At 59.2% G+C, this 57,671-nt stretch carries 51 protein-coding genes and 3 pseudogenes (2 of these 54 cut by a window edge); 35 read left to right on the top strand and 19 right to left on the bottom strand.

Annotated elements, in window-relative coordinates; translation table 11 throughout:
- The 3 genes in view from IB277_RS21505 to IB277_RS21515 are tightly spaced (at most 13 nt apart) and all read left to right on the top strand, a layout consistent with a single transcriptional unit that may run on beyond the window.
- Window positions 1–65, top strand: the final stretch of a protein-coding gene (locus tag IB277_RS21505) for an HpcH/HpaI aldolase/citrate lyase family protein (protein ID WP_246812781.1). 724 nt of this gene lie to the left of the window's left edge; only the last 65 of its 789 coding nucleotides appear in the window; its start codon lies beyond the left edge, outside the window; it ends in the stop codon at window positions 63–65.
- Entirely contained in the window at window positions 62–937 is an 876-nt protein-coding gene (locus IB277_RS21510; protein WP_192371650.1) for an SDR family NAD(P)-dependent oxidoreductase, read from the top strand. The genes IB277_RS21505 and IB277_RS21510 overlap by 4 nt, the downstream gene beginning before the upstream one ends.
- Window positions 938–950: 13 nt before the next feature.
- A complete protein-coding gene (locus tag IB277_RS21515; protein ID WP_192371651.1) occupies window positions 951–2,402 on the top strand; it encodes an aldehyde dehydrogenase family protein in 1,452 nt (483 codons plus the stop codon).
- Here the strand turns inward: IB277_RS21515 and IB277_RS21520 are convergent.
- Window positions 2,362–3,450: a LysR family transcriptional regulator gene (locus IB277_RS21520; RefSeq protein WP_371813640.1), complete on the bottom strand. Its 1,089-nt coding sequence runs from the start codon at window positions 3,448–3,450 to the stop codon at window positions 2,362–2,364. The two genes, IB277_RS21515 and IB277_RS21520, sit on opposite strands and share 41 nt — an antisense overlap.
- Before the next feature lie 162 nt (window positions 3,451–3,612).
- Between IB277_RS21520 and IB277_RS21525 the strand changes: the two genes are divergently transcribed.
- From IB277_RS21525 to IB277_RS21545, 5 genes are all read left to right on the top strand, one after another.
- Window positions 3,613–4,596: a tripartite tricarboxylate transporter substrate binding protein gene (locus IB277_RS21525; protein ID WP_192371652.1), complete on the top strand. Its 984-nt coding sequence runs from the start codon at window positions 3,613–3,615 to the stop codon at window positions 4,594–4,596.
- Between the two features lie 87 nt (window positions 4,597–4,683).
- Entirely contained in the window at window positions 4,684–6,165 is a 1,482-nt protein-coding gene (locus tag IB277_RS21530; RefSeq protein WP_192371653.1) for an aldehyde dehydrogenase, read from the top strand.
- Window positions 6,166–6,219: 54 nt separating this feature from the next.
- Window positions 6,220–6,963 (top strand): SDR family NAD(P)-dependent oxidoreductase, encoded by a 744-nt coding sequence (locus IB277_RS21535; RefSeq protein ID WP_192371654.1) that lies wholly within the window; start codon window positions 6,220–6,222, stop codon window positions 6,961–6,963.
- Window positions 6,964–6,993: 30 nt separating this feature from the next.
- A complete protein-coding gene (locus IB277_RS21540; protein ID WP_192371655.1) occupies window positions 6,994–7,455 on the top strand; it encodes a tripartite tricarboxylate transporter TctB family protein in 462 nt (153 codons plus the stop codon).
- Between the two features lie 11 nt (window positions 7,456–7,466).
- A complete protein-coding gene (locus tag IB277_RS21545) occupies window positions 7,467–8,960 on the top strand; it encodes a tripartite tricarboxylate transporter permease (RefSeq protein WP_192371656.1) in 1,494 nt (497 codons plus the stop codon).
- Between the two features lie 426 nt (window positions 8,961–9,386).
- Here IB277_RS21545 and IB277_RS21550 read toward each other — a convergent pair whose 3' ends face one another.
- Window positions 9,387–9,686 (bottom strand): YciI family protein, encoded by a 300-nt coding sequence (locus IB277_RS21550; protein ID WP_192371657.1) that lies wholly within the window; start codon window positions 9,684–9,686, stop codon window positions 9,387–9,389.
- Window positions 9,687–10,274: 588 nt separating this feature from the next.
- Here IB277_RS21550 and IB277_RS21555 point away from each other — a divergent pair.
- Together IB277_RS21555 and IB277_RS21560 are read left to right on the top strand one after the other, a co-directional pair.
- A complete protein-coding gene (locus IB277_RS21555) occupies window positions 10,275–10,478 on the top strand; it encodes a cold-shock protein (protein ID WP_192371658.1) in 204 nt (67 codons plus the stop codon).
- A gap of 100 nt (window positions 10,479–10,578) precedes the next feature.
- Window positions 10,579–11,454, top strand: a complete 876-nt coding sequence (locus tag IB277_RS21560) for a 3-hydroxybutyryl-CoA dehydrogenase (RefSeq protein ID WP_192371659.1) — start codon at window positions 10,579–10,581, stop codon at window positions 11,452–11,454.
- 612 nt (window positions 11,455–12,066) lie between these two features.
- Here IB277_RS21560 and IB277_RS21565 read toward each other — a convergent pair.
- Complete coding sequence (locus IB277_RS21565; protein ID WP_192371660.1) at window positions 12,067–12,393, bottom strand: helix-turn-helix transcriptional regulator; 327 nt, start codon at window positions 12,391–12,393, stop codon at window positions 12,067–12,069.
- Between the two features lie 124 nt (window positions 12,394–12,517).
- Window positions 12,518–12,972, bottom strand: a pseudogene (gene panD, locus IB277_RS21570) (aspartate 1-decarboxylase).
- 253 nt (window positions 12,973–13,225) lie between these two features.
- Between panD and IB277_RS38175 the strand changes: the two are divergent.
- From IB277_RS38175 to serA, 3 genes are all read left to right on the top strand, one after another.
- A complete protein-coding gene (locus IB277_RS38175) occupies window positions 13,226–13,540 on the top strand; it encodes a transposase (RefSeq protein WP_371813641.1) in 315 nt (104 codons plus the stop codon).
- Between the two features lie 183 nt (window positions 13,541–13,723).
- Complete coding sequence (locus IB277_RS21580; protein ID WP_192371661.1) at window positions 13,724–14,227, top strand: hypothetical protein; 504 nt, start codon at window positions 13,724–13,726, stop codon at window positions 14,225–14,227.
- A 512-nt stretch (window positions 14,228–14,739) separates the two neighbouring features.
- On the top strand, window positions 14,740–15,978 hold the full coding sequence (serA, locus tag IB277_RS21585; protein WP_192371662.1) for a phosphoglycerate dehydrogenase: 1,239 nt from the start codon (window positions 14,740–14,742) through the stop codon (window positions 15,976–15,978).
- 77 nt (window positions 15,979–16,055) lie between these two features.
- Here serA and IB277_RS21590 read toward each other — a convergent pair whose 3' ends face one another.
- From IB277_RS21590 to IB277_RS21600, 3 genes are all read right to left on the bottom strand, one after another.
- On the bottom strand, window positions 16,056–17,225 hold the full coding sequence (locus tag IB277_RS21590; RefSeq protein ID WP_246812782.1) for a hypothetical protein: 1,170 nt from the start codon (window positions 17,223–17,225) through the stop codon (window positions 16,056–16,058).
- 700 nt (window positions 17,226–17,925) lie between these two features.
- Entirely contained in the window at window positions 17,926–19,035 is a 1,110-nt protein-coding gene (locus tag IB277_RS21595; protein ID WP_192371663.1) for an NAD(P)/FAD-dependent oxidoreductase, read from the bottom strand.
- Between the two features lie 452 nt (window positions 19,036–19,487).
- The gene (locus IB277_RS21600; RefSeq protein WP_371813642.1) at window positions 19,488–20,429 is read right to left on the bottom strand and encodes a LysR substrate-binding domain-containing protein; all 942 of its coding nucleotides are present in this window, start codon (window positions 20,427–20,429) and stop codon (window positions 19,488–19,490) included.
- Between the two features lie 100 nt (window positions 20,430–20,529).
- On the opposite strand from IB277_RS21600, the gene IB277_RS21605 reads away from it, so the two are divergent.
- The 5 genes from IB277_RS21605 to IB277_RS21625 all read left to right on the top strand — a co-directional run bounded on the left by IB277_RS21605 (window position 20,530) and on the right by IB277_RS21625 (window position 25,264).
- Window positions 20,530–21,009 carry a RidA family protein gene (locus IB277_RS21605; RefSeq protein ID WP_192371665.1) on the top strand — a complete coding sequence of 160 codons (480 nt, stop codon included), beginning with the start codon at window positions 20,530–20,532 and terminating at the stop codon, window positions 21,007–21,009.
- A complete protein-coding gene (locus IB277_RS21610) occupies window positions 21,003–22,199 on the top strand; it encodes an aminotransferase class V-fold PLP-dependent enzyme (protein ID WP_371813643.1) in 1,197 nt (398 codons plus the stop codon). The genes IB277_RS21605 and IB277_RS21610 overlap by 7 nt, the downstream gene beginning before the upstream one ends.
- A gap of 15 nt (window positions 22,200–22,214) precedes the next feature.
- On the top strand, window positions 22,215–22,997 hold the full coding sequence (locus IB277_RS21615) for an SDR family oxidoreductase (RefSeq protein WP_192371666.1): 783 nt from the start codon (window positions 22,215–22,217) through the stop codon (window positions 22,995–22,997).
- 287 nt (window positions 22,998–23,284) lie between these two features.
- Window positions 23,285–23,992: a DUF938 domain-containing protein gene (locus IB277_RS21620; protein WP_192371667.1), complete on the top strand. Its 708-nt coding sequence runs from the start codon at window positions 23,285–23,287 to the stop codon at window positions 23,990–23,992.
- A gap of 120 nt (window positions 23,993–24,112) precedes the next feature.
- Window positions 24,113–25,264, top strand: coding sequence for a sulfite oxidase (locus IB277_RS21625; RefSeq protein WP_371813644.1), 1,152 nt, complete (start codon window positions 24,113–24,115; stop codon window positions 25,262–25,264).
- Between the two features lie 163 nt (window positions 25,265–25,427).
- On the opposite strand, the gene IB277_RS21630 is transcribed toward IB277_RS21625, so the two are convergent.
- Window positions 25,428–25,610: a hypothetical protein gene (locus tag IB277_RS21630; protein WP_192371668.1), complete on the bottom strand. Its 183-nt coding sequence runs from the start codon at window positions 25,608–25,610 to the stop codon at window positions 25,428–25,430.
- Between the two features lie 233 nt (window positions 25,611–25,843).
- On the opposite strand from IB277_RS21630, the gene IB277_RS21635 reads away from it, so the two are divergent.
- From IB277_RS21635 to IB277_RS21660, 6 genes and pseudogenes are all read left to right on the top strand, one after another.
- Window positions 25,844–26,842 carry a LacI family DNA-binding transcriptional regulator gene (locus tag IB277_RS21635; protein ID WP_192371669.1) on the top strand — a complete coding sequence of 333 codons (999 nt, stop codon included), beginning with the start codon at window positions 25,844–25,846 and terminating at the stop codon, window positions 26,840–26,842.
- A 97-nt stretch (window positions 26,843–26,939) separates the two neighbouring features.
- Window positions 26,940–27,899 (top strand): annotated as a pseudogene (locus IB277_RS21640) (extracellular solute-binding protein); the annotation flags it as partial.
- Between the two features lie 73 nt (window positions 27,900–27,972).
- On the top strand, window positions 27,973–28,905 hold the full coding sequence (locus IB277_RS21645; protein ID WP_192371670.1) for a carbohydrate ABC transporter permease: 933 nt from the start codon (window positions 27,973–27,975) through the stop codon (window positions 28,903–28,905).
- Window positions 28,898–29,791, top strand: coding sequence for a carbohydrate ABC transporter permease (locus IB277_RS21650; RefSeq protein WP_060584775.1), 894 nt, complete (start codon window positions 28,898–28,900; stop codon window positions 29,789–29,791). The genes IB277_RS21645 and IB277_RS21650 overlap by 8 nt, the downstream gene beginning before the upstream one ends.
- Before the next feature lie 2 nt (window positions 29,792–29,793).
- Complete coding sequence (locus IB277_RS21655; RefSeq protein WP_192371671.1) at window positions 29,794–31,500, top strand: GH32 C-terminal domain-containing protein; 1,707 nt, start codon at window positions 29,794–29,796, stop codon at window positions 31,498–31,500.
- 13 nt (window positions 31,501–31,513) lie between these two features.
- Window positions 31,514–32,560 (top strand): ABC transporter ATP-binding protein, encoded by a 1,047-nt coding sequence (locus tag IB277_RS21660; protein ID WP_192371672.1) that lies wholly within the window; start codon window positions 31,514–31,516, stop codon window positions 32,558–32,560.
- A gap of 50 nt (window positions 32,561–32,610) precedes the next feature.
- On the opposite strand, the pseudogene IB277_RS21665 reads toward IB277_RS21660, so the two are convergent.
- Together IB277_RS21665 and IB277_RS21670 are read right to left on the bottom strand one after the other, a co-directional pair.
- Window positions 32,611–32,748: pseudogene (locus IB277_RS21665) on the bottom strand (ornithine cyclodeaminase); the annotation flags it as partial.
- Window positions 32,749–32,999: 251 nt separating this feature from the next.
- Window positions 33,000–33,293: a hypothetical protein gene (locus IB277_RS21670; protein ID WP_192371673.1), complete on the bottom strand. Its 294-nt coding sequence runs from the start codon at window positions 33,291–33,293 to the stop codon at window positions 33,000–33,002.
- 388 nt (window positions 33,294–33,681) lie between these two features.
- Between IB277_RS21670 and IB277_RS21675 the strand changes: the two genes are divergently transcribed.
- A complete protein-coding gene (locus IB277_RS21675; RefSeq protein WP_192371674.1) occupies window positions 33,682–35,532 on the top strand; it encodes an ABC transporter ATP-binding protein in 1,851 nt (616 codons plus the stop codon).
- 413 nt (window positions 35,533–35,945) lie between these two features.
- Here the strand turns inward: IB277_RS21675 and IB277_RS21680 are convergent, their stop codons facing one another.
- The 5 genes from IB277_RS21680 to IB277_RS21700 all read right to left on the bottom strand — a co-directional run bounded on the left by IB277_RS21680 (window position 35,946) and on the right by IB277_RS21700 (window position 41,149).
- Window positions 35,946–36,695, bottom strand: coding sequence for an ABC transporter ATP-binding protein (locus IB277_RS21680; RefSeq protein WP_210339651.1), 750 nt, complete (start codon window positions 36,693–36,695; stop codon window positions 35,946–35,948).
- A 5-nt stretch (window positions 36,696–36,700) separates the two neighbouring features.
- Window positions 36,701–37,552 (bottom strand): ABC transporter ATP-binding protein, encoded by an 852-nt coding sequence (locus tag IB277_RS21685; RefSeq protein ID WP_192371676.1) that lies wholly within the window; start codon window positions 37,550–37,552, stop codon window positions 36,701–36,703.
- Window positions 37,545–38,459, bottom strand: coding sequence for an ABC transporter permease (locus IB277_RS21690; RefSeq protein ID WP_192371677.1), 915 nt, complete (start codon window positions 38,457–38,459; stop codon window positions 37,545–37,547). Before IB277_RS21690 ends, IB277_RS21685 begins: the two co-directional genes overlap by 8 nt.
- 5 nt (window positions 38,460–38,464) lie before the next feature.
- Window positions 38,465–39,484 carry an ABC transporter permease gene (locus IB277_RS21695; RefSeq protein WP_192371678.1) on the bottom strand — a complete coding sequence of 340 codons (1,020 nt, stop codon included), beginning with the start codon at window positions 39,482–39,484 and terminating at the stop codon, window positions 38,465–38,467.
- A 69-nt stretch (window positions 39,485–39,553) separates the two neighbouring features.
- Window positions 39,554–41,149 carry an ABC transporter substrate-binding protein gene (locus tag IB277_RS21700; protein ID WP_192371679.1) on the bottom strand — a complete coding sequence of 532 codons (1,596 nt, stop codon included), beginning with the start codon at window positions 41,147–41,149 and terminating at the stop codon, window positions 39,554–39,556.
- Window positions 41,150–41,274: 125 nt separating this feature from the next.
- On the opposite strand from IB277_RS21700, the gene IB277_RS21705 reads away from it, so the two are divergent.
- The 4 genes from IB277_RS21705 (at window position 41,275) to IB277_RS21720 (ending at window position 46,201) form a co-directional block, all read left to right on the top strand.
- The gene (locus IB277_RS21705) at window positions 41,275–41,985 is read left to right on the top strand and encodes a GntR family transcriptional regulator (RefSeq protein ID WP_192371680.1); all 711 of its coding nucleotides are present in this window, start codon (window positions 41,275–41,277) and stop codon (window positions 41,983–41,985) included.
- Complete coding sequence (locus IB277_RS21710; protein WP_192371681.1) at window positions 41,978–42,907, top strand: dihydrodipicolinate synthase family protein; 930 nt, start codon at window positions 41,978–41,980, stop codon at window positions 42,905–42,907. The genes IB277_RS21705 and IB277_RS21710 overlap by 8 nt, the downstream gene beginning before the upstream one ends.
- A gap of 11 nt (window positions 42,908–42,918) precedes the next feature.
- The gene (locus IB277_RS21715) at window positions 42,919–44,058 is read left to right on the top strand and encodes a mandelate racemase/muconate lactonizing enzyme family protein (protein WP_192371682.1); all 1,140 of its coding nucleotides are present in this window, start codon (window positions 42,919–42,921) and stop codon (window positions 44,056–44,058) included.
- An 844-nt stretch (window positions 44,059–44,902) separates the two neighbouring features.
- A complete protein-coding gene (locus IB277_RS21720) occupies window positions 44,903–46,201 on the top strand; it encodes a tetratricopeptide repeat protein (protein ID WP_192371683.1) in 1,299 nt (432 codons plus the stop codon).
- Window positions 46,202–47,687: 1,486 nt separating this feature from the next.
- Here the strand turns inward: IB277_RS21720 and IB277_RS21725 are convergent.
- Window positions 47,688–48,965 carry a caspase family protein gene (locus tag IB277_RS21725; protein ID WP_192371684.1) on the bottom strand — a complete coding sequence of 426 codons (1,278 nt, stop codon included), beginning with the start codon at window positions 48,963–48,965 and terminating at the stop codon, window positions 47,688–47,690.
- Entirely contained in the window at window positions 48,962–49,858 is an 897-nt protein-coding gene (locus tag IB277_RS21730; protein WP_371813645.1) for a LysR family transcriptional regulator, read from the bottom strand. The genes IB277_RS21725 and IB277_RS21730 overlap by 4 nt, the downstream gene beginning before the upstream one ends.
- Window positions 49,859–49,982: 124 nt before the next feature.
- On the opposite strand from IB277_RS21730, the gene IB277_RS21735 reads away from it, so the two are divergent.
- The 3 genes from IB277_RS21735 to IB277_RS21745 all read left to right on the top strand — a co-directional run bounded on the left by IB277_RS21735 (window position 49,983) and on the right by IB277_RS21745 (window position 52,274).
- Entirely contained in the window at window positions 49,983–50,576 is a 594-nt protein-coding gene (locus tag IB277_RS21735) for an isochorismatase family protein (RefSeq protein WP_113575413.1), read from the top strand.
- A 34-nt stretch (window positions 50,577–50,610) separates the two neighbouring features.
- Complete coding sequence (locus IB277_RS21740) at window positions 50,611–51,372, top strand: pirin family protein (RefSeq protein WP_192371686.1); 762 nt, start codon at window positions 50,611–50,613, stop codon at window positions 51,370–51,372.
- A 170-nt stretch (window positions 51,373–51,542) separates the two neighbouring features.
- Entirely contained in the window at window positions 51,543–52,274 is a 732-nt protein-coding gene (locus IB277_RS21745; RefSeq protein ID WP_192371687.1) for an SDR family NAD(P)-dependent oxidoreductase, read from the top strand.
- A gap of 54 nt (window positions 52,275–52,328) precedes the next feature.
- On the opposite strand, the gene IB277_RS21750 is transcribed toward IB277_RS21745, so the two are convergent.
- Entirely contained in the window at window positions 52,329–53,198 is an 870-nt protein-coding gene (locus IB277_RS21750) for a LysR family transcriptional regulator (RefSeq protein ID WP_113575415.1), read from the bottom strand.
- 107 nt (window positions 53,199–53,305) lie between these two features.
- On the opposite strand from IB277_RS21750, the gene IB277_RS21755 reads away from it, so the two are divergent.
- A complete protein-coding gene (locus tag IB277_RS21755; RefSeq protein ID WP_113575416.1) occupies window positions 53,306–54,379 on the top strand; it encodes an alkene reductase in 1,074 nt (357 codons plus the stop codon).
- Window positions 54,380–54,436: 57 nt separating this feature from the next.
- Here IB277_RS21755 and IB277_RS21760 read toward each other — a convergent pair whose 3' ends face one another.
- On the bottom strand, window positions 54,437–55,354 hold the full coding sequence (locus tag IB277_RS21760) for a LysR family transcriptional regulator (protein ID WP_192371688.1): 918 nt from the start codon (window positions 55,352–55,354) through the stop codon (window positions 54,437–54,439).
- Between the two features lie 93 nt (window positions 55,355–55,447).
- On the opposite strand from IB277_RS21760, the gene IB277_RS21765 reads away from it, so the two are divergent.
- Together IB277_RS21765 and IB277_RS21770 are read left to right on the top strand one after the other, a co-directional pair.
- On the top strand, window positions 55,448–56,566 hold the full coding sequence (locus IB277_RS21765) for an HlyD family secretion protein (protein ID WP_192371689.1): 1,119 nt from the start codon (window positions 55,448–55,450) through the stop codon (window positions 56,564–56,566).
- A 4-nt stretch (window positions 56,567–56,570) separates the two neighbouring features.
- Window positions 56,571–57,671, top strand: partial view of an MFS transporter gene (locus IB277_RS21770; RefSeq protein WP_192371690.1) — the 5' portion only. It continues 474 nt past the right edge of the window; the window shows 1,101 of its 1,575 coding nt (coding positions 1–1,101); its start codon is at window positions 56,571–56,573; its stop codon lies off the right edge, out of view.

Below are 57,671 nucleotides of genomic sequence, written 5' to 3' on the forward strand. Positions count from 1 at the left end.
CTGCGGGAGCCGACGTAACCTTCTTCACCAATGCGGCCATGGCGCACGCAAGGAAATTCCAATGACCAAAACTACCGACGAGCTTGAACAACCGGTTGTTCGAGCGTCTACCCAAACCGAAGACACTTTCGTCCACACCCCCCAGGACTCCGGGGTTCCGGGTTGGGCTCGCGATTTCAGCGTCGCTGATCGGGTTGTTCTCATAACAGGTGCCGGGCAGGGGATCGGACGAGAACTTGCTCGGCAGTTCGCGGCCGCCGGCGCTAAGCCCGTCGTCGCAGATCTCAATCTCGCAAATGCCCAGCAAGTCCGCGACGAGATCATTGCAAGCGGAGGAAATGCCAGCGCGCTTCGGGTTGATATCGCTGATGCCGGGTCTGTCGATACCTTGGTTAAGTCTGTCATGGCCGAACATGGTCGGATCGACGTGTTGATAAACAATGCAGCAATGTTTGCGACGCTTGAGAAGCGTCATTTCGAAAAGATCCCGCTGGACGAATGGGATCGCGTCATCCGTGTCAACGTAACGGGACCTTTTCTGTGCGCTCGCGCCGTGGCGCCATTGATGCGGGCGGCCGGCTGGGGACGGATCATCAATGTTTCATCCGATGCCGTTCCAAAAGGTGTCCGAAACTACCTCCACTACGTCACCTCGAAATCCGCAATCATCGGCATGACGAACGCGATGGCGCGTGAGTTGGGTCCCGATGGCATAAACGTAAACTGCATTAGGCCAGGCCCGGTCGCAACGGAAGTAGAACGCGCCGTCAATCCGACACTCGACCTCAGGCGTCTGCAACTGTCGCAGCAATGTATCCAGAGAGGGATGGTTCACACCGATCTCGTCGGCTTGATGATCTTTCTTGCGAGCCCCGCTGCAGGTTTCATCACCGGCCAAACGATAGCCTGCGACGGCGGCTACACTCACAGCAGCTAAGGACACCCAGACCATGCGCGAATACACCAGGCTGTTCATCGACGGCGAGTGGGTTCAACCCTTCGTATCGAGGGTCGTGGAACTTTCAGATCCGTCGACCGACACTCCTTTCGCACGGGTCGCGATGGGCGGAGCGGTGGACGTAGACCGAGCCGTTGCGGCCGCGCGACGCGCCTTCACGACCTTTTCTCAGACAACGGTTGCCGAGCGCCTCGCCCTGTTTGACCGGATCATCGCCGCATACGAAGCGAGAATGGACCAACTTTCGGCCGTCATCGCGGAGGAAATGGGATGCCCGGTAAGTGCGCGCGTGCAGGTCGCGGGGCCGCTCACGCATTTTCGTCAGGCCCGGAAGGTTCTTGAGAGCTACCATTTTGAAACCCGTATCGGCGACACGATTATTCGGCGCGAGCCGATTGGCGTGTGCGGGCTCGTGTCGCCGTGGAACTGGCCGATCCAGACGTTGACTGTGAAGATCGCCTACGCGCTCGCCGCTGGCTGCACAGTGGTCTGCAAGCCGAGCCAGGTCACGCCGATAAGCGCCATTTTGCTGACCGAGATTCTTGAGGCGGCCGAGGTCCCGAAGGGCGTTGTCAACCTTGTCGTAGGCGAGGGGGCCACTGTCGGCGAGGCTATTGCCGCCCATCCGGAGGTGGATCTAATTTCATTTACCGGTTCAACGGGTGCGGGCGCACGCGTTGGCGCCGTCGCAGCACAATCGATCAAACGGGTATCCTTGGAACTTGGCGGAAAGTCCGCGAACATCGTCTTGCCAGACGCGGACATCGCAGCTGCCGCACGGTGGAATGTGCAGCGCTGCTTCTTTAACACCGGCCAATCCTGCCATGCCCCGAGCCGGTTCTTGATCCCCCGCGAAAAGCTGGGCGAAGCGTTGACCGCGATGCAAGAGGAGGTCGAAGAGATCCGCATCGGTGATCCTCGTAACCCGACGACGACCATGGGGCCGATGGTAAACCGGGCTCAGTTTGACCGCGTTCAGCGCTATATCGAGATCGGACTTGAGGAGGGCGCGACGCTTGTTTGCGGCGGACCGGGGCTACCTGACGGTCTTAATAGAGGTGCGTTCGTGCGGCCCACGATCTTCTCGGATGTGGCACCCGAAATGACGATCGCCCGAGAGGAAATATTCGGCCCGGTCCTCGCTGTGATCGCCTATGACGACGAAGAGGAGGCAATTGCGATCGCTAACGAAGGTCCCTTCGGATTGGCTGGCTACGTCTTCTCTGGTGACCCCGAAAAGGGATACGAGGTCGGAAACCGACTGCGCGCCGGACGCGTTTTCTATAACGGCGCGGCAGGCGATCCCGCTTCTCCGATGGGAGGATACAAGCAGTCCGGCAACGGTCGTGAGATGGGGATCTTCGGCCTGGAAGAATATCTCGAGGTAAAGGCAGTATTCGGTCTCAAGGAGCGGGCACAGGAGTTGCTGCCTCTGTCCCCGTGACATTGTCTTCAGGCGGCGCGCTGGTCTCGAGCGCCGCCCTCTCTCTTTCCCTGGCGGACAGCTCTTGTCCAACGGAGCCGACGAGCGAAACAAGCTCCCGGCTTGGTTCATCGAGCTGATAGCCCTCACGGAAGAAGACCGCAATGTTGCGGTCAAGGGCCGGATCGGTGACATCCAGTCGGCAGAGGCGTCCCTCATCCAAGTCGACGCGCACGGCGTGAGCGGGAAGTACAGCCAGATGATCGCCATTGACCACAAGGGACTTTAGCAGTGTGACCGAGCCGCAAACGGTCATCTGTTCCGGCGGTGCGACGTTGGCTCTTTTCAATGCCGCATCAAGGATGACATGCGACCGTCGGGCCGTTGGACACACCCACGGATAGGTTACGAGCACTTCCCATTGCAAATTGCGTTCAAACGCCAATGGGTGCCCAGTGCGAGCAATGACGCAGAGCTTGTCCCGGAAAAGCACGCGCTGGCGAAGCCCGTTTTCGAGGTCGTAGCACTCCGTAAAGCCGAAAACGAAATCGAATTCCCTGCGCAGTAGACCTGTGAGCAAGTCGATTTGTGGAACCTCGACGATCTCGAGCTCTCGCTCCCGGTATCTGTCCCGCCATCGACTGAGAGCGATGGGCATTATCGAACTGGCCAGGCTCGGAAGACTGCCCACTCGGATGATGCCCGGGTTCCCGCCTTGCGCGCTTACCAAGGCACGGGCGGCAAGACTGATCTCGTCACGGATCAGCCGCGCATGGCAGTACAGGATCTCACCTGTGGCGGTTGGTACGACGCCGGTCGGGCTCCGCTCAAGAACTCGCATCCCAAGTTCTTCTTCAAGCCGGTTCATCGACGTGGTGAGGGCCGGCTGCGACATATCCAGCGCTTTGGCAGCACTCTTAAGGCTGCCATGCTCAATGATCGTTGCGAGGTAGAGAATTTTCTTGGGATCGATCCTCATGCCGGCCAAACAAACCTCCTCAAATTCAGTCAGAACACGATCGGTACCGCAAGGCTTTGCGGCATAACCGACCCGCCCGCCGTTGCGCATCTCACACTACTCTCAACACCATCGTCCAGGAAGAGAGGGATAAGACTATGTTATACCCTTTGGTCGCTTGCGGTGGTCTTGTGTGGCGCCGGGCAGGAGTGTCGAATAAAGTTTTGCTCAAGAGATGCCGTGTGGAGGCGGCGTTCAACTTGGGAGGAAACCATGAATATCAGCCGTAGAAATTTTCTCATCGCGACCTCTGCGGGAGCGGCACTGAGCTTGCCGCTTGCGCGCTCAGTGTTCGCGCAGGACAACTATCCGAGCCATCCCGTCAGTTTCATTATCGGCAACTCGCCGGGTGGAGATGATGACACGCTCAGCCGCTTCATCGCGGAGCAGATTCGCGCCGATCTCGGGCAAACGATCGTTGTCGACAATCGTGGCGGTGGTGCGACCACCGTTGCGGGCAATCTCGTAGCCTCTTCTGATCCCGATGGATACCGCCTTCTCTGCCTGACCACGTCGGGTATCGTGCAGACAGTATTGCGCGACAACCTCCCCTACAACCTCGACAATTTTGCGCCAGTCGTCGGCATTGGCGGATATCCCATGGCTTTGGTCGTTTCCGGGCAGTCCGACATCAAAACGATGGACGACTTGATCAAGGTCGCAAAATCCGCCGACGGGATAGCATTCGGTAGCGCGGGCGCAGGAACCCTCGCACACCTCACCGCCGTACGCTTTCTCAAGGAGATCGGCGGCAACGGCGTTCACGTCGCCTACAAAAACAATCCCGAAGGATTGCAGGCACTCGGCGGGGGCTTCATACAAATGATGTTTCCCTCAGCACGCGAAGCGGCAACACTTTCCGCGAATGGGCTTCTGCGCGTCCTGGCGGTCACATCGCCGGAACGAACATCAAATCTGCCAGACGTTGCCACCATGCGAGAACTCGGTCATCCGGATATCGACAGCATGCTGTGGTACGGATACATGGCCCCGAAAGGGACGCCGGAGCCGATCGTAAAACGTCTGTCGGATGCGATTTCCAAGGGCGTTCAGAGTGACGCGTTTCGCCAGAAATTTGGGCCGCTCGCGTTCCAGGAGCAATTGCTAACCGGCGGAGAGCTGCGAGAATTCATGACGACGCAGGCCCGGCGTTGGCAGGCGGTGATCGAGGAAAACAACGTCAAGTTCACCGATTGAATAAGATCGCCCGGTTCCCCAGGCAAAGTGTTGCTGGGGGACCCGCACCCAGTGGCTTGAGGCGAAGAAGCCTCAGAAGGATATTCAATGAAGCGCTACCAGATGTTTGTCGCCGGCGACTTTGTCGATCCGGTGGACGGCGAGTTCTTGGCAACGGCAGATCCCTATCGCGGGGACGCGTGGGCAGAAATCCCGCGCGCAAAATCACATGACGTCGATCGCGCCGTACGCAGCGCGCGTGACGCTATGACAACGGGCCACTGGTCGGGATTCACGGCGACACAGCGCGGGAAGTTCCTGAACGCGATTGCAGATCTGATTGAGAAGAATCGAGATCATCTGGCGGAGATCGAGACCCGTGACAACGGGAAGCTCCTGCGCGAAACGCGCGGCCAACTCGGCGCAATCGCAGAATGCTGGCGCTACTATGGCGGCTTGGCCGACAAGATCGAAGGGCACTCAATTCCGATCGAGAAGCCTGACGCGCTAGCCTTTACGACCCGTGAGCCAATTGGCGTGGTCGCGGCCCTGACGGCCTGGAACTCTCCGTTGTGGTTTGCGGCCATCAAATGCGCGCCGGCGATGGCTGCGGGTTGTGCCGTGGTGGTCAAGCCCTCGGAGTTCGCTTCGGCAAGCACGCTGGAATTTGCTGCCCTGGTCAAAGAGGCCGGTTTACCTTCCGGTGTCTTCAACGTTGTCACAGGCCTGGGCCACGAAGCGGGCTCGGCCCTGGTAGAACATCCCGACGTGGCAAAGATCACATTCACCGGCTCCGATGTAACTGGTGCGAAGGTTTATGAAACGGCGGCGCGAACGATGAAACGCGTATCGCTTGAACTTGGCGGAAAGTCGCCGAACATCGTGTTTGCGGACGCGAACCTGGAGCTTGCCGCGGCAGGCGCGGTTTCAGGAATCTTTGGCGCATCCGGCCAAATGTGCACGGCAGGCTCACGCTTGTTGGTGCAAAGATCCATTCTTGAAGAGTTCACCGATCGGTTGCTGAGGCTCGCTCGCAACATTCGGCTGGGCGATCCTATGGATCCTGAAACGGATGTTGGGCCAATTGCCACTCCTCCTCAGTTTCAAAAGGTCATCGATTACCTAGGTGTTGCGCGAGCCGACGGGGCGCGATGCATCTTGGGGGGAAAACCGGCGCAGGGTCCTGGCCTCACCGGTGGTCAGTTCGTCGAGCCCACGGTTTTTGCTGACGTTACGAACCAGATGCGTATCGCGCAGGAAGAGGTGTTCGGCCCAATTCTGTCCATTATTGCTTTCGACACAGAAGATGAGGCAATCCGGATAGCGAATGAAATCGACTACGGCCTCGTTGCCGGCGTTTGGACTACCAACATGGGTCGAGCGGTTCGGATGTCGAAAGCACTGCATGTCGGCACCGTCTGGGTCAATACGTACCGCGCCTACAGCTACATGGTTCCCTTCGGCGGCATGAAGAGATCTGGCCTAGGCCGGGAAAGCGGCATCGAGGCTGTAAACGAATATCTTGAAACCAAGAGCGTGATTATCTCGGTCGCGGAGGAGGCGCCCGTCAATCCGTTCATCATGCGATAGTGAGTAGATCCGACTAACGCTTCTTCCGCTTGCCTACGGCAGGGAGGCCGTACCATGAACGTACCAAACATCACCGGCGGCATGCGGCGGCTCGCAGGCCGCCGGATTATCGTAACAGGCGCCGCCTCAGGGATCGGCAAGGCGACCGCGGAACTCTTCGCAGCAGAGGGGGCCGCTGTCGCGTGCCTGGATCGCAACGCTGCTGCGGCTGCTGACGTTGCAAACGCGATCGGCGGCTACGCGATCGGGGCGGACATCACCGACGAAGGCGACGTCGCAAGGGTCGCCAATCTCATCCATGACAAACTCAACGGCATAGACGGCCTCGTAAATGCGGCCGGAATCATGGCGACTGGCTCCGTCCAGGAGATGCCCAGCGCGCTTTGGCGCCAGATCATTGATGTCAACCTGATTGGGACATACCTCGTTACGAAGAGCTGTGTACCTTTCTTGACGCGCAACCAGGCGAGCACGATCGTCAACATCGCTTCAGCCCAGGGCCTGCTGCCGAACGTTGCCAATCATACTGCCTATGCTGCGTCGAAAGGCGGAGTGGTCAACCTCAGTCGCGCGCTCGCCGCCGAGCTTTCCCCACAGATCAGGGTCAATGCTGTCTGTCCGGGCATGGTCGATACACCCATGGCTGTCGGCAACGGAGGAAATGCAGCAAACTATGCGATGAAGCGCGTCGCTCGGCCAGATGAAATCGCGAGCGCGATTCTGTTCCTTACGAGCCAGGAATCCTCGTATGTCACCGGAGCTGCGCTCGCGGTCGACGGTGGACGATCTTTCCACTGACTTGCAGTCTACAGGTGAGGCAAAAGACAAATGAGCAAACAAGTGAACGCCAAAGATATCGCGAGCGGAGTCATCCTGCTGCTGGTAACGGCGATCGGCATCTACATCAATCTTGACTATCCATTAGGCACCGCGAGCCGAATGGGTCCCGGTTACATGCCGCTTGTCGTGATTGTGGCACTCGGCGTGTTGGGCACGGGTGTACTCCTTGCGGGGTTCTATGGCTCTCCGGAGCGACTGGAAAAATGGGCTTGGCGCGAAGTAGGCTTGATCCTGGCGGCGCTATCGATCTTTGGAGCGATGCTTGAGGACATCGGTCTGGCTGCCGCAACCGTAACGCTCGTCGTGATTAGCGGATTGGCAGACCGAACGCAGACGCCGAAGGGCATCGCGGCGCTGGCGGTCGTTCTCGTGGCAATCTGCTGGCTTGTCTTTACCTGGGGGTTGCAGATCAGCGTTCCATTCCTCCCCCCGTTCCTGACCAATTCCTGAGGTCCAAACAGATGCTTGATAATCTCGCACTCGGGCTCTCAGTAGCCTTCACCTTCCAAAACCTAGCGTTCTCGTTTGTCGGTTGCATCATTGGCACGGCGATTGGCGTTCTGCCGGGCGTCGGCCCGGTGGCAACGATCTCCTTGTTGCTTCCGCTGACATTTGGCCTCGATCCGATCACATCCATGATCATGCTCGCCGGCATTTATTATGGGGCGCAGTACGGCGGTTCAACGTCGGCGATCCTGTTGAATTTGCCCGGTGAAGTAACCGCGGTCGTTACAACGCTCGAGGGGCATAAGATGGCGCGGGCGGGCCGGGCCGGGGCAGCCCTCACCGTGGCTGCAATCGGATCCTTCTTTGCCGGAACCGTGGCCACGTTGGTCGTTGCAGGCGCGGGCCCGCTCCTGACGTCGGTCGCCATGGCGTTCGGCCCTGCCGAGTACTTCTCGCTCATCTTGCTCGGCCTGATTGCTGCGACCGTCCTTGCACACGGAAACATTCTGAAGTCCCTAGCGATGATCATTCTGGGCGTCCTGTTCGGACTGGTGGGAACCGACCTGCAAAGCGGTCAAATCCGCTTCACGCTCGGCTTTCCGCAGTTGTTTGAAGGGGTTGGCTTCGTGCCGTTGGCGATGGGTCTTTTCGGCATCGCCGAAATCATCCGCAATCTCGAATGTCCGGAAAACCGATCGGGAACGGTGTCGCGCGTTGGCAAACTGTGGCTAACGAAAGACGAGTTTACGCGATCTGTGCCCTCGGTTCTGCGCGGGACCGCGTTGGGGTCGTTGCTGGGCGTTCTGCCAGGTGGCGGACTCGCACTGTCAACCTTCGCGTCGTACATGCTGGAGCGCAAAGTCTCGAAACATCGCGATGAGTTCGGCAGCGGTGCGATCGAGGGGGTGGCTGGTCCCGAAAGCGCGAACAACGCAGCTTCTCAAACGTCGTTCATTCCCATGCTCACGCTCGGCATACCGGCGAATGCGGTCATGGCATTGATGATCGGAGCGCTCATGATCCAAGGCATTCAGCCCGGTCCGCGAATGATCGACGAGCAGCCGACGCTCTTCTGGGGGCTGATCGCGAGCATGTGGATTGGCAATCTGATGTTGCTTATCATCAATCTGCCGCTCGTTGGCGTCTGGGTTTCGTTGCTGAAGGTGCCTTACAAGTACCTCTACCCTGCGATCCTCGTCTTCTGTGGTATCGGCGCCTATTCGGTCAACAACTCGGCGTTCGACGTCTATCAAACGGTGATTTTCGGTCTGATCGGCTATGCCCTCATCAAGCTCCAGTTCGAGCCGGCGCCGTTGCTAATCGGGTTCGTTCTGGGGCCGATGCTGGAAGAGTATCTCAAGCGCGCGATGGTCCTTTCGCGCGGCGACGTGAGCGTATTCATCGAGCGGCCGGTGAGCGCGGTGTTCCTTGCGCTCGGAGCAGTCGCACTTGCGGCGATGATCTTACCGAGCATCCGGCGGCGGAAGGAGGAGGCCATAGCAGAATAGTCTGCGGGCTGAAAAACCTGGTCAATGCAGAACCCTGCAAGCGCAACCGCACTTGCAGGGTTCCGCTTTTCGATAAGTGCTTTGTTACAGAACATTCCGCACCTACTCGGTGCTGCCCGTAGCGCAACGATCGCGACGCAGTCCGAGTGCAGCTTGCAAACCGAAGAGACGCGGTCGGCGAAAGTTCCTTGCGAGTCGAACGCGTATTCGCCCGGCTCGGGAGATGCTGGCGGGAGGGGAAATGGACAATGCCACCATGCAGGCGCGGGTCTTTGTACGCTACCGCCCGACGCATGAGATGAGCCGAAAACTAGCGACTTTGGGCGCTCGCTGAGTGGTTGTCAGCGGGGCACAAGGAGTGGTGTCGTCAAGCGTAGAGAGTGGAACCCACGCAGTTGATAAACTCTGCGTGGGCCCTGGGCGATATCAGGGGGTGACCCGCTTGTGGTTGAAGACGAACTTGCGCCATCGATTGACGGTATACTGCGTGAAGATCCCATTGAGAAAGAACGGGTCATTCTCAATGTAGTCGATCGCGTCCTGTCGTACCTCCGTGTCGAGGATGATCAACCCACCGGTCGGAAAATCGTCGTCATCAGGAAAAAGGCCCCCGCTCGCGATAATTCGCGACGCATTTTTGTTGACGTATTCGAGATGCACTGCGCGCAGTTCTCGCTTCCGTTCTAGAACGTCCGGATCATCGTGAAACATAATTACGTAGGGCATGTTTTCCTCTCGCGGTTGTTACAAAGGCCGCCAATGGAACTCGCGGCATGTCCGAGGATCTATCCCCTTCAAGATACTAGGACAAATATTGCGGGAGACGCCCTATAACGTCAGATTATCACTCAACAGGTGTAGTGGGAACGACTTCGAGCGTGGCGCTGAGTCGTGTAAGTTCCAAAGAGTGCAGTTTCGGCAGTGAAGCTGGGTGAGTGAGTAAAAGATTGGCTTTGGAAAACAGGGACTTGGTTGATGGTATGGCCAAAGAGCCCGTTGCGCCTCCGAAAGCAGGCCGTTTGTTGCTTTTTGAACGGTCGCAACCCATCACAACGGTCTGAGCCATCAGGAAAATCGGGAGTGCTTGATCGACGAAAAAGCAACACTGCCCAAATGACCTCAAAGTTCCATAATAAAGCTTATCTGATTTTTAGTAATGTTATTACGTTACAATCGCACCCCCATCAACCATGCGCCAACCCATCTAGCAGAGGCCTCCCCCGAGGCGAAACCCGCCAAAGATTCTGTTTGCGTCAGCTTGATTGGGCGGTGCGTGAACATTAGGGTGCCCGCATCCAACTGGGAGAGGTCTTGATGCCGACGGGCAAAGTAAAGTTTTTCAATGCAGACAAAGGCTTCGGCTTCATCACACCGGATACTGCTGGCATCGATGTGTTCGTTCACGTCTCGGCACTCCAATATGGCGACGTGCTGAGAGAAGGTCAGACGGTCTCATACGATCTCGGACAAGATCGCAAGACGGGAAAAACAAAGGCCGAAAACGTCAGGCCTTTCTGACGCTGAAATCCAGGCGCCTTAGCGACTCTACCGGGACATGTGTGTCTCGGAATTGAAAAGGCTCACCAGATCCTAAATCGGGACGTCGCGTGAGGTGAACATGGCGATAGAGACTGTCGGAGTTGTCGGCGCAGGGCACATGGGCAGCGGCATAGCGTGTGCGCTTGCCCTGGCGGGGTTCCATGTCACATTGATGGATGTCGATGCGCAAGCCCTCGTTTGCGCTGCGGAAAGCGTCGCAGCGCAGATCGATGAAATGATCGCGCGCGGTGATGTTGAACCTGCTGAGAAGACGGCCGCCATGGCTCGGCTGGCGTCAACCACGAACCTGAGAGACGTTGGTAGCCGTGATCTCATCATAGAGGCGGCGTCGGAGATTGAAGCCGTCAAGCATCGCATCTTCGTCGATCTGACGCCCTACCTGAGCCCAGACGCAATTCTCACCTCGAACACGTCTTCGTTCTCGGTCACGCGTATGGCTGGTGTAACCGATCGGCCGGAGCAGTTCATGGGGTTGCACTTCATGAATCCGGCCCCGTCGATGCCACTTGTGGAATTGATCCGCGGCATCGCGACTAGCAAGGAAACATTCGACGCCGTCGATGCTGTCATCAAGCGCCTGGGCAAGACCGCTGTCGTCGTCGAAGACTATCCGGGCTTTACCGTTCACCGAATTCTCATCCCGATGATCAATGAAGCGGTCTATGCTCTCTACGAGGGGGTAGGCTCGGTTCTGGATATCGACAATAGCATGCGGTTCGGGGCCAATCACCCAATGGGGCCGCTCGAGCTTGCCGATTTTATCGGCCTGGACACCTGCCTCTCCATCATGACGTCGCTTCGCAACGGGCTTGCAGATAGCAAGTATCGACCCTGTCCTTTGCTGGTGAAATACGTCGAAGCCGGCTGGCTTGGACGGAAAACAGGAAGAGGCTTTTACGACTATCGCGGCGAAACGCCAGTCCCAAGCCGCTGAAATAAGCTGCATGAGAAAGTTGTGGGGTCGCCAGTTACCCCAGAAGCGCTTCGTGACGTTATAACGCGATAAAGAATGGCGGGTCTCTCCAGGATGCTGCTGCCCGGGGCTCACTACGCTCGGAGGCCACCTGAACTGTGGCCATCTGCACAGATCCACGCGCCCCTCGGTCAACATCTTGGCCGCCTCAATCCAACCAAGTTCGAACCCAAACCCATCAGCTGCCGGACACTTCATTGATTACGGTCGATAAGAACCCCCTAAAATTAGAGGGAACAAATGCAGCCAGGGAGCGGAACGAAGTCGCAACCATGCCGACAGTGGTCGTGGGGGAGGCTGCAACAAAAAGTCGAGTAAATCAAGAAGGAATAGTGGCCCTGGTATCCCCTCGTGGGGCGCTCCGATCGCCCTATTTTTGCGGAACCGTACCGGAATCGGGAAAATAGACCTTTCTCCCCTGCACCGTCACCGTTAGATATATGAGCATTCTCTGTTGGAATTACCTCCCTGCCTCCAGTGAGCCATCTGGACGCACGCTCGCCCCGCCGCTTTGGCGGGGCATTTTTTAGGCGGTAAGAATGAGATGCCCGGATGAGCAGCGCTCGCCACCCGTCAAGCGAGGTTGGCGGTGATCTGCGCGGCTAGCGCCGCCTGAATCTTCACGAGGTTAACGACGGTTTCAGGAGAGGCGATCGAAAACCGCATGCCCGCCGCTTTGACGCTCACGGATAGAACGCCGATTTCGACGAGCTTGTGGAGATGCTTGTAAACCATTCCTGACGGAAGTCCGACGGCTGCTGCAAGCCTCCCGGCAGACAATTGCCGATTGGATAGAATAGTAAGGAGCAGCAGGCGTTTCGGGTGCGCGATGGCCTGCAGGAATTTGGCTGCTTCCAGCGCTTGCTCTTCATTCAAATCGGCGGGCACGATCGAAGCCATACGTTCTCTCATTGCGCGTCGGGCGGAGGTGACCACCCCTTACCCTTAAACCACGAACATAAATATGCAAATGACTGCTCTGCAAAGCCGGCCGGCCTCTATCGCCGGTAGACCGGCCAATTGACTATTGAGCACCAGAAACCAACAGCGGGACGGGCAGAACGGTCTCGGCTTCATCAAAAATGTCGAAGGTGCGGCGTCCGTCTTCGTCGATGTCGACCGAGTAGCTGAGGCGATCATGAACATGGTTTTGTTCGTCGAACATCAGCACCTTCGGCTTCAATGAGGTGAGCTGGCTTTCTTCCAGATAGACCGAGTTGCAGATGATGATTTGGTCACCAGGCTGGCAGGTGCGCGCCGCGGCTCCATTGGGATACATCACCTGGAGCCGCGTTCACCCAATATGACATCGGTGGAAATCCGGGCCCCGGAGTTCTTGTTCCAGATTTCGAAAAACTCCATGGGCAAGATACCGGATCGCTCGCAATGATCGGGGTCCAAATTGATCGACCCATGATAGTTGAGATTGGCCTCTGTCACGTAAATGACGTGCAATTTGCCTGCGACCAGCTTTCTCATCGTTTCCTCAATGTCGTTTGGAGGCTGCTTCACTTGAGCACGGGCGTAGACCGGGAAAGGGCCAATCGGATGCGTTGTGTTGACAATCGGCATTCAATCGGTTGAAAAGGGGCGAAACTAACGAGGAAGTTCCGATGGCCGAAGAATATACGGCGCCAGCGTCTCTGACGAGGAGGGTCCCGCGACGGAGCCAGAGCGCAAGAAGCGAACCGCGGCCAAACGCCCAAAAGCTGGAACGGCCACGCCATCATCGGTGAAGACGCCCACGAAGGCGCGTTTCAGCGCGGAAGAAAAGCGCGCGAAGCTCGCGTTCATCGGAGCCCAAGTTGCCGGCGCAAGCACGCTGAAAGATGCGGTCAAAAGTGCAGGAATATCAGAGCAAACCTACTATAACTGGAAGAATAGCGTGAAGCCGGATCGCGAACCAAGCGGCGACACTCTATCGGTCTCCGACGGGTTTGCGGAACTCGTGGAAGTTGAGGCGGAAAACCGGAGACTGCGTAAGATTCTGTCCGAAAAGCTGCGCGCTGAAAACGCTGACCTGCGCAAGAAACTTGGGCTCGATTGAGATCGAGCTATGTGCTGCCGAGGCCTTATTGTCTGAGCAAGCGGACAGATCCGCGTGCCGCAAGCGGTTGCGGCAGAAAAGCCTTGAGGTGCAAACCATGAAGCCATCACAACCCAAATTCACCGTTGAGTACAAATCCGGCCGCCGTCAGCCAAAGACGCAAGCGACCTCGATTTGGGGAATGTGGATCTCCAGGCGCTTGCCCGCGAGGTTGAACAAAAATCGTCTCATCTGTTCGGCGCCAATCGGCCTGCCGTTCAAGAAGTCACAACCCCCGCGGCTGCCTCAAGCGAGCCAATCGCGGCACACGAACCGGTCGTTGAAGAAATCGCTCTTGAGGCGCATTCAGTTGATCCAGTCGTGGATAGCGCCGAGAGCGCCGCACCAGGTTTGAGTGTCGTCGAGGAGATTGCGGAGCCCGCGCCGACCGCAATCGAGCTTCCGACAGAGGTCATTGCCAAGGTCGCCAAAAAGACGCCACGGAAGCGAATTGTTCGGACCAGAGTGCCCGTTACCAAAGCTGCCGGCGAGCGTCGAAGACCGCCCGCGAGCGCTGAAGCCGCGTCAGAATCCGTTGACGATTTGGCCGCACTTGATGCTGAAAACAAGCGTCTTCGGCAGTTGCTGGCCAACCAGCTTCGCGCCGAGAATACCGAGCTTGAAAGGATGCTCAAGCGGATTGAGTGAACTGGGCGCGGCACGCGAGGACAATTAGTGGGCTCGGTTGTTGTTTGCGTTGTTTGCGGCGGCCGCACTTTCCAGAACTACCATACCGGAATACAGCACGGCTATATCGTTGCGATCGCGAAAGCATCGGGCGAAGACGATCACCGAAACATATAGGCCGTTCCGCCCCTTGACGTGTTAGATAGACTGCTGCGCTCGAGAGGACGGCCGTTGGCCATCTGGCGCTCCATCATCCTTGCATTTATGGAGTACAGTTCCAGAAATGCGAGGTAAGACATCCGCCGAATCGGCCCGTGCAGGAAATTCGTCGGTCAGGTTTTCCGGTCAGTTGGGAGGGGCGGAAAAGCCTGTGTCATCCTTTCTTGCCAACCTTCGGGTAGGAAGCATTGAAAATCCGCGGTACCTAGAGATTTGTTCGCGGTAACAGTGTGTTGATATTAGCCTCTCCGGCCGCTTAAATCTTCATAGGCGCCGCAGCCACATCCGGCCTTCCGGACATCGGAGCAATATTTATGACCCGCCAGCTTTCTCTCCCACGCGAGCGAATTTCCGTGCTTCTCCTGGAAGGCATTAGCCAGACCGCCGTGGACTACTTTTCTTCGTCCGGCTACACCAACCTCATTCATTTACCGAAGGCGCTCGACGACAAGGATCTTAAGCGACACATCGCCGACGCTCATATCATCGGCATTCGTTCCCGCACGCAGTTGACGGACGAGATTTTCGAATCCGCCAAGAAATTGATCGCCGTTGGCTGTTTTTCCGTCGGTACGAACCAAGTCGATCTCGATGCGGCGCGGCGGCGCGGCATTCCGGTGTTCAATGCACCTTATTCAAACACGCGATCGGTGGCCGAGCTTGTGATCGGCGAAATTATTATGCTGACACGGCAGATCTTTCCGCGCTCGGCTTCCGCGCATCAAGGTGGGTGGGAGAAGTCCGCTGTCGGCAGCCGGGAGGTCCGCGGCAAAACGCTCGGAATTGTCGGCTACGGCAATATCGGATCGCAGCTCAGCGCGCTTGCGGAAAGCATGGGCATGGTCGTGCGCTACTTCGATCTTTCCGATCGGCTGCGCCGGGGCAATTCGGAGTCGATGGCCTCGCTCGGCGATCTTCTCGAGATCTCTGACTATGTGACTATGCACGTTCCCGAAACACCCTCGACGCATAACATGATCACCGAAACCGAACTGCGCCGCATGAAGAAGGGCGCCATCTTCATCAACAATTCTCGCGGTACGGTGGTCGATCTCGATGCACTTGCGAAAGTCCTGAACGACGGGCATCTCGCGGGTGCCGCGGTGGACGTGTTTCCCAAGGAGCCGGCATCGAACAACGACCGTTTTGAGACGCCGTTGCAAGGTTTGAGCAATGTCATTCTGACGCCGCATATCGGCGGCTCCACTGAGGAAGCCCAAGAGCGCATCGGCGGGGAGGTTTCAAGGAAGCTGGTCGAGTATTCCGACATCGGCTCAACGATGGGCGCCGTCAACTTTCCGCAAGTACAACTGCCCGAGCGCCCGAACGGCACGCGTTTCATTCACGTGCATGAAAACCGCCCCGGCATGCTCATCCAGCTCAACGAGATCTTCTCGTCGCGCGGGCTGAACATCGTCGCTGAGTTCCTTCAGACGCTTGGCGACACGGGCTATGTGGTGGTCGAGGCCGATGGAATTTCCGAAAATGCCGACGAAATTCTTCAGGCTCTACGCGAAATTCCTGGGACGATACGAACGCGCTTGGTCTACTGACAGCTGTTAGGACGGTTCTGTTGTTGGGCTTTATCGCAATAGGGGTGTTTTCGCTCGACAACTTCGGATTCATGTGACTAGTCGCCAGGCTCGGCGGCCCTCACCTTCATCTCATCCCAAAGCGATGATGCTGTCCGAGCGAACGCGTTGTAACCGGCTTCAAAGGGATGGCCGTCTCTTTCAGGATAAAGGCGCTGCCCGGTGAGGATCGCATCCTGCAGGGCATCGGCGGTTGCGGCAAGCGCGCTGTGATACGGTAGACCCAGCTCCTCTGCGGTCTCGCGGATCTTCTTCTCAAGCGCAATCTGACGTTCAACGCTGAGGACAAATCCCGGCGCGGCTGACGCCAACCGGTCATGGCGACGCAGGCATTCGAAGATCACGCGCTCTTTCGACGGAATGAGCAGAATGCCCACTCGCCCCGGCCGTTGTTGTGCCCAATCGGCCGCAAACCTCTGGAAGTCGCCGAACATTGCTGCGGTTTCGGGCGACGCCAGATCCGCCATACGGCCGTGGTCGTCGACATAGCTCTTCAGGACGGAAGGGCATCCGTCCGGAAACGTATAGTATTCGGATGTTTCGCCATCGCCCGTTTTGAACAGTCGTGCGTAAAGGCTCTTCAGTCGTTCCCCGATCTCATGGTGATAGGCACTCAGGATCGCGACATTCTCGACAAGCTGCGTCTTGAAGCTAACGGATTGCGCCTTGGCACACTGCGAATAACCTCCCGCGTCACCGAACAGGGCCTGCAGATGAAGTCGCTTCTGCTCTGAGAGCCAGAAGTCGGAACGTGCGTTCATGATATCACAGGCGGAAAAGACGACCGCGAAGTCGTTGGCAGGGAAAACGGCGACAATGTTGCCTTTCGCGCCCGCGGCCAAAGCATCGTGCACGATGGCGTGATAAGTGTAGATACCGTAGCTTCCAACACCGAAGTTGTACGTGCGTTCGCCCGTCATTGCCCCGAAAGCCGCCGGCCAGGAATGCGCACTATCAACGTTGTTGCCATAGGTCATCGAATCGCCGATCGCCGCGACCTGAAAGTCAGAACTTACTCCAGGCGGATCCCGGAAGCCGTCCTCGTCTACGTCGCCCAGTGCCGGATCGAGGCGATAGCCATATTTCTCGTCGATGCTCTTGTGCGTCCGTGTGCCGATCGGAAACGGCGTGAACATGCGCAGCATTGCTTCCCCGGCACCGAGCGCCACGGTGAGCGAGATCAACAGCAGCAGCATATTTTTCAGCATGTCCCCTCCGTCTCATACCCGATGCGAAACCGACCCGGGCTAGGTGTCGGTCGCAGCCGCGCAGTCCCCCACATGCCTGCCGCGCGGCGGTCCGAGCGATCCCGTTACTTTGCGCCGGCTTCCCGCGAATGTCGGAAAGGTCGACGAGAGGAAAGTCAGCCGGATAAATTCCCCACCGACAGCTTAAGCAAGCCATGAACGTTCACTGAAGGAATGCGAATTATGTCGCCACCAACAAGTACGAGCATATATATGCGTAATAACTAATATGAATCTATCATGCGTTTGGCCGTGCCGCCATTAGCCCGGATGGAGGATGAACCGCGCGAGCAGTCTTGGGTCAGACAAGAGCAAGGCTCGGGCAAACGCCGGCGACCCAGGTGCGAAGGGCCTTGGTTGACCTCTGCGCACACTTGTTGCTGTGCTGTTTACGTTCTGGGCCAAAATGATTGCGTAATGTATCGACCGGAACTGGTCACCGGTCCTGCGGAGCGCCCAGCCTTGGACTTTCCCATTACGAGGACGGCCTATTGTAGGTCGGCGGCGATGACACGCTGATCGGCGTACCGGGTAGTAATTCTCTACTCTTTCAGAATCAGGGGACGGTCAGGACAACAATTCCGACCTGGCGCAGACGAAAACACACCCATATTTTGGGGCGCGCGCGGACGCAGCAGGCATCACTGAAACTTTGACGCATTCACTTTGTGCTGCTCCGCCGTTCGATATCCGCGCTCACCGCGGCCGCCTCCTTACCGATCTCCCTGAGCAGGCCGGTCACCGGATTGTGGAAACCGACGAGATAAAGGTCGAGCTCGGCTGCTTGGCGAGTGACGCCGCTCTTGCCGGGCCACAATGCCGCCGGCAGGAACTTCTCGAAACTCGGCGGGTAGCCGGTGGCGAGGATGATGCTGTCGAACTCCGCATGCCTGCCGGAAACGAAAGTGGCACCGCGCTCGGTGAAACGCTTGATGTCTGGTGCCACCTTGATGTCGCCGGATTTGATCGCTCTCAGCGTGCCGACATCGATGACCGGGATGCGTCCCGCGTCGACTTGCTCAAGGATGCCCTGCTTCGGCCTGGCGATGCCGTATCTTTCGAGCTTACCTAGCGCGAGGTCGAGGATGATGGGGAACAACCTGTCATTCACCGCTCGCGGCAGCGGTTGGGTTGCCATGGCGATGATCTGGATCGGCACGCCGAACAGCTGGCGCGGCACGATGTGGATGCCGTTTCGTACCGACAGCGTCGGGCGGGCGCCGCACTCGGCAAGGTCGAGCGCAATCTCGGCGCCGGTGTTACCCATACCGACAACCAGAACCGACTGGCCAGCGAAGGGCGCGGCTTCAGTGTAGTCAGCGCTGTGCAGCCGCCCGCCCTTGAAAGCCTCGATCTCGGGCAGACTGGGAACGAAGGGCTCAGCATTGCTGCCGCTGGCGATCACGACGTGGCCTGCGCAGAAGGTCTCCGTTGCGGTCTCGACCAGGTAGCCGCCGTCCTTGCGGCGGATGGACTTGACTGTCTCGCCGAAGCGCGGTCGTAGCTCGAAACGCTCGGCATAAGCGTCGAGATAGGCCACCATCTTCTCGCGCGGCACATAGCGCGGATAGTCCTTCGGGAATGGCATGTGCGGCAGAGCGGAGAACACCTTTACCGTATGCAGGTGCAGCCGCCGGTAGTGGCGTCGCCAGGCCGGGGCGATCTCATGGGCCATTTCAAGGATGACGAAATCGAGCCCCGCCGGTCTTAGGCAGGCGCCGACCGCGAGGCCAGCCGGCCCGGCTCCGACAATGACGACATGGGTATCCACTCGATGGTCGCTCCCAGAATGCGAGCCTAGTTCGACAGGGGTCGGCGGACAAGTGGGCGGGCGCTGTCTCCCCTTATACCCCGCCTGCATCGCCCGGGTTGCGTTTCCATGCCTTCGGCGAGAATGTTCTTTCGGGGCGGGAGCGGCCGCGTCGTCGTTGCCGCCCCGTTTAGGCGGGTTTCATTTTCCACGCGCAAAGAAAAAGTGAGGAGAGACCGGAAGCCTTTCGATCTGATCGCATATCGACCGGAAGGTGTCTCACTGGGGTAGGGCCGGCTATGCCGCTCTACCGGGGAACAACTCCAGTTCGCCACGAAGCGCCACTTCCTCGGTGTTGAGGTACAGCCAGCCTGCATGTTCATCCAACATTCGGGTGTTGTGCAGAAATACTTGGTGGCGCGCGCCGAGAGGTATCCGCCGGCAGCTTACCGTTCGGACGGCGATTGCATGGATCAAAAAATGGGGCCGGACGTTGGCACCGATAGGGTCATCTCGTTTTTCAACCAGGCGACAAACGCCTCTATCGCTTCGAGTTTCTTCGAGAGCGGGTCGAAGGCTGCCCAGTATGCTGCTTTCTGTGAGCTCAACGAAGCCGACAAGGGCCTAACCAGGCGCCCCGCCCGAATATGCTCCCGAACAAGAAGGCCTCGCCCCATGGCGACACCCTGACCGTCAAGAGCAGCTTGCAATACAATGTTGTAGTCAGTCAGCCGGGTCTGCTTGGCCTTCTCAAGCGGAAATCCGGCCGCCTGCGACCACAGCTGCCACTCGAGGCCGCTCTTGGCCTGTAATATCTCTTGGTTGAGTAGGTCTAATGCGGATTGAAACTGGGATCCGTCTCCGTATAGCACCGGGCTCAACACCGGGGACAAATCTTCGTTTGCGAGGTGCACGCAGGACTGCTTGCTCGCGCTAAAATCGCCAAATCGGATCGCGATATCCGCTTCTCCGCGCCCGACATCGACAACGCGCAGGGTCGGATCCAATTCGAGTTCGATCGCCGGGTGGCTCTTGAGGAAACTGCCAAGTCTGTTGACCAGCCAGTTCGCGGCGAAAGAGGGAAGCAAGCTCACACGCAAGCTGGTCTGCCCGGATCGCGAGCGCACCCGCGCGGTGCCCTCCGACAGCACAGTGAAGGCCTCGTCGACGGTGGCAAGAAACATCGTGCCTGCCTCGGTCAGCTCTATGCTCTTACTCTTGCGACGAAAGAGTGGAGTGCCCAGAGCACTCTCGAGCTGCTTGATGTGGTGGCTCACCGCGCTTTGCGTAATGAGCAGTTCCTCGCCGGCCAATCGAAAGCTCCCTCGGTTTGCTACCACCTGGAAGACCCTGGCCGCGGAAAGGGGTGGGAGGAATGGGGAACTGCGCAACGTGCCGATGCCTCGCGGGATCAATGACGGCAGACATTAACGAATTCGATCGCAGGGCGCAAAGCTTTGAATTGGCGGGCTCCTCGGATTTCTTTCATGAAGCAAGAAAGAAAAGGAGAAAGCGATGACGATTTCCATCCGTGACCAACTGGTTACTCTTGACCTGGAACTGCCCGCGCCGACGTCTCCGGCTGCGAACTACATCTCGGTGGTCCGCACCGGCAACCTGTTGTTCATTTCCGGTCAGATCAGCAAGGCGCCGGCTGGTGAGATCATTGCAGGCACCCTGGGTGCGGACATATCTCACGAGCAGGGGGTGCAAGCGGCGCGTATCGCAGCCCTCAACCTTCTCGGACAGATCGCTGCCAATACAGACGGCTCGCTTTCGTCTGTCCGTCGCATCGTGAAGCTTGGCATATTCGTCGCGGCAACGAGCGAGTTCAAGGATCAGTCGAAGGTTGCAAACGGTGCCTCCGACCTGATGGTTGCGGTGTTCGGCGAAGCCGGCCAGCACACGAGGGCCGCCATTGGTGTCAGTTCGCTTCCCTCGGGGGCAGCCGTCGAGATCGATGCGGTTGTGGAACTGGAGGAGACCAGGTGCTGACCGACGCAAAAATCGACAGCCTGCGCAACGACACACCCGGCTGCGCCGAGCGAAGTCACTTCAATCACGCCGGAGCTTCGCTTCCACCGAGGCGGGTCACCGAAGCAATTATCGGGCACTTGATGCTGGAATCGACGCGAGGCCCGATGGAAGCTGCCGCACTGGTTGCGCACGAGCTCGCGATACTTCGTGACAATGCTGCCAAGTTCATCGGCGCCGACGAAGGCGAGGTTGCGTTCGGTGGATCGGGGTCTGCCCTTTGGGGGAGCGTGTTTGCCGCGTTGCCACAGCTAAGGTCGGGCGAGCGCATTTTAATTGGCCGACAGGAATGGGGCGGTAATGTCGCATCGATGCAGCGTGCGGCAAGCCATGCCGGGGCAAGTATCGAGACCATTCCTTGCACGGAAGACGGCAGTGTCGATCCGAACGCTCTTGCCACAATGATCGACGACAAGGTGCGCATGATCTCGCTTACATGGCTTCCTGCCAACGGGGGACTGATAAACGACGCCGAAGCCATCGGGCGGGTCGCCAACGCGGCTCGCATCCCATACTTCGTGGATGCCGGGCAGGCACTTGGTCAACTGCCGATCGACGTGTCGAGGATAGGTTGCGATGTTCTCAAGGCGGCCGGCAGGAAATACGTTAGAGGGCCGCGCGGAACGGCTCTCGTTTACGTTCGCTCCAATTTCCTTGAGAAGCTCGATCCCGGTTTCGTTGATGTGAGCTCCGGCCCTCTCGTGAATGGAAAAGTCGAGCTGAGGAAAGACGCTCGTCTATTCGAAACGTCCGAAGCGCCTATATCACTGCTCCTGGGGCTCGGCGAAGCGATCGCGCTGGCTTCGGAGTTGGGTGTCGAGGCAATCCAAGCCCGCATCGCCCTACTGGCAACCCGGCTTCGGGAAGGGTTGAAACGTATTCCGGCGGTTGAGGTGCGCGATCTCGGGGAGAAACAGTCGGGCCTTGTTTCTTTCACCGTGGAGGGAATTTCGGCATCGGTTGTGAGAAGCAAGCTAGCCGAGAAGAGTATCTCAATCGGGGCAAACGGCGTACCCTACACGCCCTTCGACATGACCGCGCGCGGACTGCAGGAGATAGCTCGAGCCTCGGTCAGTTATTTCAATACTGCGGGAGAGGTCGATGGCCTCGTCCACGCGGTTGAGCAAATCGCAAAAGATGTGATCCAATAGAAGGACGGAACCACGATGGATTTGGGAATAAGCGGTAAGCGCGCGATCGTCTGCGCGAGCTCGAAAGGGCTGGGCAGAGGCGTGGCGCAGAAGCTCGCAGAGGCGGGCGTGATCGTTACCCTGAACGGTCGTAACCGGGACACGCTGGAGGCCACCGCGAGAGAGCTTCGCGAGCTGACAAGTGCCGAAGTCTATGCCGTGGCAGCGGACGTGACGACCGTAGAAGGACGGCAAGAGCTTCTCGAAGCGGAACCGAAAGCCGACATCCTCGTCACCAACGCAGGGGGACCGCCGCCTGGGCTCTGGTCTGATTGGGAGACGAATGAATGGTTGAACGCACTGAACGCCAACATGCTGACCCCGATCTTGCTGATGAAAGCGGTTCTGCCCGGTATGATCGATAGGAGCTGGGGGCGCGTCGTCAACATCACCTCCGCGTCAGTAAAGTCACCGATCCCGGAGTTGGGCCTGTCCAACGCATCGCGCAGCGGACTGACCGGTTTCGTGGCAGGGACGGCGAGGCAAGTCGCGAAACATGGCGTAACGATCAACAACCTCCTACCAGGGTCGCATGAGACCGATCGTGTCGCCGTGCTTCTCCAGCGAAGGGCGGAAGTGAAGGGCATCTCGATAGAACAGGCGCGGCAGGAGGCGCATGCGGAGAATCCGACCGGGCGCTTCGGCACGATCGAGGAGTTCGGCGCTGCCGCGGCATTTCTTTGCAGCCAGTACGCAGGCTACATGGTCGGCCAGAATATCCTGCTCGACGGCGGCGCTTTCAGGTCGACGCTTGCTTGAGTTCCAACGGCTCACGGCATGCGGCTCATTTCGCGACGAACTGCAATTCGCACTCGCAGACAGACGACATAATGGATGGAACCCGAACGGGAACGACACTCACTCAGAGGTCGTTCCCGTGCGGCGTCCAGACCTTGAACTTGGCGGGAACGTGATCTGACGCGAAGTAGACGTTCGGTCGTCCTCGGCCGAACGCAGCACCGACGGCCCTTTGCAAGTCTGAAATCCTTGATTTCAGTCATTTCAGCTATAAGGTGGAGACGTCGCCCAAAGGGGAATACAGGCCAATGCTCCCAGAAAAGAAGGACCGTTCGCCTGTTGCGCTGGAACAGCGCGACGTCAGCGCCGGCCAGCGCATGTTCTCACCTTCCGCTGCGCGAAATTCGGCGCCGATCCTCGCGGTCCTACAACGTGTCCTTCAAACGCGTGGCACCGTGCTGGAGATTGGATGCGGGACCGGCGAGCACGCCGTGTGTTTTGCTGGGGCAATGCCAGACATCATCTGGCAGCCGAGCGATCCGGATGCCGACGCCCGCGCCAGCACGTCCAGCTGGATCAAATTCTCAAGGCTGAAGAATGTGCTGGCACCGCGGGATATTGATGTGTGCTCAGGAGAATGGATCGTCGAACAAACGGGACATTTTGACGCCATCGTATCGATCAATATGATCCACATAGCGCCATGGTCGGCAAGCTCAGGATTGTTCGCAGGAGCTGGCCGTTTGCTTCACGATGGTGGGCTTCTCCTTCTCTACGGTCCCTTTATGCGCGACGGGGTACACAACGCCCCCTCGAATGCTGCTTTCGACGCCGCTTTAAAGGAGCGCAACCCATCCTGGGGTGTGCGTGATATCGCTGACCTTGAACAATTGGGTGAGGCCGCTGGACTTGTTCTCCGCGAGACGATCGAGATGCCTGCCAACAACATGTTGCTGGTCTTCTCCAGCGGTACTGTCTCGACGACAAGCCGGCGCGAAAGAGACGTGTGCCCATAGCAGCATGCTGCCGTCCGAGCTCGATGCTGGGAACGTGCGGTATGGGCTAGAATGCGACCGAGGGCGGAACGCGACAGACGCACTGCGAGGGGCGGTGTCATCTAAGCGGAGTTCGCGGGAGTGGATACCGAGGTTGTTCTGTTGGAAGGGGAGAAGAGAACGATGCCGACACCAGAGCAACCCAGCCTGATAGTTCGACAAAAATCCCCACAGAACACCGAGTTTCCATTTGCGTCGCTCTCCGATTGGCTGATCCCAACCGAGCTGTTCTTCGTGCGAAACCATTTCCCCTCGCCAGACCTCGATGCGCGAGACTGGAGATTGCGCGTTGACGGGGCTGTGGCGCGGCCACTCGAACTTGACCTCGACAGCATCAAGGCGATGCGGAGCACGACCTTGACTGCCGTCGTCGAATGCGCCGGGAATGGCCGCGTCTACTATGTGCCACCGAAGGAGGGGTTGCAGTGGCAGAACGGAGCCGTCGGCAATGCTGCGTGGACAGGAGTTCTTCTGCGCGAGATTCTGGAAATGGCGGGCGTTAAGCCAACCGCGCGTGAGGTCCTGCTTGTGGGCGCAGACAGCGGCGTCGTCGACGCGAACAAGAAAACGGCTTCTCCTGGCCCCATCGCTTTTGCGCGCAGTTTACCGCTTGAGAAGGCCACCGCGCAAAGCACGATCCTTGCCTATTCGATGAACGAGGAGCCGTTGACGCGCGATCACGGCTACCCGCTACGCGCGGTAGTGGGTGGCTGGTTCGGCATGGCTTGGGTCAAGTGGATCACCCATATCACGGTTTTGGAACAACCGTTCCTTGGCTACTGGCAGGCGCGTGAGTACTTCCGTTGGGAGCGCAACCTCGGGGAACCGAGACTGGTCCCCCTTACGGAGATGGAGGTCAAAGCGCAGATCGCGCGACCCGTGCAGGGCGCGCGCCTCATCGCCGGCCAACCGTATCGAATTTTCGGAGCCGCCTGGGGCGGCGAGGCTGCTATCCGGCAGGTGCAGGTCTGCACCGAAGATGGTCGGGGCTGGCGCGAGGGAAGCCTCCTCGAAGCAGAACGTCCCTTTGCATGGCGCTTGTGGGAGTACATGTGGACCCCTGAAAAGGTGGGGCGATACAAACTACGATGTCGCGCGGTCGATGGGGCGGGGCGCGTGCAGCCCGACCAGCAGCGTTCCGACTTCGAGAGCTACGCGGCCAATTGGATCGTACCGGTGGAGGTCACGGTCGTTCCCGAGCCGCAGACCTATGAGGAGGAATTCGTAATCTAATCAGCCGCATGGGGCGAAATGGCGGCGAGTGTCACCTGTCAGCGGTTGTTGATCCGGTCGAACACTCTGCCGAGCGCTCGCGTCAGCGCTTGGGTTCCGCCCCTTTCGTCGAAGTCCCGGAACATCTGTTCGTTGAGACCGCCGTTGGTGGCAAACTCGCGGCTCAGGCGACGAAATCGACATCCTTGCCTGCGTGAATTGCCGCTTCGGAAAGCCGGCAAACAGGGGCGCGAGATAGGCGCAGCCCTGGCAGGCCATTTTGGGCGAGCCATTCTGTCGTGCGGTGCAGGATGCCGAAATAGGTGGCCATCAAGGCGCTGGCTGCGGCGAGAAGGTCATATTCCATCTTGCTCTCGCATTCGACGGCGTTGCGCCGCCTTCGCTTGGTCCCCAGGGAAGACGGCCGTGACGCCTTGGCCACGGGCAACGAAGGGCAGAGGGATCGCTCGGGTCAGATTCACGCCTGCAACGAACCAGCGATTTGTCGGCGAAGTCGCAAGTACCCGTCGGGTGCGCTTGACAAAAGACCGCCGTTCAAACTATAGGGTAATCGATAACCCAACGGAGTTCAGAAGCATCGTGGCAATCTCGCTTTCTGACATTGCGGAGCGTGCAGGCGTCTCGGTGAAGACGGTCTCCGGCGCATTGCACGGCGGCTCCGCGCGCATGTCGGACGATACGCGCCAGAAGGTCAAGGCGATCGCCGAGGAACTGGGTTACGTTACCAATCTCGCCGCGCGCGGTGTGCGTCAGGGATGGCTGCCGCTGGTTGGCGTCGTTTCCGATGGCTTGATCATTTCGCCGTTCGCCACCGAAATCGTGCGCGGGCTCGATGGTGCCGCGCGCAGTGCAGGCATGGCGGTGTTTGCCGTCAATCACAGCAGCGGACAGTCAATCGGCTCGGTGGTCGACGAGGTGCAGCAGTTCCGTCCGCGTGCCGTTGCCTATGCCGCCATGTACCACAAGGACGTCGATCTGCCGCCGGCACTCGCGGGCTCCGTCGGCGTGATGATCAATTGCCGCGAGGCCTCCGGGCGCGTCACGTCACTGGTCCCCGACGAAGAAGGTGGGGCGTGCGAGATCGTGCGTTACCTGCTCGCCTCTGGGCGCCGCCGCATCGCCTTCATCAACCTGCCAGGTATCCTTGCCGGGGCGCTACGGGAAAAAGGTTTTCGCGCAGCCCTTGAAGAGGCAGGCATCGAACCGATTGGTGTGCTTCCGGCCGTGCGCCGCAGCGTTTATAGCGACCGTGCTCCGAGCCTCGTCGCGTCGCATGTCGAGACATTGCTGGCCACCGGTCAGCGGCCGGACGCGATCCTGTGCGGCAACGACCGTGTCGCAATGGAAGTCTATGCGGCCCTTGCGCGCGCCGGCCTTAAAATCCCGGACGACATTGCGGTGGCCAGCTTCGACAACCAGGTCGAGCTTGCCTCGCGGCTGGATCCGCCGTTGACGACGATGGCCCTGCCGCACCGCGCGATGGGGCGCCTGGCCATGGAGATCCTGCTCGCAGGGGAGCCTGAGCCGCCGCATCTGCGAAAGCTGCCGTTTCATCTGGTCGAGCGGGCATCGGTCTAGCAACCAGCATTCTTGTCGAATTGAATAGGAGGAGAAGATCAATGACGACTTATTTGGGTAATCGTTTACTTAGTGCACTTTTCGCGTCTTCTGCACTCTTGTGGAGCACATGACCGGTTCGAACATCGCCCAGGGCACCTACCCGATCGACAAGGACCTCTATGCGATCGGCCTTACCGACTCCTCGGTCGTACTCTACGGCAACAAAAAGTATCTCGAAGCCATCGGTGCACGCATTCCGAAATCCGTCGACGATGCATGGACGCGCGAGGAGTTCGAAGGCTATCTCGAAAAGCTCTCCAAGCTCGAAGGCGTGAAGTGGCCGATCGACACGTTCCGCGGCTACGGGATCAAGACCGAGTGGATTACCTATGCCTACGGCCCGCTGCTCGAAAGTGCGGGCTGCGACCTGATCGATCGCAAGGCTTGGAAGGCGAGCGGCACCCTCGACAGCGAAGCCTGCGTCAAGGCGCTGACGATGATGCAGACCTGGGTGAAAAACGGCTGGGTCGTTCCCACGTCGTCCGGTACCAACCAATTCTATGCAGAGGGGCAGCCGGCAGCGCTCGCCATGGGTGGGCACTGGTTCTACGCCGAAGCTGCCGCTGCGATGAAGGACAACATCGTCGTCATGCCGCTGCCGAAGATCGGCGAAAAGGGCGTCAGCCCGAACGGCACCTGGATCTGGGGCATCTCCGCCAGCTCCGAAAACCCTGAGGCCGCCGGAAAATTCCTGAGCTTCCTTCTGAAGGACAAGGACTACCGCGACTATGCAAAGACCCAGTCGGCCTATCCGGGGCTGAAGAGCTTTGCGGCAGAATCCCCGCTCTACGCTGAAGGCGGGCCGCTTGCCGTCGCCTTCGAGCAGGCCTCGAAGACTGCAGTCGCCCGTCCGCCGCACCCGGCCTATCCGACGATCACCTCGGCCTTCATGCAGGCGGTCGACAAGATCTTCAACGGCGGTGATGCGCAGGAGGCACTGACGGCCGCGGCGAAGAAGATCGACCAGGACATCGAGGACAACGCCGGCTACCCGCCCTTCGACGAGCAGCAATAGGGCGTTTTTCGCAGGGCCGTCTCTCTGGCCGGCCCTGCGCGATTTCGGGAGGATGAGCAATGAGGAGGAGACAATGACCTTGCAACAGACGTCCATGCCCGCGCTGCCGCACCCCGCCAGGCGGCGCGACCGGCAGCGGTTCTGGCAGGAGGTCGCGATGATCGCACCGGCCGTGCTGCTGCTCGCCATCTTCCTGATCACGCCGTTTCTTCTATCCTTCTGGACGGCGATGACCAATCAGCCGCTGGTGCCGCGTCCGACGCCGGTGCGTTTCGTCGGCCTCCTGAATTTCCAGCGGGTGTTCGCCGATCCGCTGTTCTGGACGTCGCTCTGGAATGTCACCCGCTTCACCGTTTGGGTGCTGCCGGTTCAGTGCGGTCTTGCCTTCCTGACGGCGCTGCTGCTGCACCAGAAGCTGCCGATGCAGAACCTTCTGCGCGGAATGTTCTTTCTGCCGGCGATTACATCCATGGTGGTTGTCTGCGTGATCTGGGGCACGTTGTTCCAATATCCGAGCGGTCCGCTCAACCAGATCGTCGGTTTCCTGTCCGGCGGCATGATCCAGCCGATTGACTGGCTCGGCGACCCCAATTGGGCAATGTTCTCGATCGTGCTGCTCTCGGCCTGGCAGGCCTATGGCTTCCAGATGATCATTTACCTCGCCGGCCTGCAGGGCATTCCCGAGGAACTTTATGACGCGGCCCGCATCGACGGCGCGAGCGCGCTTCGCCGATTCTGGCACGTCACCATGCCGGGCCTGCGTCCGACCCACGTCTTCGTGCTGGTCATCACTACGATCCAGGCCTTCAAGCTCTACACGCAGGTTGCGATCCTGACCCAGGGCGGACCGAAGGAAAGCACGGAGACCGTCGTGCACTACATGGTGCGTGCCGGCTTCGAGGAACAGAAGCTCGGATACGCATCCGCCGTCTCCGTCATTCTCTTCGTCATCGTTCTTCTGATCGCGCTTCTCGAGCGCAAACTCCTGAGGCGCTTCGATGTCTGATCTCGTGCTCAGCCAGCCAGCCCCGCTGGCAATCCCCCGCGGCAACAGCAAGACGGGCCTGCGTGTCGTCCAGACCGTCTGCATCTTCATCATCGCTCTTGTGATGATCTCGCCGCTCTTCATGTTGCTGATCGCCAGCCTCAAGGATGACCGCTTCCGCATCCTTGCGGACATGGGCAGCTTCCGCGCCTTTTGGGTCAGCGACCCGACCCTGTCGAACTACAGGGAGATCGCCAACTTTTCGGGTGAACTTGCCTATGGCCGCTACCTCGTCAACTCGCTGGTGATCCTTGTTGTTACCGTCGTGTCCGGGCTGATCATTAATTCCATGGCAGGCTTCGTTCTCGCCTGGGGGGCGCTGCGCGGCAAGGCGATCCTGCTTGCCCTCGTGGTCGCGCTCTACGTCATCCCGCAGGAAAGCATCATCATGCCGCTCGTCGTGATGATGTCGCGGGCGGGCCTGACGGATACGTTTGCCGTGCAGATCCTGCCCTGGGTGGCAAGCCCGCTCTATGTCTTCCTGTTCTACCAGTTCTTCGCGCAACTGCCGAAGGAACTCTACGAAGCTGCGGAGATGGACGGGGCGTCGGCGTTTCGCATTTACCGGTCGATCTACATGCCGCTCAGCCTGCCGGCGCTTGCGACGGTCTCGATCCTGATGGGGATCGAGAGCTGGAACCAGTATCTGTGGCCGACGCTGGTCACCCAGACCGACTATGCCCGGCCGATCTCCGTCGCGATCGCCACCTTCTTCGGGCAGGACAGCATTTACTGGGACCGCGCCATGGCCGCGTCCGTGCTGATGATGATCCCCGTCCTCATCCTTTACCTCGCCTTCCAGCGTTGGTTCGTAAGTTCGTTCGTCGGCTCCGCCGTGAAAGGTTGACTATGACTTCGCAGACAAGACCCGCGAGCCCCGTGCTTGAAATCATCGAGGCCGAACTCCCGGCCGGGACCGTGCTGCATCTCTGGCTGAAGGCGCGCAAAATTGGCGACGAGGCGAAACTGTCCGTCACCTTAGACCGCAGTGAGATCGCCGGTCCATCCACGCGCCGCGCCGAGGAGTTCGAATTCTTCGCGGTGACGCTCGGGACGACTGGCCGCACGGTGCTTGCCTATGATGCGGAAACAACTGCGCTCTCGGTCGCCTATGCGTTCCACCCGCACACGGTGCTGGAGGAGGGGATCCGCGTCCTCCATCACGACGTCCGCACAGCGCCGCCTGAGGTTCCCGGCAGCTACCATTTCCGTCCGCCCTTCGGCTGGATGAACGACCCGAACGGCTTCGGCCGGTTCAAGGGCCTCGGCCATCTCTTCTATCAGCACTATCCGCATGGCTTGCGTTGGAACACCATGCACTGGGGCCATGCGGTCTCCAAAGATTGGATCCGCTGGACGCACCTGTCGATGTTCCTGTTTCCGGCGGATCACCTGTCGGAAAAGGACGATGGCCGTGGCGGCGCCTTTTCCGGCTCGGCCGTCCCCGTCTCCGGGACGGACGGGGATGACATCCGGGTCTTCTACACCGAACATGTGCGAGATCGGGAGCCGGAGGAGCAGATCCAGCTCTCGGCCGTCAGCCGAGACGGCATCGTTGCCGGCCCGTCCGAGGTGATCCTGCCTATCCGTCCGCAGGGTCTGAACCTCACGACTGATTTCCGCGATCCCTATGTGTTCAAGGGCCCGGACGGCCGCTGGAAGATGCTGCTTGGCAGTCGCGACCGATCGGGCGGTGTCGTCCTGCTTTACGAGACGGCGGATCTGCAGGGTGCCACGGGCTGGACCTTCCTCGACATCATCCATCGCGAGGACGGTTTCGGCATGACCGCAGCGGAGTGCCCGTGCATGCTGCCGGTCGGCGGCATGGCGGATGATCCGGAGACCCGCTGGGCGCTGATCTTTGGCCTGCTCACAAGCCGTGACCCGGCCACCGGCCGGCGCAACCTCACATCCGTCACCGTCGGCCGCTTCGACGGCCGGGCGTTCACGGCCGAATTCGAACAGGAACTGGATTTCGGCTCCGACGCCTACGCCTTCCAGGCCTTCGTCGACGGCGACGAACCGGTCGGCATCGCCTGGCTTGCCAACTGGACAGACTTTTCCAAGAAGGACGATTTCCCGACGGCGATGACCTTGCCGCGTCGCGTGCTTCTCGATGGGGGTGCCGTGTTGACGCCGCCGGTCGCGGCAGTCGAAAGCCTGCGCCACAGGCTGCTCGATGAAACAGCCCTTGCTGCGGGCGAAACGGTTCCACTCGAAAGCGGTGCGGTTGAGATCGTGCTTGCACTGCCCGGGGCCGGCGCGGCTTTCGAGCTCGTCCTCGATCACCCGGATGTCGCGCTTGGCGTCAGGCTCGATGACGAGGGCCTTGCAATCCTCTTCGATGCCGGTACCGGCAAGCCGCCACCGCGATATCTGGCGTCAGGCGCCAGACCTTCGCAGCTGCGCATCTTCCTCGATGCGGGCTCGATCGAGGTCTTTGCCGACAACGGCCGCTGGACAGGCACCAAGCGCATTCCGGGATTTGCCGCCGCGCGATCGGCAAGGCTGACCGGCGCCGTGAAGGGCGCGAAAATCTGGCAACTCAAGATTTGAGGGAGGAAGAAAAATGGCATCGGTAGCGATCGACCGCGTTCTGAAACAGTACGGCGCAGCCTCCGTCATCCACGGCGTTTCCGTGGACATTGAGGATGGAGAATTCGTCACGCTCGTCGGGCCGTCCGGCTGCGGCAAGTCCACGCTCCTGCGCATGCTTGCGGGGCTCGAGGACACCAGCGGCGGCGAAATCCGCATCGATGGGCGCGTCGTCAACGACGTCGCACCCAAGGAGCGCGACATCGCCATGGTGTTCCAGAGCTACGCACTCTATCCGCACATGACGGTCAAGGAGAACATGGGCTTCTCCCTGAAGCTCCAGGGTCGAGACAAGGCGACGATCGATAAGCTGGTGAAGGAGGCCGCCGGAATTCTCGCGCTTGAGCCGCTGCTCGACCGTCTGCCCAAGCAGCTCTCCGGCGGCCAGCGCCAGCGTGTCGCCATGGGCCGCGCCATTGTTCGTCACCCCAAGGTGTTCCTCTTCGACGAGCCGCTGTCCAATCTCGATGCTAAGCTGCGCGTGACCATGCGCAGCGAGATCAAGGAATTGCACCAGCGGCTCGGCACGACCATCGTCTACGTTACCCACGACCAGATCGAAGCCATGACCATGGCCGACAAGATCGTCGTCATGCGCGCCGGCCGCGTGGAGCAGATCGGCAAGCCGCTCGACCTCTACGATCGCCCGGGCAATACCTTTGTCGCCACCTTCATCGGCTCGCCGTCGATGAACCTCTTTGAGGGCAACGTCGGTGATGGCGGCTTTTTCATTGACGGCGGTGTTTCCCTGCCGCTGCCGGCGTCGCTGGGTCACGGTGAAGTACGCACCTACGGCATCCGCCCGGAAGATCTGGAGATAGCCGAAACCGGCATACCGGCAACCGTGCTGACGGTCGAGCCAACCGGCGCCGAAACCCACCTTCTGGTGCGCGTCGGCACGCAGACGGCGGGGGTCGTGCTGCATCGCCGCGTGGACCTGAAACCTGAGGAGCAGATTTATCTCTCGCCGAAGAACCAGAAGATCCATCTGTTCTGCGCCGAAGGAGCCCGGATCAACTGATCCTTTGGCGAGCGTCGACAAACCGGGGAACGTGATTGCTTCGCGTCAGTCTATGCCGCTTCGAGCTTCTTCGCGCAGCGAAGCAGCATGCCGTAGAGGTCACGCGGTTCGTCGGGATCAGCGAGGAGGTCGAGGTCTGTGAACATACCGTGTTCGGCAATTTGGTCCCGAACGTAGCGGAGGGCGGAGAGGGACGACGGGCTTCATAGTGCGAGCGTGGTGAGGCAGCGCGCTGGGTCGACTTCGCATACCGATACAACGGATCGTCAGCGTTCCTTTCGGAGCGCATCGCTTGAACAAGCTGCTACGCGAGATCTCGCGAGAGTTTTCCAGCGGCGGGAAGGGGCATTGCATCGACCTGTTCGTTCAGAGGGTACACTTCAGTGCCAGGATAAATGACCATTCGTCTTTCGGGATTTATCGCCTCGCAGGCTCCTGCTTACCAGCGCGCCCGAACGCCAGTCGTCGAAGAAAGGCCCAGGTATAGGCCGATGCAAAATCCGATAAGCGCGGCCGTACTGACGATAGTCGTTGCTGTTCCGGGGTTTTCCCGCGCGGCCTCTATTGCGCCCTGTCCCTGCTGCCGGACCGTCTGGGCTGCGTTCCTAGCTATTCCAGAGGCGCCTTCAGCCGCAGAATTGACCCGCTCACTCACAGCTTGCTTCACCTCCGCGATCTGCGATCGCAATTCGGCGATTTGATCTTCAATCGATTGCTGGTTCACACCGATCATCTTCCACCTCCTGGTTTGTGAACGCAAAACCGTTGAGCTGCGAGAATGTTCCAGCAACGGGGAGTGGGGTCGCCGCCTGTCCCTGACTCTCTGCTGAAGTGCGGCAACGCACAGTATTCGTCCCGCGTTAGCGCAACGCGTATCTTCCGGTTCTGTGCCGCGACGCTCCAGCGGCGCCAGAGCTGTTGTTTAGCGATGGCGGAAGATCGGGTTTTCTCGAAATGGCGACGCCCCAGGGATGGCCTGAAGACCGGCACAACGTTTTGGGAATAACACCTTTCCCTTACAGTCTCAAAAATATTCTAGTTGAGATTGCAGCGCGAAGATGGTGCTATGTGCTGCGCGTAGCAATGTTCCCTTCTTCTCCCAGGACAAAAGCGAGCGGCCTATGTCGATCTCAGATGCTGTCTATCGTCCCTTCGAAACGCTGATCCGTCCGCTCGACATCCCCTATCAACCGCTTCCGACCAAGGGGCCGGTCGCCGTCCTGATGCACTTCATCCGGATGTTCCGAGGCGTCATCATTGCCATGGCACTAACCTCGATGGCCGTCGAAGCAATCAACCTGATCGTTATCTGGGGACTATCGGTGATCGTCGATGGTGTGGCGACACAAGGGGTCGGGCAGTTCGTCGACAGCCGGTTCTGGTTGCTGGTGTTCCTCGCCGTTCTGATTTTTCCGGTGATGCCCATCGTCTTCTATATTACCAATATTCTGAACTCGCATACCGTCGGCATCAGCCTCCCGATCGCTATTCAATGGCAAGGGCACAAAGCCATTGAAGGGCAGGACCTTGCCTTCTTCCATGACCTTTTTGCCGGCCAGGTAGCATCACGGCTCGGCCAAGTCGCCAATGCAGTACAACAACAGATCCTGATCGCCTTTCAGACTGCGCCCCGCTTCCTGCTTCAGATTGTCGGCTCGGTTCTGCTGTTGCTCGCGCTGTCCTGGCAATTAGCGCTCCCGGTCGTCGCCTGGGTGATCGTCAATGTGCTCTTCACCCTCAAGGTCGTACCTGATTTCACGGAGCGTGCGCGGCGCTCGGCGAGGCAGAATAGCCTCGTTTCCGGCGCCATGACGGACATTTATGGCAACATTCAGATGGTCAAGCAGTTCGCCGCCGAAGACACTGAAGCGGGCGCACTCAGGAAGATCATGGCAAGAGCGGTCAACACACAACACCACGAGCAGCGCATCTATCGAACCACTGAATTGGTCGTCATCACCCTCAACATGGTTCTCTGGCTCGTCATGCTCGGCATCGGCCTTTGGGGGCTCTTCGATCGTTTCCTGACGGTGGGCGAGTTTGTGGCGACGGTTTACATTCTTCAACGGCTGTCGTCTGGATCTTTCACGTTTATCCAGATGGGCCAGCAGATCTTTAAGGTTCTAGGAACAATCAGGGATGCGATGCCCGTCATGACCACTCCGCCGACCATTACCGATCGGCCAGGCGCAAAGCAGCTCATCGTTCGCCATGGCGAAATCCGTTTCGAGAATGTTCAATTTGCCTACAAGTCGGACAAGGGCGTCATCGATGATCTATCCCTTACCGTCCGAGCAGGCGAGAAGGTTGGACTGGTCGGGTTGTCCGGCGCCGGCAAGACGACGGTGGTCAATCTGTTGCTACGCTTCTATGACATCCACGGCGGCGCCATCCATATAGACGGTCAGGACATTCGTGCCGTAAGCCAAGCGAGTCTGAGGCAAAACATCGGCGTTATCGCCCAGGATGTCGCGCTGCTGCACCGGTCCGTCGGCGACAACATACGCTACGGCCGCCCCGAGGCGACGTCAGCGGAGATCGAGCAGGCAGCGCAGGCGGCGCAAGCCGATTCCTTCATTGCCGATCTGACCGATGGTGAGGGCCGCAAGGCCTATGAAGCCTTCGTCGGCGATCGAGGCGTAAAGCTATCCGGAGGTCAGCGACAGCGCGTTTCGATCGCGCGGGTGCTGCTGAAGAATGCGCCCATCCTGATCCTCGACGAAGCGACGTCGGCGCTGGACAGCGAGGCGGAGGCCGCAATCCAAGAAAAGCTCAACCTGCTAATGGAAGGCAAGACAGTGATTGCCATCGCACATCGTCTTTCCACCATCTCCAGGATGGATCGGATCATTGTTCTCGATCGTGGCCGGATCGTCGAGGAAGGCACACCGGATGCGCTTATCGAACAGGACGGGCTCTATGCCCGTCTCTGGAAGCGGCAGACGGGTGGCTTCATTCCTGGGGACATTTGAGGCTGCTTTTAGGGGCCTTTGGTTCGATTCCCATCAAGGCGCTCGATGGGATCCTACGTTGCCTCTCAGATATTTGGACCGCCAGAAATGGCGTATAATTTCGAGGGGAGGTCCTCGACCATGACCGTAGCGAAGCAACAGTCAGCGAACGCGGGCAATCTCAATTTCTATCGCGCTCAGTATTCGCGCTTCGGCAGCCAGGCTCGCAGCCGAGGTCAGACTCGAGGCCTATGGCGCGGCCAACAAGGATGGCGGTCGCTTGGCGAACAAGGCGAATTAATCTGACTTGTCCAAGAGAGCCCTCGGGGCGAAATGCTCGATGTTGCTTGCGGGGTCTGCCGGTCCATTGATTGCGATTGCCGCCGCCCAGTTACTAGGAAACAGAATCTTGGCAGGCTAACGCGAGATCATCGCTACAGAGGAACGTAGCCACGATTGCCGTTGATCAGGGTGCGGGTGTAGGGGTGTGTAACGGCCCGCTCGATCAGCTGCCGCTTTTCCGCAACTTCGACGAAGCCACCATCCTGCATCACGGCAACGCGGTCGCACAGGTGGGCGACCACGGCGAGGTCGTGGCTGACGAGGATATATGTTAGCCCTTCTCGCTCGCGCAGATCTTTCAACAGGTTCAGGATCTCAGCTTGGATGGACACGTCGAGCGCCGACGTCGGTTCATCGAGCAGTAGAATGCGAGGTGACAGGATAAGCGCCCGGGCAATGGCCACACGCTGGCGCTGGCCGCCGGACAGCTGATGTGGGAATCGGTATCGAAAATTCTGCGGCAAACCAACATCATCGAGCGCCTTTTGCACTCGTTCCTGGCGCCGATCCAGCCCTTGAACCTCCAGGGGCTCCAGAAGCGTGCGACCGATCGTGTGCCGCGGGTGGATGGAGCCGAACGGGTCCTGGAACACCATCTGTTGCTTCGCTAACTGGGCCTTGGAACGCTTCTGGCCAATCGCCTCGCCATCTATCTCAATGGAGCCGGTCCACTGCTTGTTGCGCCCGGCAAGGGCGCCGAGGATCGTGGATTTGCCACAACCGCTTTCACCGACAAGCCCGAAGGCTTCGCCTTTCGCAACGGAAAAGCAGACATCCTTCACCACGCGCACTTCGTTGTCGGTCTTGCCATAGGAAACGGCGAGTTTTTCGACCTTGATCATCGACATTAGATGTTCTCCAGCCAGGCCGGGTCGCGCCGCAGCACTTCCAACCGATCGCGTGGATGATCGAGGCTGGGCAGCGCATTGAGCAGGCCACGGGTATAGGGGTGCTGGGCATTGTCCAGGTCGGAAGCCGCGATGGTTTCCACAATGCGCCCGGCATACATGATGATGACGCGGTCGCAGAAGCTGCGGACCAGATTGAGATCGTGAGAGATGAAGATCAGGCCGATATTTCGTTCGACGACCAACTCGTCGAGGATCGAAAGAACCTGTTGGCGCACCGTAACGTCGAGAGCAGAGGTCGGCTCGTCGGCGATGATCAGCGACGGCGAGGCGATCAGCATCATCGAGATCATAATGCGCTGGCCCATGCCGCCCGAGACTTCGTGCGGATAGAGGTCGAAAACCCGCTGCGGATCGCGGATACGCACGCGTTCCAGCATGGCCAACGTCCGGGCATGGGCTTGCCTGCGGGAGACCCCTTCGTGCAGCAAAACCGTTTCGGCAATCTGCTCGCCGATACTCATCACCGGATTGAGCGAGTATTTCGGGTCCTGCAGGATCATGGCGATGCGTCGGCCGCGAATGGAGAGCATGTCCTGCTCGCTGGCGTTCATCAGATCGATGTCCTCGAAAATCATACGGTCCGCGTGGACCCTGGCCTTGGGCGGCTGGAGGCGCATGATCGCTCGGCCAGTCGTGCTCTTTCCCGATCCGGATTCGCCGATGATGCCAACCTTTTCGCGACCGACCGTGAAGGACACGTCGCGTACGGCCATGACCGCGCCGGACAGGGTCGGAAACTCGACCGACATGTTCTCCACCGTCAGAATTGTGTCTGAAGATTTATCCATTTCGAGGATCCAGAATGTCGCGCAGGCCGTCGCCGAGCAGGTTGAAGGCGAGGCTCACGGTTAAGATCGCGATGCCGGGGATAGTGGTCAGCCACCATGCGTCTAGGAGGTACTGACGACCGGAAGCGGCCATCGCACCCCATTCGGGCATTGGCGGTTGCGCGCCCAGTCCAAGGAAGCCGAGACCGGCTGCCGTCAGGATGATGCTCGACATGTTGAGCGTCAGGCGGACGACAACAGAGGGTGCGCAGAGCGGCACGATATGGCGGACGAGAATGCGGATCATGCCGGCGCCCTGCAATTCGGCGGCGACGACGAAATCCGCGTTGCGGAAGGTCAGCGTCTCTGCACGGGCAAGGCGGGCGATCGGCGGCCAAACCGTGAGCGCGATGGCAATGACAGCGTTTTCGATGCCAGGTCCCAGGCTCGCGGAGAAGGCCAGGGCGAGAACAAGGCTCGGAAAAGACAGGAAGATATCGGTGATGCGCATCAGGATGACATCGATCCAGCCACCGAGATAGCCAGCCGTCGCCCCGATGACAAAACCGATGGGCGCGACGATGATCGTCACCAGAATGCTGATATAGAGCGTCGTGCGGGCGCCGAAGACTAGCCGCGTGTAAACGTCGCGGCCAAATTCGTCGGTTCCGAACCAGTGCTGCCATGATAGCGGCTGCAACGCGTTGGAGAGGTCCTGCGCGTAAGGATCGTAGCTGGTGATCGCGGGCGCCAGGATTGCGACGATGATCAGAAACAGGACCACGAGAAAGCCGGTGAAGGCCAGCGGGTTGGCGAGCAGGCTGAGCCAGGCGACGTATATCTTGTGCATCCGCGCTTGGCGTGTCGAGGTAAAGTCCTCGTTGATCAGCCAGTCGTGCAGAGTGGTCAGGGATCCTTGTTTTGTCATGACTGTCACCGCGTCCTTGGATCTATGAAGCGATAGACAATGTCCGAAAGGAGATTGATCGCGATGGAGATGATGCCGATCAGCAGGACGCTTCCGAGAACGGCATTCATGTCGGCGAAAAACAGCGCCGACGTGAGATACTGGCCGAGGCCGGGCCAGGCAAAGACCGTTTCGATCAGCACGGTGCCGTCGAGCAGGCCGCAATAGGCGAGCGCGACCACGGTGAGAAGCTGAACGCGGATATTGCGGAAGGCGTGACGCCACACGACGGCACGTTGCCCGAGACCCTTGGCTCTCGCCGTCAGGATGTATTCCTGACGCAGCTGTTCCAGCATGAAGCTGCGGCTCATGCGGCTGAGATAAGCCATGGCGGCATAACCGAGGATCAATGCCGGGGCGATCACATGGTGGATTGCGCTCCAGAAGACTTCCCATTCGCCGGCGATGATCGAATCCACCAGCAGCGATCCCGTCGGTCCCTCAACTAGGCCTTCGTTGTAGATATCGATGCGCCCCCCACCCGGGATCAATCCGAATTTGGCATAGAAGACGAGGATGACGATCGTCCCGAGCCAGAAGATCGGTGTGGAATACCCGAGCAACCCGACTACCCGCCCGAGGTGATCCACCCACGTGCCCTTGCGTACGGCGGAAATGACCCCGAGTGGTACGCCGAACCCTGCACCGATCAGGGTCGCCAACGTCGCGAGCTCGATCGTGGCCGGAAACACACGAGCGAGGTCGCTCGAGACGCTGTTTTTCGTGATGTGTGACTGGCCGAAATCAAGTCTCACAACATCCGACAGATAGTGCCCGAACTGAACGTAGAGCGGGCGGTCGAGGCCCATCTCCTTGTAAACGCGCTCATAGGTCGCCTGATCCGCCTGGTCGCCGATGGCGGCAATCACCGGATCCGCCGGCACCAGTCGTCCAATCACGAACGTAATGATGAGAAGACCAAACAAGGTGGTCAGGATGACGGCGAATGAGGTCGCGATCTTGCGGGCACCGGACAGTAGCTTCATGCTGCTGCCCGGACCCTTCGCGGCGGTCGCTTGGGAGGAGGTCAAGTCAGGTGTCCTTGCTGAAGACGCTTAGTCGCCTTTGGTCACAGTGTCCCAACGGGTCAGCCAGGTTGAATGGCCCGTGTAACCCTTCACTTCATTGCGAACGGCCTTGGCATCCGTTCTCTGGAAGGAGGTGATCAATGCCGGCGACGATTCCAGATAGGCCCTGTTGATCTTGGCATAGAGATCATTGCGCTTAGCCTTGTCTGTTTCATGCGCCGCCGCCAAAACCATTCCCTGAATCTCCTTCGGCACATCCCATGCGGAGCGCCATGCCAGAAGGCCGGTCAGCTTCGCATCGTCGGCATTGTTGGCGTTGGTGGCATAGGAAGCCAGCACGGCATGGGGATCGGGCAGGCGTTCACCGGAGCGGGCCGAGAAGATCTCGAAGGCCCGTTCGCGGAACTTGCCGATATGGTCTCCCCCCTGAAGGTCGAGCTTGATGCCGGCCCTTGTCGCATTGGCCTGCAGCGATTGGGCGACTTCATATTCCGGGGTAACTGGCGTGGCGAAATAGATCTTGGAAAACCCGTCGGCATAGCCGGCTTCCGCCAGCAGTTGCTTGGCCTTCTCTATGTCCAGCTTATAGGGGTTCTCTGTGCTGGCACCGGCCAGGCCGCCTGGAATGATGGTCTGCTGCTTTATCCCGTAGTATTTCATGACGGTGCTGGAAAGGCCGTCATAATCGATCAAATAGCGGAAGGCTTCACGGACCTTCGGGTTCGACAGGATCTCGTCCTTCTGGTTCAGCGCCAGATAGTAGAAGCCGAAGCCGGGGGTTTTCTGGATCTGTACGTTTCCGCCGGCCTGAAGTGCCGACAGGTCGGTAGACGACAGGCGGGTTGCGACATCCATGTCGCCGGCCTCGATCTGAAGGCGCTGCGCCGAGGATTCCGGCAGATGGCGGAGAATGACGCGACGCATCGCCGGCTCGCCCTGCCAATAGTCGGCATAGGCTTCTGCGATCAGGAGTTCATTGGCACGCCAGGTGCGCAGCGAATAGGGGCCGGACCCCGCATCGGCCGTCTGCAGGAACTCGCGCCCCATGTCGTCGTTTTTCGCCTTGTCGGCTAGGAAGGTGCTGTCGAGGATGGATGTCGAGAAGCTGGCAAGCGAAAGCAGAATCAAGTCGGCATTCCAGACTTCCGGCGTTTCCAGAACGAGTGTCTGGTCGTCAGTCGCACGGATCAGGCTATCGACGTTGTCGGCGGAGAAGCCCCACTGGCGCAGGTCGGTAGACGGTGCGAGGCCAAGCTTGACCAGGCGGCGCAGGGACCATTCCACGTCCTTTGCCGTGAGCGCGTTGCCGGAATGGAATGTCACGCCGCTGCGGATCTTGAAGGTGAAGGTCTTGCCGTCTTCAGAGACGGTCCAGCTTTCGGCAAGGCCCGGCTGCGGCTCGTTGATCTTGTCGGCAGGCAGTACGATCAGCCGTTCATAGAGGTTGGCAACGACTTCGGCGGATTCGAATTGGTTCAGTTCGTGGGGATCCAGGCCGCGCATCGACGACATGTTGACCGCGATCACCAATTGATCGGACGGCGTGGCGGCAGTCACAGTGTAGGGCGCAGCGGTCGCGATCGCGACCGCGCTGGCGAGCGTCAGGAAATGGCGTCTAAGCATTTGTATGTTCCTCCAATGAGGCTCCTCAACCTCTAGTTTTCACCAATTTTCATATCGACATCGATCTGAAATCTGGTATATCAGATCTCACAAGTCAAATGGATCGTCAACAGGATTTTGGGGCAATGACTGATAAACCAGACCTCTCGAGCGGAGTGGGGCGCATTGAGAAACTTGACCCTCAGCTGCAGCTGACGGTCCGCGATCACGTCCATCGCATTCTGCGCGGCGCCATTCTTGCTGGCCGGTTCACGCCGGATGAAAAGGTGAACGAACGCCAGCTGGCCGAGCAGTTCGGCGTTAGTACGACCCCGGTCAAAGAGGCGTTGCGGCTTTTGGAGGCGGAGGGTCTCGTCCAGTCTCTGCCCCGGCGGGGCATTCTCATCCGCTTCAATATCAACTGGGCCGAGGAAATGATCCTGGCGCGTGCAGCTCTCGAGTCGATGATTGGCCGACTGGCTGCGCGCCGTATGTCCGATGACAGCAAGCCGACACTAAAGGCCACGGTCGGTCTGATGGAGGCGGCGACGGCCAGCGGCAATGCCGATGAACTGATCGCTCTCAATGAGACTTTTCACGATCAGATCCATCGAGCTTCGCGCTGTCAGTACCTGGTGCGGTTAATCGAGCGCCAGCAGTTCTATGACGCAAGCATTCGCCGGATTATCCATTCGGCTCCGGCCGAGCGGGAAAAGGCGCTGCACGAACACAGCGCGATCGCTGCGGCAATCATCGACGGGGATGCCGAGCGCGCGGAGAAGCAGATGCGCGATCATGTGGTCCGCTCCGGTGAGACCTACCTGTCAATCGTTTTCGGAAACAAAGAGGATGTTTAAGGTGAGCGAAAAGCTTGAAACCGTTAGAAAAGCACTTATTGGGATTTCGGGCGTGCCGGTCACTCCCTATCACAAGGACGGAAGCATCGACGTCGGGAAGCTTGATGCCCTGATCAAAGAGATGGCCGCAGCCCGCGTGCACAACTTGATGGCTGCGGGCAATACCGGGGAATTTTTCACGCTAACCATGGACGAAATCCGTCTGGTACATCGCACGACGATCAAGGCCGCGGCCGGCAAGTCGCTGGTCAGCGCTGCCGTGGGACGTTCGCTTGCCGACGCCAAGTCGCTTGCCAAGGACGCAATTGTCGAAGGTGCCGACGCGATCATGGGCCATCATCCGATGGACCCGTTTGCCGGCCCCTCCTACCAGGCCCGCTATTTTCTGGAACTCGCCGATTTCTGCACGGTGCCGGTGATCGCCTATGTGCGCAGTGACGGGTTTTCCGTTGCCGACTTCCGTGAACTCGCTCTTCATCCGAATATCGCCGGCATCAAGTTTGCCTCGTCCAACCTGATGCTCCTCGCGGAAGTCATTCGTTCGACGCATGATGCCCCGGCAATCTGGGTATGCGGTTTGGCCGAAGGCTGGGCGCCTGCGTTCTATGCACTGGGCGCACGTGGGTTCACGTCGGGTCTGGTCAATGTCTTCCCGCAGCGGTCTCATGCGATCCTCACCGCCTTGCAGGAGGGCAATTATAGCGCTGCCCGCCAGCTGATCGACGGCATCGCCGAGTTCGAGGCGCTGCGCACGAAATACAACAATGGCGCCAATGTCACCGTCGTCAAGGAAGCCCTCGGCATGCTCGGCAATGATGTCGGCCCCGTTCGCCTTCCGGGCGTCGTCGCGTTGAACGACGCCGAGCGTGCAATTCTGCGCAGTGTCGTCGATCGGGTGACCACCGAGCAACGCGCTGCCTGAGGAGAACTGACGTGCATATCACTGGCATCAAGACCTACATGCAGCGTGTCGATGATCGGCCGCGCCTGCTTTTGAAAATCGAGACAAGCGAAGGCATTTCCGGCTGGGGCGAATGCTACAACCATGGCCCTGACTGGGCGCTGCCGCCGCTGCTCGACTACCTGTTTCACCAGATCGAGGGTGAGGATCCGCGCCGGGTCGAATATCTGGTGCTCAAACTCAACCAGCAATGCCGGTTCCCGCCCGGTGCGCTCGGACTGGCGGCGATCTCGGCCATTGATCACGCGTTGTGGGACATTGCCGGAAAGGCAGCGGGTCTGCCGGTCTACATGCTGCTTGGCGGCCATGTGCGCGACCGCGTCAAGGTCTATTGCGGCGTCTATACCGCGCCCGATCCGCAGCACGCGCTCGACCAGACGCTGAAGCTCAATGAAGACTATGGCTACACGGCCTTCAAGCTCAGCCCCTACCGTCGCGATTTGCACGGAAGTCGTTGGGGCGAAGTGGTCAAGGAAACGGGCGACTACTTCGGCAAGATCCGCGAAATCACCCCGTCGCATTACGAATTTGCCTTCGATGCCCATGCGAAGATCTTCGAGCCGTATCAGGCGGTGCAACTAGCCGCGGCGCTCGCACCCAACGATCCGTTGTTCTATGAGGAGCCCATCCGGCCGGAGCATATCCCGGCATGGACCGAGCTCAAGTCCAAGGTGACGGTTCCGCTGGCAACCGGCGAGTCGCTATACAATCGCTTCGAATTCCTGTCGCTCCTTTCGGCGCGTGGTGCCGATATCATCCAGCCGGACATCTGCGTGGTTGGCGGCGTGACGGAAATGCGTCGCATCGCAGCCCTGGCCGAAGCGCATTATGTGACGGTGGCGCCGCATAATCCGATGGGGCCGCTGGCGACCGCAGTGAACGTTCATTTCTGCGCGGCGCAGCCGAACTTCAAGATCCTCGAATTCAAGCCGCATGTCCATGCGCCCTGGGCTATTGACCCCTACATGCCAGTGGACGGGCATATGGAGCTGCGACCCAATCGCCCAGGCTGGGGCCTTGAGATCGATGAAAAGGTCCTGTCTAAGGACGACTACATCCATTGGGAACGCAAGATCACGCGCAAACCGGATGGCGCGACGGCTTATCCATGACATCATGTGATAGAGGCCGCCACAACCCGACGGATCGAATTGGGTCGTTTTAAGAATGTCGTCCCGTAGCCGCGCACAAAAAAGATCGGCTGCATGCGCGGCCGATCCACCTCTGCCGCCGGCGAACTGATCTTCCAGGTGTTTGCCGCCGTCGCTGATTGCGACGCAGGCTGATCTCCGAACGAACCAAAGACGCTGTGGCCGCCGCCAAGGCGAAGGGAAGGCGCGCCGGACGTCAGCCGCTCGACATAAAAAAGGTCGAGGCCGCCATCAAGCTCATCGCGACAGGAAGCACCCCGACCGAGGCCGCAAAGCAGCTCGGTCTCGGACGCTCCGCGATCTACCGTGAAATGTGGAGGCGCGGGGTGAGCCGATCGGCGTGACGATGCTTCCTTGCTGTTCCCGACACAAGGTTATCTATCGGCAAAGGAACGCCACGGTCTCGACGCCGCCGTTCGTCTGCACCCATCCCTGAATTGCCGACTTCTGGCTCCCGAAGCCAACCTCTACTCCGTTAGGACGGCGCCAGTCTTGGCGGTGGCGGCCAGGCCACCTGTCCTTCTGTCGTTTGGCACTTCTGTGGTTGCCGTCCCTTTGGCAAGAAGTTTCTGGCTTTTTTTGACGTGTGATCGAGCAGCTGAAGGCGCTTTCCCCCGCAACATTGGTCGTGGCGCTCCCGCTGTGAACCTAGCCCATAGTGTCTACTTCAACTTCCGTGGAAAAGCGGCACTATGTGAAGCTCGGACCAAAACTGTTGACCCCTTAGACCAGCGTCTTTTGTGCATAGCGCCAGTTCAGTCCGACAAGCGATACTCGCCTCGCTCCTTTTTCATGGAGGAATCGAATGGACGTCGTAGATTTTCCAAGGATTGCCGCGTGGAGCCTGCTAGCAGGGCTTGCCTTCGCAGATGCTCACGCGGCTGATCCGGTTTATGAATGTCGACGATTGGCTGGATCTGTCGAGGAGCCGAACAACAAAGAGCAGATCGGGGTCGAACTTCCATTTATCGATACGTCCGCGGCGACGACAGCATGCGACGAGGCGGCGCGTTTGAACCCGCAGGACCACGCAAGCGAATTTCGGCGAGCCCGCGCCTACATGGCGCCAGGCCCAAAGCAGGATATCCGGTTTGCGCTGTATACGTTCTCGAACGCTGGTGGGCTGGCGAGAAGGAACGAAGGGACGATCGGCAAGGATGTATCCGACTGGTATCGCCAGGCAGCGAGGAAAACTGTCACGCCAGCCACGTATGAGAAAGCAGCAAAGGCCGGCGATGTCGAAGCACAGCTCGTGCTTGCATTCCTTCATCAGGAGCCACGTTTCGGTGCTCTTGATGAGGCGAAAAGCAACAAGTGGATGAAGGCGGCCGCCGAGCAAGGGAATTCAAAGGCGCAATGGTGGATGGGGCAGAAGGCTGAGGCGCGTGGAGAATTCGAAAAGGCGCGGGAATGGTATCAGCTGGCAGCCGACCAGAACGACCCGTCCGGCTACTTCAGCATTGCGATGCACTACAAGCTCGGAAAGGGTGTGCCCGAGAACAGGGACGAGGCCGACCGCTTGTTTGAGATTGCCGCGGAACTTGGAAGCAAGACTGCGGCCGAGCATTTGGAGACAGCCGCACATTCGCGGCGTGAACGCAGCCTGATGGCCGACGGAAAGACGGTAGTAGTACCAGCCGAATATACGGAGCCGGACGAGCGAGAGATCGGGCTGGCCTTCATGCGCGCCTACGCCCAATATGGAAAACAAACTGGGTTTCGCAGTTTCACCTATGGCCTGTTCGCCGATACGGCGTGGGAGATCGAGATTAATGGGATGCGCAAGGAGGGCTGCGTCAAAGGCGGGCAAGGCTATACATGCGCTTTCGTGGCAGATTTGACCTATCGTCGCTCGAGCGAGATGATCTCGGCGCTCGGCAATACTCTTCAGGGTCAGGTTATGAGTTCAGCCGCCGACATGATGACGCGCAACGGGTCCAAGCGACAGGAAGAGGTTTTCATTCTTGGATCGGAAGGGTGGTACTCGCCAACGCTTCAGATGCAGGCGCAGCGAGGGATGGTTGCAGCTATGGGAACTGTTGCTGAGGCCGTGGGCGGCACGGCATGCGGACTAGATGCGATTAGCGGCGGCGAAGGATGCTGAGGACCTCGGTCGGGAACGGGAGTCTGTCTCCTCGGGAATAAGGCCGCGACACTCACACCTCGATGAGAACGCTTCAGCGCTGGACCTTGGAAAGAAGCTCACCGCATCGGGTCTGAGAGCAAGAGGCGTTCTTGTTATTGCGAGTCGCGCGGCGAGGTCAACCCAATGCGGCGAAGTGGAAGGCTCTGTTTCGGATCCTTTCATTCGGGTGCCCATGAACTTCCTTGCGAGATGTCCGGCGGGAGCGGTAGTTCTAGTTGTCGGTCTTTGTTTTTTGGTCAACGTGAGCGTATCTTGAATGACGGAACGGCTGCCGCAAAACATGCCGCTGCGGCTATCGTGAGGGCGATCCCTACTGGCCCCTTGCCGTAATGGCAGGGCTTCCAAGGCGCATACGCAAAAAGCTCTACAACATAAGTGAGGTGATATGGTGGGTCCGGCATGACTCGAACCTTGCAGCCAATCGGTTATGAGATGGCTCTAACCCTTGAGCCACAGGCCCTACCAGAAAAGTTTCAGGAGAGTGCATAGGCCTCGAAAACATCAAAGAGACGGTCATTTCTCATTTCGCGAAGCTGTCGGCGATGGCGAGGCAGCGTCATTGCCAACTGTGCGCGCCCCTAAATGCATTAACGCCATGCTCCTCAGATTTTTGCAGCCAACCGCCGATTCTCGCAATCGCTCCGAGGTAGACGCGATCTCTAGCTACCCTTCGTCTTTGCTTGCTTGCTGCTGCGGGATACGTAGCTGCCACGCTGATCGTCGGATTCATCGCCAGGCGCCTTGCACGTCTTTGTCCCGAAGGGCGTAGTGGCCTCCTATTGAACGCATTCCTGCCCCTATATGCTACCGCAACGTGGCCACGGCCGGCTTCGGCAAGACGGTGGCGACCGTTTCGGCGCTCGTCCAACCGTCTGCGAGCGGAGGTCGCGGCAATTGCCAGCATCGAGAGAAGTGTCACGACGATCGGTAGCCCAGTTTTCAAATCGCGCGGCAAGGCAGTGTAATTTAATAATTTAGACATACCTAAATCACGCTATGGCTTGCTATGCGGGGTTTTCTGTTGGTTGCTGTAATCGCCGGGGGGATGTGGACCATCGACAAGGCGGTGTTCGATGGCCGATACACGAGCGAGCTTTGGAATGACGCTCAGTCCGCCGGACGGCAGGCTCGGTTTATTGTGACCTCAAAACTGAGCTTTCTTAGGTGCTAATTGTTCCAGGCTAAAGCGGTGGGCGAATACCGACTTTGTGGAGCTTGCACGGGTAGGGCGCCGAGACAACTGATCAGATGCCCCCGATCGGCTTCGTCGAGTCAATGGTCGGAGCCAATCCTATTGGCTAACTGCTGTTGAAAGGGTTCCATCGCCCAATGCCGACTTACCTAATTGTTAGATGGGATGGACGCTGCCAGTCGAAAATGAACTGTCATTTGGCACTACTCAGGAGGCTGGTCGAAGCGGAGCCGCTGGCAGGGTCGATTCTACTTAACCGCCGAAAGCCGCAATGCACCTTTGCAGCTCTGATAGCATTGCCCTTGATCCGGTCAGGCTGAGCATGCCGTCGTGCAAATTGATTTCGGCGCCGGCCTTGAGGGCTTCAATGACCTTCGTCGTTGGTTCGATCTGGTAGGCGATTTTGTCACTAGACTGGGTGCGGGTAATAAAGGGCATTTCGCTTTGATCAACGCGGTACGTGAATGGCCGCCCGCTTATTTCCTCAAAGTTCCGTTTCGGGTCGGTAAAGCCGATTGTGAGCAGATCGTAGGGATAGAGACGGAACACGCTGCGCCTCCCTCCGTCTTGGATGCGGCTCGCCTCGCAGTTTTCCAGGTTGCGATTGGGATCAACGACTGCCACGACTTGCCAGCCGGCGATTGTTCTTGTTTCGAGAAAGGCGAGGGACGCGGGCTGCGCAGAAGCCCCGTCAGAGACTGTGGCCGTGGTTTCGCGAAGTTTGCTAACGGTGTTTTGGTACTTCCAGGTCAGGCCGAGCTCCGCTGCACTTACCACCTCGAAGGCATAGGTGCGGGTCTCTTCCGCAGCGGAGATGCGCGCCTTTACGAGGGCCTGGAGACCAAAGCAGGTTCCTTCGCAGGAATCAATCGTAACGTAATCCGCCGTCAGTTTTTGGGGCTCAAGAACTTGGATCCTGTTTTTGCTGAATCCGCTTCCGTCTACATTGACCAACGAATCGAAGAATACCGTGTTCTTGCACGGCACATCTGGATAGAGAAAGAACAGGTCGAGCAGTATGATCTCTCCATCTGCAATGTCGTCTCCTGTCTGTTGCTCGGCTTTGAAGCTTCCCATGCCGCAGGCATCGTCCCCGGCAGTGCTGAACGTGAAATGGCGGAATGTCTCGTTTTGGCGACGGAAGCTGAAATCCTTGTCCATGAAGGTGATCTTCTGCCGCGCGAGGCTGGCGAACATGCCTTCCGGATAGCGAGACAGGTATTTCTGGTAGGCCTCCTGGCTGTCGGCAAGGGCTGCGAACTCGAAGAAGGCGACCTCGTCGCCGCCGGCCTCAGCTGATTTTCCCTCGACGAACTGGAAGTCGCCATAGACCGCGCTGTTTTCCCAAGGCTCCTGCTTGCCGCCGGTGCGCTCCTGCACCGTTGCGCGCACACGCTTGAACACCCCTTCGATCGAAAGGCCTGGGATCGTCACCGATTCGGCGAGCGCCGTCGCATAGGGGCTGGCGCCGGTGTCGCCGTCGGTTGCGACATTGCCCGGCGGCAATGGAAAGTCCAGCCAGCTTGTCACCGTCCGTCCTCGCCTGCTAATTCGAAAGCGTCGACAAAGGTCGCGACGATTGCCTTTACCAGGCGCGCGGTGATCCTGTCCTTCTGCCAAAGCGCAGTCATTTCCACTGGGGACGGTACCCACTCCGGCAGGACCTGAACGAGCTTTCCGGAGGCGAGATGCTGGTCGATCATGAAATTCGGCAGGTTGGCGATACCGAGACCCGCGACCGCGGCGTCGATGAGAATAGTCTGGCGGTTGGCAGCAAAGCCGATCTTCGGCGTCACGTTGGTCACGACACCGTCGCGGTCACGAAGATCCCATTCGACGAGATCACGTCGGATCGCGAGCGCAGGAACATTCCGCAGGTCCTGGGGACCCTTTATCTCCGGATGCGCCTCGAGGAAGGTTGAACTGGCAACAAGGGTTCGAGGAAGACTGGCGATCTTCTTCGAGATCAGTCCGGAATCCGCAAGCGAGCCCATCCTCACCACTAGATCGTAGCCTTCTTCGACCAGCGACACCCGGCGATCCGTCAGGGTCATGTCGATGACGACATCCGGGTACTTCGCCTTGAACTTAATGAGGGCAGGGGCGAGCACCTCGGTCGCCATGTCAGGCGGCAGCGAAAGACGGACGGTTCCGGACAACGCGACCTTTTCGTCCTGCACACCAGCAACGGCTTCCTCGGCGAGGAGAAAGGCATCTCGGCTCCGATCATAGAGCTGCTGTCCGTGCTCGGTCAGCACGATGCCCTTCTTGGTCCGCCTCACGAGTCGTACGTTGAGGGTGTCCTCCAATGCCGTCAGCCTACGGGAAAGAGTGGCCTTGGAGATGCCTGTGGCCCGCTCTGCGGCGGCCAACCCGCCAGCTTGGGCGACACGAATGAACAGCGCGAGGCCATCGAAATCCACGAACGTTTTCATGTTTCAAAAATGGAACATGCAGTTGGCATTTTTCAAGTCTCCCGCTGCGAATGTTTCAACAATATCTTCATCGGCAAGCAATCACGCTTGTTAAATGAACGGAGACCACATCATGTCCAAGCTGTTCACGCCCGAAAATTCCGCACTCCTCCTGATCGACCACCAGGTCGGCACCATGCAGCTCATCAAGAACATCGACGTCGCGCAGGCCAAGCGCATGTCACTTGCTCTCGCCAAGGCAGCAAAGATCCTGGGTATCCCCACCGTTCTCACCTCCAGCCAGGAAGAGCGCCTGCAGGGACCGCTTCTCCCGGAACTGGAAGAAATCCTTCCCGAAGCTTTCGCAAACCGCGTGAAGCGCGAGGGCATCGTCAACGCCTGGACAGACGCCAACTTCAAGGCGGCCGTCGAGGCCACGGGCCGCAAGAACCTGATCATGGCAGGTGTCACCACCGACGTGTGCCTCGTGTTCCCGGCGATCGATGCGGTCGGCGAAGGTTACAACGTGCAGGCCGTGATGGATGCCTCGGGTTCGCCCTACGAGCTCTCGGAAGACATGTCCCGCCGCCGGATGCAGGACGCAGGCGTGATCCTGACCGCGACCAACACCATGATCGCCGAACTTGCCCAGAACTGGGGCACGGAAAACGGCCAGAAGCTGATCCAGTTGCTCTTCACGGAAGTCCTTCCGCCGATCGGCAACTGATCCCCACCGCGCCCGCAGAATGAAGGAGAAAGACATGAACATTCACGCAGCTCCCGTCATCGGGACGGGCATGGTTTCACCCGAGACCCATCAGCAGCGGGCGCATGGACCATTCCAACTTCGCCGCATCCGTCCCGGCATCACACTGGGGCGGAGCGACCCAGGCTTCGGCGGTCTCGGTACCATCGACCATGCCAAACTGCAGCCGGGTCTCGTGGTGAGGATGCACGAGCATCGCAACGACGAGATCATCAGCTACATGCGTGCCGGCCAGATGAAGCACACTGACTCGGCCGGGCACAGCGAGGTTCTGTCGTCACACCGCCTCATGGTCATGAACGCAGGCCACGGCTTCTCGCATGAGGAGGAGGTGGTTGGCCGCGACCGGATTGAAATGCTGCAGATTTTCGTTCGGCCGGAAATGGCCGAGATGAAGCCCGAGGTCCAGTTCGTCGGACTCACGGAAGCGGAGCGCAACGGGCAATGGCGACTGCTGACAGGCCCCGTGGGGTCGGATGCACCGACCTTCGTCCGCCAGCAGGTCTATCTTTACGATAGGCATCTGGCGGCAGGGGAGACTGTCATCCTTCCCGCCAAGGACGGATTTGACCGTTGGTTCTACGTCTTCGACGGGAACGTCTCGGCTGGCAAGCAGGACATCGAAAAATACGCCGCGCTCATGGTGGGCGCTAGCGAGCAGCAGTTCGAGGTCACCGCAAACGAGGCATCCGATGTCGTGGTCTTTCTGGTCGATCGGAACGCCGCCTACTCACGCGACGGCACTATGAGCGGCTGAGACCGACGTCAATGACTGCTCCACGTTTGGAGCAGTCATTCTCAACGTTGGTATTTTATACCGCACCCGCACCAGACGCACTTCGATAAAATGGCACTCGACTGCCCATGCCGATGCCGTCGTGTGTGGTGATGTCCTGCCATGACAAAAAACGAATTGGAGTAACCATCATGTCCAAAGGAACAGCCGTCATCACCGGAGCCGCCACCGGCATCGGACAGGCCTACGCCCAACGCCTTGCCGCCGACGGGTTCGACATTGCGGTCGCCGACGTGGGCGACGCATCCGAGACCAGGGCCATCGTCGAGGCGGCCGGACGCAAGTTCTTCTCGGCCAAAGTCGATGTCACGTCGCCGGCATCGACCGCTGAATTCGCTGCCGAAGTCGAGAAGACGCTGCCGCCCGTCACCGCCCTGGTAAACAACGCCGGCATCTATCCTTGGAAGCCATTCGCCGAAACCGACTACGATCTCTGGCGCAAGGTCATCAGCGTGAACCTCGATGGACCGTTCCTGATGTGCAAGGCCTTCGTTCCCCGAATGATCGAGCGAGGCTACGGCCGCATCGTCAACGTCGCCAGCACGACATTCTGGCTGAACACCACTCAGATGACCTCCTACGTCGCCAGCAAGGGCGGGGTTATCGGCTTCACGCGTGCTCTCGCCGGCGAAGTCGGCGCCTCCGGCATCACCGTGAATGTCATCGCACCCGGATTGACCAACACCAAGAGCATGCGCGGCGAGAACGAGGAGATCTTCGACTACCTCCCCAAGGTCCAGGCGATCCCGAGGGTCATTGAACCCTCTGACATCGTCGGTGTGATCTCATTCCTGTGCTCCAAGGATTCGTCCTTCGTCACGGGCCAGACGATCGCGGCTGACGGCGGCAACGTCCGCAACTGATATCCACCGCTGTCCATTCGCCGCGTTCGTTGCATGTGACGAACGCGGCGAATCCTATTTCAGTCGCGCCTTGAGGAACTCGATGAATCTTTGCGTCTTAGCCGGCAGGAGCCTTGTCTCTGTGATTGCATAGACCGGGTTGGGAGCGCCGCACCAGCCGGGGAGCACTCGCTTCAGCCTGTTGTCCGCCAACTCCTCTGCAACGATCTCGTCCGGGAGCATTGCGATACCCATGTCGAGGGTGGCGAGCCGACGGATCATGCCGACGCTATTGAGCCGGAAGCGACCATCGATGGCGGTGTCCACGACTTCGGATCCATCGGTCAGGCTCCACACCTTCGCCTTCAGCATGTAAAGGCATTGGTGGTCGGCCAACTCGGACGGATGCTGGGGTTCACCGTGCTTCTCCAAGTATCGCGGCGATGCGAAGAGGTGGGGCGAGAGCCTGGCAAGCGGCCGGGCGATCATGTGCGACGGTTCTGGTTCTCCGATCCGGATGGCGACGTCGAATGGTTCGGCAACCAGATCGACCCTTCGCGGTGTCAGGTCGAAATCGAAGTCGATCCCCGGATAGAGCTCAGCAAACTCGGCGATAAGAGGGGCAAGATAGGTGTTGGCGAAATCGACCGGGAGGGACACCCTGAGGGTGCCGCTTGGCTGATCCAGCATGTCGCCGAGTTGCTCGTGTGCAAGGCGCGCCTCATCGACAATTCGCTTGCACCGCTCGAAGTAGATCTGGCCCGCCTCAGTCAGCTCGATGCGGCGCGTCGTCCTGTGGAGCAGACGCAGGCCGATCGCCTTTTCCAGCGCGCTGATGCGGCGTGAGAGCGTCGAGTTCGGCACTTTTATGATCTCGGCTGCCCCGCGGAAGCTCTTCGCTTTCACCACTTCGACGAACAGCGCCATGTCGTTCAGAAGTTCCAAATCATTGCCTCAAATATGGATCAATCATTTCCACATTATGCACTTTATATCCTTGTGTGAAGCAGTCATTTGTAGAGGCAGTACACGCATCAAGGAAACCCTCCCACATGAGCAAGCTCTTCACCCCCGTCCGCGTCGGACGCTACGAACTATCCAACCGCCTCGTCATGGCCCCGATGACACGTTCGCGTGCGAACGAAGACGACGGAGTGCCTTATGACAGCGTCGCAACATATTACGACCAGAGGGCGGGCGCCGGACTGATCATCAGCGAAGGCGTTTATCCTTCCGCGCAGGGCAAGGGCTATGTTCACACACCTGGCATTCGAACGGATGCCCAGGTCGAGGCTTGGAGGCGTGTCACCGATGCGGTGCATTCCCGCGGCTCCCGTATCTTCATGCAGGTCATGCATTGTGGCCGCGTTTCGCATCCGTCACTTCAGCCCGGCGGCACGCTTCCCGTCGCTCCGTCTTCGATTCAGCCTCCGGGGCAGACCTGGACGACATCGGGCCAGCAGGATTTCGTTACCCCGCATGAACTGACCATCTCCGAAATCAAGCAGGTGATCGAGGACTATCGGCAGGCGAGCCGCCGCGCCATTGAAGCAGGATTCGACGGCGTCGAACTCCATGGAGCATCAGGCTACCTTCCGGAACAGTTCCTGGCATCGGGCAGCAACAAGCGCGAGGATGAATACGGCGGCTCAACGGCCAACCGTGCACGCTTCATCCTCGATGTGCTGGGTGCCATGGTCGAGGAGGTCGGTGGTGACCGCGTCGGCATCAAGATTTCACCGGAGATGAACTTCAACGGCATCGTCGATGAGAATCCGCAGGCGACATACTGGGAACTGGTCGACAAGCTGAACGCCTTCGATCTGGCCTACCTTCACGTCGCACTGTTCGGTGCGCCGATCGACTACCACGCTCTTCTAAAGCCACGTTTCAACGGGGCGTATCTGGTGGGTGGCGGACTGGATCAGGCTTCTGCAGAAAGCGCACTCGCCGCCGGACGCGCTGATGCCACAGTCTTCGGTGCAGCGTTCCTCGCGACGCCGGATTTGCCGGAGAGATTCCGGCAGGGTGCGACGTTGAACGAGCCAGACAGGTCCACGTTCTACGGCGGCGGCGACAAAGGCTATACGGACTACCCAACACTCCAGACGGCCAAAGTCGCCTGATACGAAAGAAGACCCGGCCGAGCTAGATCGGTCGGGTCTTCACCAATTCTGCCTGCGTCACTTTTCGGCAGCTTCCGCGTCGAGACTGCGGATGTAGTTCAGCGTGGGTGCGCTGGCGTTGTCTGTCCGCCAGAGGAGCTTCATTTCCATGAGTGGCATTGGATCACTGACGTCGAGATAGGCGACACCCTTGAAATTGAGCGACTTGAGCGGCGATGGCACGAACGAAACGCCAAGCCCGGATGACACGTAGGTCATCAGGCTCATGATGTGGCTGGTTCTGTAGACGTGCTGCGGAGACATCCCGGGCAGGGATGCCAGCACGCCGCCGATGTTCGATCTGCCATCCGGCTCCGCGTAGACGGCCAGGCTCTCACCCGCAACATCAGCGATCCTCGCCTTCTGCGCCTTTGCCAGGGGATGCGTGTCGGCGACGGCCAGATACCACGGCCATGACCCCACCGCCTTCGATGTAACGCCGCTGGCAACCAACCCTGCGGTGGCGGCATAGCCGACGTCGATCTCGTTTCGAAGAAGGGCTTCGGATACCTCGCTGCTGGGCATCTCCTTCAGCGTGACGTTCACTCCGGGCCATTGAGACCGGAACCGCCTGATCGACTCCGAAATCAAGCCAGCGATCGCTGCATTGGCTCCATAGCCTAGACGGAGCGTTCCAGTTGCTCCACGCGCGAAGTCCCTTACCGTTTCGATCGCCGTACCGACCTGTGACAGGGCGGCATAGCTTTCCCGGAGAAATTCGCGGCCGGCCTCGGTCAGTTCCACGCGACGTTTGGTCCGCTCGAGCAACTCGACGCCGAACATGCCTTCCAGGGACTTGATCTGTGCGGTCAGCGCAGGCTGGACGATGTTCAGTCTCGCAGCGGCCCGTCCGAAATGGAGCTCTTCAGCGACGGCGATGAAGTAGCGGAAGTGCCGCAGCTCGATACCGGGCTGTCTCTGAATTGACAGATCCATGTTTAATCACTCCAGATGATTACAGACAATAAGAAAGCTATTGGAAATGATATATAGAAACGTGCTTTCTGTCTTTAGAAAAGGATAGAACCCATGCTCCAGCAGCCACCCGCCAAAACCCCAGCACTTGTCGCCGTCCAGTCCCCGGAGGCGGCGCCGAAACCAGTCCGGGACTACACAAAACTCCTCGTTCCTCTGGCAGTGGTGGCGGCGGTTTGCGTCCTGGTGGGCATGAGTTCACAGCGCTGGGATAGGTGGATGGCCGGAGCCGATGTCCAGACAACGGACAACGCCTACATCCGCTCCGAACTCAGCCGCCTGGGAGCTCGCGTTTCGGGAAACATCAGCGCCATCAATGTCGGTGATTTCGACAGGGTGAAGGCCGGCGATGTCCTCGTGGAGATCGACGGGTCGGATTATCTTGCCAAGCAGGCTCAGGCCAAGGCAGCCTTGGATGCCTCCATCGCGCAGCTACACAACCTCGACAACCAGAAGATCCTTCAGCGAGCAGCCATTCGTCAGGCCGAGGCGCAGGCTGCCGTGGCGAATTCGAACGCCGAACTGGCGAAATCGGAAGCGAACCGCCAGACGACCCTGGCTGAAAAGGGCGTCGGGACCCAGCAGAAGAACGAGCAGGCGCTGGCCCAGGCGAAGTCGACCGCGGCAACCGCACTGGCTGCGGAGGCCACCGTTGCCTCGGCGAAGGCACAGCTAGAATACATCGACGGACAGACGGAGCAGCTTGCGGCAAACGTGGCGGCTGCGCGTGCGGCTCTCAAGGCGGCCGATCTGTCCGTCTCCTACACGAAGATCATCGCTCCCTTCGACGGCGTGGTCAGCGAACGCCAGGTCCACGTGGGCGACTATGTGACGGTAGGGACAAACACGATCTCCATCGTCCCGCTCCCGGACGTCTACATGATCGCGAATTTCAAGGAGACCCAGCTTGCCCGGATGAAGGAAGGACAAGTCGCCGATGTTTCGATCGATGCGATTCCGGGCGTGACCTTCAAGGGACACGTCAGCCGTCTTTCCCCTGCATCGGGTTCGCAGTTCGCGTTGCTGCCTGCTGACAACGCCACGGGCAACTTCACGAAGGTCGTCCAGCGCGTCCCCGTCCGGATCGACTTCGAAGCCTCGCCGTCCCTGGAGCGCCTGCGCTCGGGAATGTCCGCGGAAGTATCGGTCGCGGTTGCCTCGGAAGGACACTAGGTCGATGGCCGAGATTTTCAGGCTTGCGCTTCCGGTACGAAGCACGGGGCGGGAGACCCACCATCCGATCCTGGCTGTCTGTGCCGTTCTGCTTGGACCTTTCATGGTAGGATTTCACAGCCGTCTGTTCGGGATCGGTCTTGTCGACCTGCGTGGCGCCTTCGGCCTCGGCTTTGATGAGGGGGCGTGGCTGAGCACCCTCGCCACCGCTCCTCAGATCGTGTTCGCTCCCGCCGTCGCATGGCTGGCTGCCGTGTTCGGAATCCGCCGCGTCATGGTCGTGCCCGCTCTGATCTACGCTTTCGTTTCTCTTCTGATCCCGTTCACCCGCGACTTCACGGTTCTCGCCGGGCTTCACGTCCTTCATGGAACTCTCCTCGGGATTTTCGTTCCAGCCACTTTGATGATCATCTTCCGGAATCTTCCTATCAAATGGTGGATCTCCGCGATCGCCATCTATGCCTTCCGTGGCGCGTTCACGGTCAACTCCGGCACGGCTCTGCTCGATTTCTATGTCCAGCATTTCGGATGGCAGTATCTCTACTGGCAGGATGTCGTGCTCGCGCCGCTGCTCGCCTATCTCGCATTCAAGGGCGCGCCGCGCGAGAATATCAACATGGATCTCCTCCGCCGCGCAGACTGGGGAGGCATGTTTTTTCTAGGTGTCGGGATGGCGTTGCTGTTCATTGCCGTCGATCAAGGTAATCGTCTCGACTGGTTCGAAAACGGGCTGATCGTTTCCACCACCGCGGGCGGACTGCTACTGATCGCCGTCTTCTTCATCAACGAGATGCTCGTCGAACATCCATGGGCAAGCATCGGGTCGATAGGTGCGCGCAATGTCGTTCTGCTGCTGTCGATAGCTCTGCTTTACATGATGAGCAGCATGTCGAATTCGGCGCTCGTGCCGAATTATCTGACGGCGGTGGCGGGTCTCCGTCCTGAACAGATTGGGGTCACGCTGGTGACGTGGGTCTGTATTCCCCTGATGCTGATGACCCCCTTGGCGGTCTGGGCAATGCACAGGACCGACGGCCGCTACCTTCTGTTCATTGGCCTCTGCTGCTTCGCAGGCGCGGCCTTGATCGGCACAGGCTTGTCACCG

The organism is Ensifer sp. ENS07, assembly GCF_014852185.1.
In the GTDB taxonomy this organism is placed as follows: Bacteria; Pseudomonadota; Alphaproteobacteria; order Rhizobiales; family Rhizobiaceae; genus Ensifer; species Ensifer adhaerens.

Excerpts from the sequence above, each read along its gene's own strand:
- IB277_RS21525 (WP_192371652.1), top strand. The coding sequence starts at position 3,613 with ATGAATATCAGCCGTAGAAATTTTCTCATCGCGACCTCTGCGGGAGCG.
- IB277_RS21590 (WP_246812782.1), bottom strand. The coding sequence starts at position 17,225 with ATGCTGAAAAATATGCTGCTGCTGTTGATCTCGCTCACCGTGGCGCTC.
- IB277_RS21550 (WP_192371657.1), bottom strand. The coding sequence starts at position 9,686 with ATGCCCTACGTAATTATGTTTCACGATGATCCGGACGTTCTAGAACGG.
- IB277_RS21695 (WP_192371678.1), bottom strand. The coding sequence starts at position 39,484 with ATGAAGCTACTGTCCGGTGCCCGCAAGATCGCGACCTCATTCGCCGTC.
- IB277_RS21650 (WP_060584775.1), top strand. The coding sequence starts at position 28,898 with ATGTCTGATCTCGTGCTCAGCCAGCCAGCCCCGCTGGCAATCCCCCGC.
- IB277_RS21705 (WP_192371680.1), top strand. The coding sequence starts at position 41,275 with ATGACTGATAAACCAGACCTCTCGAGCGGAGTGGGGCGCATTGAGAAA.
- IB277_RS21745 (WP_192371687.1), top strand. The coding sequence starts at position 51,543 with ATGTCCAAAGGAACAGCCGTCATCACCGGAGCCGCCACCGGCATCGGA.
- IB277_RS21630 (WP_192371668.1), bottom strand. The coding sequence starts at position 25,610 with ATGGAATATGACCTTCTCGCCGCAGCCAGCGCCTTGATGGCCACCTAT.
- IB277_RS21510 (WP_192371650.1), top strand. The coding sequence starts at position 62 with ATGACCAAAACTACCGACGAGCTTGAACAACCGGTTGTTCGAGCGTCT.
- IB277_RS21660 (WP_192371672.1), top strand. The coding sequence starts at position 31,514 with ATGGCATCGGTAGCGATCGACCGCGTTCTGAAACAGTACGGCGCAGCC.
- IB277_RS21555 (WP_192371658.1), top strand. The coding sequence starts at position 10,275 with ATGCCGACGGGCAAAGTAAAGTTTTTCAATGCAGACAAAGGCTTCGGC.
- IB277_RS21560 (WP_192371659.1), top strand. The coding sequence starts at position 10,579 with ATGGCGATAGAGACTGTCGGAGTTGTCGGCGCAGGGCACATGGGCAGC.
- IB277_RS21540 (WP_192371655.1), top strand. The coding sequence starts at position 6,994 with ATGAGCAAACAAGTGAACGCCAAAGATATCGCGAGCGGAGTCATCCTG.
- IB277_RS21545 (WP_192371656.1), top strand. The coding sequence starts at position 7,467 with ATGCTTGATAATCTCGCACTCGGGCTCTCAGTAGCCTTCACCTTCCAA.
- IB277_RS21655 (WP_192371671.1), top strand. The coding sequence starts at position 29,794 with ATGACTTCGCAGACAAGACCCGCGAGCCCCGTGCTTGAAATCATCGAG.
- IB277_RS21680 (WP_210339651.1), bottom strand. The coding sequence starts at position 36,695 with ATGATCAAGGTCGAAAAACTCGCCGTTTCCTATGGCAAGACCGACAAC.
- IB277_RS21755 (WP_113575416.1), top strand. The coding sequence starts at position 53,306 with ATGAGCAAGCTCTTCACCCCCGTCCGCGTCGGACGCTACGAACTATCC.
- IB277_RS21675 (WP_192371674.1), top strand. The coding sequence starts at position 33,682 with ATGTCGATCTCAGATGCTGTCTATCGTCCCTTCGAAACGCTGATCCGT.
- IB277_RS21735 (WP_113575413.1), top strand. The coding sequence starts at position 49,983 with ATGTCCAAGCTGTTCACGCCCGAAAATTCCGCACTCCTCCTGATCGAC.
- IB277_RS21690 (WP_192371677.1), bottom strand. The coding sequence starts at position 38,459 with ATGACAAAACAAGGATCCCTGACCACTCTGCACGACTGGCTGATCAAC.
- IB277_RS21645 (WP_192371670.1), top strand. The coding sequence starts at position 27,973 with ATGACCTTGCAACAGACGTCCATGCCCGCGCTGCCGCACCCCGCCAGG.
- IB277_RS21535 (WP_192371654.1), top strand. The coding sequence starts at position 6,220 with ATGAACGTACCAAACATCACCGGCGGCATGCGGCGGCTCGCAGGCCGC.
- IB277_RS21515 (WP_192371651.1), top strand. The coding sequence starts at position 951 with ATGCGCGAATACACCAGGCTGTTCATCGACGGCGAGTGGGTTCAACCC.
- IB277_RS21710 (WP_192371681.1), top strand. The coding sequence starts at position 41,978 with ATGTTTAAGGTGAGCGAAAAGCTTGAAACCGTTAGAAAAGCACTTATT.
- IB277_RS21700 (WP_192371679.1), bottom strand. The coding sequence starts at position 41,149 with ATGCTTAGACGCCATTTCCTGACGCTCGCCAGCGCGGTCGCGATCGCG.
- IB277_RS21530 (WP_192371653.1), top strand. The coding sequence starts at position 4,684 with ATGAAGCGCTACCAGATGTTTGTCGCCGGCGACTTTGTCGATCCGGTG.
- IB277_RS21720 (WP_192371683.1), top strand. The coding sequence starts at position 44,903 with ATGGACGTCGTAGATTTTCCAAGGATTGCCGCGTGGAGCCTGCTAGCA.
- IB277_RS21565 (WP_192371660.1), bottom strand. The coding sequence starts at position 12,393 with ATGGCTTCGATCGTGCCCGCCGATTTGAATGAAGAGCAAGCGCTGGAA.
- IB277_RS21605 (WP_192371665.1), top strand. The coding sequence starts at position 20,530 with ATGACGATTTCCATCCGTGACCAACTGGTTACTCTTGACCTGGAACTG.
- IB277_RS21765 (WP_192371689.1), top strand. The coding sequence starts at position 55,448 with ATGCTCCAGCAGCCACCCGCCAAAACCCCAGCACTTGTCGCCGTCCAG.
- serA (WP_192371662.1), top strand. The coding sequence starts at position 14,740 with ATGACCCGCCAGCTTTCTCTCCCACGCGAGCGAATTTCCGTGCTTCTC.
- IB277_RS21760 (WP_192371688.1), bottom strand. The coding sequence starts at position 55,354 with ATGGATCTGTCAATTCAGAGACAGCCCGGTATCGAGCTGCGGCACTTC.
- IB277_RS21615 (WP_192371666.1), top strand. The coding sequence starts at position 22,215 with ATGGATTTGGGAATAAGCGGTAAGCGCGCGATCGTCTGCGCGAGCTCG.
- IB277_RS21670 (WP_192371673.1), bottom strand. The coding sequence starts at position 33,293 with ATGATCGGTGTGAACCAGCAATCGATTGAAGATCAAATCGCCGAATTG.
- IB277_RS21740 (WP_192371686.1), top strand. The coding sequence starts at position 50,611 with ATGAACATTCACGCAGCTCCCGTCATCGGGACGGGCATGGTTTCACCC.
- IB277_RS21685 (WP_192371676.1), bottom strand. The coding sequence starts at position 37,552 with ATGGATAAATCTTCAGACACAATTCTGACGGTGGAGAACATGTCGGTC.
- IB277_RS21620 (WP_192371667.1), top strand. The coding sequence starts at position 23,285 with ATGCTCCCAGAAAAGAAGGACCGTTCGCCTGTTGCGCTGGAACAGCGC.
- IB277_RS21520 (WP_371813640.1), bottom strand. The coding sequence starts at position 3,450 with ATGCGCAACGGCGGGCGGGTCGGTTATGCCGCAAAGCCTTGCGGTACC.